Source organism: Pseudoalteromonas arabiensis (genome assembly GCF_001550155.1).
GTDB classification, from domain to species: Bacteria; Pseudomonadota; Gammaproteobacteria; order Enterobacterales; family Alteromonadaceae; genus Pseudoalteromonas; species Pseudoalteromonas arabiensis.
This window is the reverse complement of the sequence record NZ_LRUF01000024.1, coordinates 100648-158318: the sequence shown is the minus strand read 5'-3', so window position 1 is coordinate 158318 and position 57671 is coordinate 100648. Positions and strand designations below refer to the sequence as shown.

Genomic DNA, 57671 nt, shown 5'->3' with positions numbered 1-57671 from the left:
CTTGCGCACATAAAATAGGCGCAATAAGGTTCACGTGAATGACCTGTTCAAGCTCTTCTTGGCTCATCATTGCAAGGAGGTTATCTTTCGTAATACCGGCATTATTCACAAGTAAATCCAAACCAAACTGTGCTGCGCTTAAGCTATCAAAAAAGCTGTTTATGTTTTTAGCATCAAACAAATTTAATGGTTGGCAAAAGACCTTAGCGCCCAAAGCAACAAGTTCTTCTTGTAAATTACTCGCGTAAATTTCATCCCGAAAGCCAAATGCAATGTCATACCCTTGCGCTGCTAGATGTAGGGCTATGTCACGACCAATACCACGAGTTGCTCCTGTAACACAGGCTACAGGGCGCGCTTTAAAATTAGCTAAGTGCTGAGTCATTACATTGACCCCTCATTTTTACTTCCGGCTAGGGTAAATCCGTGGCGTGAAGCCATTGCTAAAATTTCATCGACTTGCGATTTACATAAATCACCATAAGAGTAATGTTGCTGAACACCTTCTAAACCTAGAATCACAGACTCAGCCATACATGCATATATTTGCCCTTGGCTAAGATAAGCACGTGCTCTGCCATCGAGAGACTCTCCATTTGGCGTACCAACAATTCCACCGCGAATACAGGTTATATCTGGGCGTAACGCCAAATCATTCTCACTTAAGTTATGTGGAATAGAGACATCACAGATAAGGGCATTTTTAGGGAGCTTTTGCACATCTAAAATGGCTTCAGATGCATTAGTGGCACACATGATAAGTGAGCAGTCATAGGCCTCACTGATGTCATCGGCAATGACAACAAGGCCTTCTTTACTTTGGCTAAATAATTCAAATAACGCAGCGGGTAAATCTACAGGTGCCGCTGCTTCATCAGCCAACCATTGTTGGCATTTTGGGTGTTCAGCAACCACTTTAACGATTCCTGTAAGCGGAGCATGTGATGTCACCATCTGCCAAATATCGCTGTAAATTTTATATGCCGCTTTTAGTAGGCGCTTTTTCGACCCCATTCGAGCGCTTCCTATCAACACTAACTGCTGGCAGTGTTCAGTCATAATTGTGGCGTAAACTGAGCCAATATTTCCTGCTGAGCCTATCACCGCAACTTTATCAATCTGCATATCATGGTTTTCAATATGCTCCAGTACGGCGAGTTTCGTCATCCCCACCGTCAGTGCATTACCCGACGTTAAGGCAATATCTGTTGCACGGATAGACTTACAATTATTGGTCACAACAGACGTAAACATCCCAAAACCTGCCACACTACAGCCATCTTGTTGTGCTGTTTGCGCACGCTCACTCACTGCACGTCGAATAGCATCAAGGTCATTATTTTCTAACATGACACTAATTTGTTCTGACGTGACGGATAAGGGATACAGGATAAAATCCACCGTTTTACCCGTTACCGAAGTCATTCTCATAGGTGGGAACGGCACGACTCGCCAGTCAAAACCTAAACGCTCAATAAGTAGCTTTGCCTCTACATCGGGCACCCCTTCCATTGCAGGGTCAACTTGCCAAATCCAATCGGCAGAGATTAGGTGGTTTACAAAAGCCACTTTAACGTCAGCGGGTGTGTGGTTTTGAGCTAAATTGGCATAAAAAGCTCGGTAATCAGCAAGCTCTGTACGCGAAGAACGCACCTCTGCCGCGGTCGTTAGATGCTTTAAGAAGTGATAGCTATCTTGGTTTTTTAATACCTTACATACATCATGCAGGCCAGCAATAAGCTGACTCAGTTCTTGCTCTGTTATATGGATTGTTGGTTCTAGTCGTAAAACATTTGGCGCACTAGAAGATGGCGCTACACGGATATTATAATTATTAAATAAATACCCAGTAATCATGTAGCCCATGAACCCCTGATACACGATTGATTTTAACCAAATTGAATCAAGCGGCATGTCGGCATTAAACTCAATACCGATGAGTAAACCTCTACCACGTATCTCTTTAATAATATCAGGATAAATATTTTGTAGTTCACCAAGGCGCGCTTTAATTGCCTCACCTTGCTGCTTAATGGCTGCCAATAAATTTAAGTTTGGATCATAAAGCTCGTCTAAAAATGCAAGCGCGATGTTGGCACTGTGGTCATCTTCGCCAAATGTTGAACTTTGAATGATATCAAAACCCGCTTGATATTTGCTTTTGCATATCGCAACAAGGCCTATTTTAGCAACCCCGCCCGCAAGCGCTTTTGAAAGCACAATATAATCCGCTTTTAAATCAATCTGGCTACCTGCGGTTAATGCCCCACAGCGACCTGAACCTGACTGAATTTCATCACTTATAATAGGGCAGCCAAGTGTTTGGCTAAGTTTTTTTAAACACAGACTATGTTCGGCTGTTAAGCAATGAATCCCCCCTTCACCTTGCACGGGTTCAACAAGCAGTGCGGTAGCCAGTCGTAATGGCTCAATGCTAACTTTTACTGTATGACCTTTGATTTTAGGCAGTAATAAAGTAGCATTATGCTTGTCATTAAGCATAGCTTCTGCACAATCAAGTTCGTTTAATGGTAAAAACTCAGCTTGTACGCCAAGGTGTGCAAATGGTGCCCGATACATCTCCCCATGAGTCAGTTGTATCGACGTCATCAATTTACCGTGAAATGCATTTTTAAGAACAATAAAATAAGGCTGAATATTTAACTGTTGCTCATTAAATTCACCCACAGCAGTAACAAAATCACTTAGTGTTGCGTCTTCGCTCAAATTTAACAGCTCTCGCTGCGCCACACTGAGTTCTAACTTACCTTCTGTTGGCAACCGTTTTATTTGTGACAGAGCAAATTGCATTTCTTCTATTAATTGCTGCGTTTCACTACGGCGTGCCATTTCAGCATGCTTAATGGCAACCTCTATCGATTCAGCCCCAGTACTTGTAAAAGAGAAATAAAAATCTTCCTGTTGATTATTTTCTTCTTTTAAAAGTGCATTTAATCGTTCAGCGAGTTTGCTCGCGGCATCGCGAACAGAAAACTGGTTGTGGAATGCAACTTGGTGCTGAAAGTTTTTCATCGCAGCATCTATCATACGAGGATGATTATGGCCAATTAACGCAGCACCATAACCACCAAGAAAATCAATAATAGCTTGCTCATTTCCTTGCTCATCTAAATAGAATAAGGTGCCTTTTTCTGCACGATGAAAAACTCTATCCAACCCCATCGCATAAATGCCATGGTTTAGTGATGGCTTACAATATTGACTATAACGATTCATTTTCAATCCTAACAAATGAGTAAAAACCAGCCTGGTCGCAATTCACACACACGCCTGTAGAGTGATTTTGTTTGCGAAGTGTTGATAAATTGCAGGCTACTGAGGTAACAACCCCTGGGCATATGTCCGAGCCGCTGTAACTATTAAGGTGATGGTTTGCGACATTACAAGAGGCTAATGCATCAGCTAAAATACGATTTTTACCTTTAGCCGACTCAATGTAATAACTTAAAAAATGGCTTGGTTTAACGTATTCAGCTATGAGTGTATTTAACTGCTCAGTATTTAGATGATAGCCACTTGCTAAAATGCTGAGTCTTGCTACGGCTTTGTGACCTGTTTTTGAAAGCCACTCTTCGCTTGCCAGAATTAACGTCGTAGCGCCATTTGTGACCTCTTCTGCCATTTCAGACTCAGAGTCTTGCAGCCACCTTGCCAATGGGTCATTGCTATTTCCTGCAATTGCAACAATAGCGAGCTGACATTCACCAGCGTCAATGGCGACTATCGCTTCTTGTAATGCACCAAATGCACCAAGCTGATCTCGAATAAACGCACATGCATCTCCATTTAATTGCCAGTTCAAACCCGAAATACCCAGCAAGTTATTGTTCAGGGCATTGGTAATTAAAAATGGATTAACTCGCTCACTAGACCATAATGCTTTAAAGGTCTGGGCGGCTGAATCCGCGCTCTCAGGTAATGCCGCACTAAACTCTGAATAAAATGGGCTACCGTAACCCGTTTGAGACGTGTATATGCCAACCTCTGTAGCACGCTCAGCCAAACTGATATGTGCCAAAGCCTCTGAAGTGGCTGTTAATGAATTAATTGCAGCAGGTGCCATATAACGCTTAAGCTTACGAGGCACAGCAATGTGTTCTGGTTGGTTATCAAACAGTAAAGAAAATTCACTGTCAGCAAAACTACTCGCTACCCCAACCAGTGCAACAGAACTTAGATGACTATTCATAGTACCTCGCAATAGCTAACGACGCGTTAATTCCACCAAACCCAAATGAATTTGATAGCGCATGATTAATGCTGGCCTCTCTTCCTTTTCCCATCACATAATCTAAATCGAGTCCCTCATCGGGTTGTGTTAGGTTAATGGTGGCTGGCATGAACTGATCACGAATGGCAAGAACTGTTGCAATTGCTTCTGGCGCACCAGCGGCCGCAATCCAGTGACCTATCATTGATTTTGTAGACGATACACCTAATGACGTTGCATGCTTCCCGAAAACCGATTTAATTGCTTTTGTTTCAATAACATCATTTAAAGGAGTGGATGTACCATGAGCATTTATATACTGAACATTTTGAGCACCAATACCGGCACTTTGTAACGCCCCTTCCATAGCACTTATCGCCCCTAATCCTTCAGGGTGAGGAGCTGTGACTTTGTAAGCATCTAAAGAGCTGCCGTAACCGGTAATTTCAGCATAAATATGGGCACCACGGGCCTTTGCATGCTGCTCACTCTCAAGTACCAACATAGCACCGCCTTCACCCGCTACTAACCCTGCACGGTCTTGATCGAACGGCCGACAAAGTTGATTCGCAAAACGCTGTGTTTCTGCTGTGGCACCTAATAGATGTAATGCAGATAGAGTACGAATGCTCAATACAGAATCAGCACCTCCGCATAACATGACCGATGCTTCACCTCGTTTGATTGCTCGATATGCAAGACCGATAGCTTGAGTTGCCCCTGCACAGGCGCCACTTACATTGCAAATAAATCCTGACGTATTGAACTGTTCAGCCAACGTGGTTGCCAATACATCATTGCTGCATCTAATTCCTGAAAAACGCTTTATTGCCTGCTCTCGCTCAGTCAATGCATAATTCATAATATTTGCCTTTGGCTGCTCAGCGAGGGCCAGTAATGATGCGTCATCAAGCTCAGGTACCCCACTGCACACAGCAATCCCTGCTTGACCCAACTCAGTTTCAAGACGTGCATCGTTAATTGCTTCTTTAGCAGCAATAAGTGCATAAATTGCACGTCTTTCGATGTGTTTTGGTAACTTAAAATCAACCAGCTCCTCAGCCACCAGCGCTTGTGTATCTTGCTTAATTGTTGCACCGTGCTGAACAGGAAAGCCTTCTGCTCCAGGAGGATGCCAAGCATCAACGGCATTTTCACCTGCCTTTACAGCAGACCAAAATGAATCAACGCCAACACCAAATGGGCTAAGTACTCCCAGCCCAGTGACCACTACTCGATTAGTCATTGTTAGCCTCTATCAAAAACATTCCAAATTCACCATGATCACCAAACGCAATCACAATAACGAAGCCCTGTTCGGCGTCTTGCAAATAGCTCAATGCACTATTGCACGCTATTGCTGTAGCCGCAGCCATGGTGTTGCCAACGTAACTATCCAATACAACCGCCCTGCTTTTAAGCTCACCACCCAATGCATGTAGCGTAATATCTTGTTGCTCAAGGTTTGCTCCAACGAGGATAACTTTTACAACGTGCTGATTTTCTATTAAAGGTGAACCCGTTATGCGATTAACCTGTTCAGTGAGTGCATGTGCATTATTTTTTAGGCGAGCTCGATATGCTTGACGCATAACACCTATCGCAGCTTGCTGATTTAAACGAGGTTCATCGCTGGCAATAAAAAAACTCGCCGCTTCACTTAGCCAGTAATTGTCTTGATTAGCCCAGATTGACTCATAGGCAAGTAAGGACCAGGGCGTTATTTTTTGACTCCCGCCACCACATAAAGCATGTTTCAAACGCCCTTCAGCAATCGCAAAGTAGCCCTCACATAGGGCATTTAAGCCCGCGCTCAGTAATGGCGAAAAGCTCATATTTTCACCAGTAATACCAGCCAATTGTGCAATATGGCTGGTAGCACTAGAGTTGAGTAACGCTAAACAAACAAGCGGCCGCCTCTCTTCTAACATCGCGGTAGCTAAGCACTCAGCAGTCGGTTCTTGAACGAGCTCAGGATTATCCTCTTCATCGCAGTCAACGGTTCCTAAACCGATAAATAATCCCGCTTTATTCTGTGGCTCATTAAAATAAGTTCGCCACGTTCTTACCCCACTTGCAATAAGCCAACGAGCTTGACGCTCACTGGTTTTACGTACCATGCGCTCAGCGCCAACATCCTTGAGATTTTCGTCTGCTAGCGTAGAAATAAAAATAGAGTGATTAATTAGGTCAGCACTTTCAAAAGGCGTACTCATTAACCTGCCTTTATGAGTGAGTAGTGATTCTAATGATGTACTGTGCGCCAGCAGTGTCTCACCTTGAAATAAGTACACAGGCTTTAACATGCGCTATCCCTCGCTAAAACGATGCTTGTATTTACTCCTCCAAAACCAAACGAGTTACTAAGCAAATAATTGATTGCTTTAGGTGTCGCACTTTTCACAACACTCACCTTTGCATCATCATCACCAAGGGATTCAAAGTTTAAGGTCGGCAGCATGACTTGGTTTTTTATACTCAATGCAGATAAAACCACTTCAATTGCACCACTCCCTGCCAATGAATGCCCTAATGCTGACTTTGTTGAAGTAACAGGCGTATGGCTGCCAAAGACCTGTTCAATAGCACGACTTTCAGCACTGTCATTACTCTTGGTTGAGGTACCGTGTGCGCTAATGTGGTCAATGTCCTCAGCACTGACGCAACTTTTTTCAAGGGCTGCTTGCATGCATTCTGCATAAAACTTACCGCTAGGTTCAGTTGAGGTCATTTTGTAAGATTCGGTACATCGATGAGCCCCGCAAACATATGCATAAATAGACGCGCCTCTTTGCTTTGCCGACGCTTCACTCTCGAGTACAACAAAGGCTGCTCCGTCAGCAAGCACGACACCTGCACGATTGCTATCAAAAGGTCTTGATACTTCACTCGCACAATTAAATAATTGCGCTTGATTGAGCGCGCCTATGTTTTTGAAGAGCAACTGCATGACAGGTTGTGTTCCAAAATCGGCTGCGCCACATAATGCGATATCTAAAGCACCACGTGAGACTTGCCTAAAACCAGAGATCAAACTTGATGCACCGGCCGCACAAGCATCGGCACAAGATGTCACTGGCCCACCAATTTCGAAGTATTCAACCATATCCGCGACAACCGTTTGCGGATTGTAATAATCCACACTCTCTGGCGATTGATAGGGTAATTTTTCGCTTGCCGCTTTTTGTTGAGCAAGCTGATGTACTAGATCAACTGTTGGCAGTATTTTGTTAGTACCAAAATATAGACCAGCTTGACGAAGTTGGTCTGGGTTTAAATCAGCATCTTTTACTGATTTAGTTAACGCATCAAATCCAGCAAATCCAGAGGGTGCTACCCTAGTTTGATCAAGTGATGGGTACCGACTTTGCAGCTGAATAACTTCTTCATCGCTAATACGACTACTGGCGACGCCCTCGATCCCCATTTCTTTTAAAATATGGTCATCTGCAATGAGAGACTGACCAGACTCTAAAGTTGCAAACAACGTATGAGGGTCTTGGTGATTTTTAACAGTTACGCCAATCCCTGTAATAACAACCTTGTGCATGAGTTTTCCCTAACAAATTATGCTGGTACGTTTATCAGCTCAATATCTCTAGATACACAGAATTGTTCGACATACTCTTGCAGTAACACATCACCATTTTGGCTAGCATGTTCACACACATCTTTAGCTAAATAGAACCAGTGCATAACGGTTGTCAAACTAAGTAAATCACTGACAGCCATGCCCACATCAATTTCACTTTGTGAATAATGACTTGGACTATTTATCAATAAATCAACGCCTGCAGAAGTAAGCTTGCCACCTTGTATAAAGGCCTTTTCATCTGCACAAAGCTCACTGGCAATAATTAATGTTGTTTTAGTTGGCATTTTAATTTTCAGCTTTTTTCCTAAAGAAAAAGAAATATCAACTAAATCTAAAGAATCCGCTCCCAAATCATCTACGATAGAGCTGTCTAAAGTGACTTCATCTTTATCAAGCTCTAATACCTCTGCAATAACATCCACAACAACATCTTTTGTAATTTCCACTGTAATTTTCCCTATGTAAGAAACAAAAATAAAAGCACGCACACACTAGGTCAACTGACCAATATTGTCAATAGGATGATAATTGAAACATTTTAAAGTTAACAAAAATTTAATATTTAAGATTTTTAGAGAGAATAATTTATTGCTTCCTTAAACTCTCTACGAGATAGGTTATGAACATAAATAGTTGCGGTATGACAAAAAAATAATATTCTTTGCTAGAATGGTCGGAATATAAAATTCAACAACTGTGTGGTGAAAATGGAATCAAATAAAGAGATTATCATTCAAACAGCAACTAAAATGCTCAGTGAAAATGGCAATCAAGGGCTCACTCTCAGAAAAGTTGCTGAGAAAAGTGGTGTTACTCTCAGCAATGTGCAATATCATTTTGGAGACAGAGACGGATTAATTGTTCAAGTAATTGATTCTTATTTAGAAGTTTGCCTTGATCATATCCGTAGTTCGATGAGTGATATTGAACTAAAAAATAACCCTCAAGCCATTAAGAACTACATCAGTAACCTACTTGCCCTTGACGATATCCAAGATTGGTGTGAAGTTTTTCGAGAAATTTGGGCTATTTCATGCCGCTCAGAAAAAGTACTCTCCAGTTTAGAAAACTACTATAAAAAATGTGGTACGGAGCTTGAGTTACTGCTGATCTCGTTAGGCTTTAGCGAACAAAAAAGTAAGGTTGTCGTGTCATTACTTATTCCATTTATTGAAGGTTTTTCCATTACATCAAATGCACTACCGCTACCAAAAACAGAGGTTATTAACTTAATCATTAATTTGCTCGTTGATGAGATAAAATAATAGTTAAGCCATTTGCAACTTATTCTCACCCAGCTCACCAACCTTTGACTAAAAGTGTGCAAAGGTTGGTACAGCTAACTTTCAGCGTTGTTATTTTTCTAGCTTCAGTTCTAAAACAGCTTCACGCTTATCTAAATAACCACTGTATCTTGTTGCAATTAACGCCGCTAAACTGATGATAGCGCCTATCCATGCAGTGTCTTGCAATGAGCAGTTTTCAACGACAACGCCACCTAACACTGAGCCTAGCGCAATACCGATATTAAACGCTGCAATGTTTAAGCCTGAAGCCACATCGACGGCATTGGGTGTGAATTTTTCAGCAAGTTTAACCACATAAACTTGCAGCCCTGGCACATTACCAAATGCAAATGCCCCCCATACAAGTACGGTCAGTACCGCAGCGACTTTAGATTGCATGGTAAAGGTCAACACCAACAGCACCATGCTCAAAGCACTAAAGATAATAGTAAGCGCATTAATGGGGCCTTTTTTATCGGCTAGCTTACCGCCGTAGATGTTACCAACAGCAACCGATACCCCGTAAACCAGCATGATTAAGCTAATAGTGGCTGATGCAAAACCAGTTTGCTGCTCTAAAATGGGCGCTAAATAAGTGAAGGCTGTAAATGTGCCGCCATAACCAAGTATGGTCATCAAATACACCAGTAAAAGCCTAGGTTGCACCATTACCTTTAATTGCTCACCCAACGTGGCGGGTTTACTTTGCTTTAAGTTGCTTGGAATTAAAAATGCGCTGCCAATAAGTGCGATTAAACCCAATAAAGACACCACTAAAAAGGTCGCTCGCCAGCCAAAATGTTGACCAATCCAAGTCCCTAATGGCACACCGGTTACTAATGCAACCGTCAACCCCGTAAACATAATCGCGATAGCACTGGCTTCTTTATCTTTACTGACAAGCCCTGTTGCGATGGTTGAACCAATTGAGAAAAACACCCCATGAGCAAGGCCTGTTAGAATCCTTGCGGTGATCAAACTACCATAACTAGGTGCTTGCCAAGCCAGTAAGTTACCAATTACAAATAGGCTCATTAAGCTAAGTAATACATGCTTTCGATTCCAGCGTCCGGTAAGCGCAGTTAATACTGGCGCCCCCACCGCAACCCCTAATGCATACAAGCTAACAAGTAGCCCTGCACTCGGTAACGAAACCATCAAATCATCAGCGATAGTTGGCACTAAGCCGACAATCACGAACTCAGTGGTGCCTATGGCAAACGCACTGAGAGTTAATGCAAGTAATGCAATTGGCATCACATATCCTCTATTAATTTTTGAAAGTGCGGCTATTGTGACTAAAATTAAATTTGCAAAAAATAGCGATAGTGACAAAATACTTTTGTCAAAAATGAAAAGGTATAGCCATGAGCGTGATCTCCAACAGCCAAGATTTAGAAGCATTTATCAGCGTGGTTGATACCGGCGGATTCTCAAGTGCAGCCAATGCCTTAGATGAGCAAGTAGCAAAAATATCACGGGCGGTAACTCGGCTCGAAAAATCTTTAAACGTTACCTTATTCAATCGCACAACAAGGCGCATTGAGCTGACCGAAGAAGGTCAGTTATTTTTAGGCTATGCTAGAGAAGCACTCAGTCAGCTTGCACAAGGTGAAGAAGCCCTAAAACTTCTACACTGTGCCCCATCAGGAAAATTAAGAGTCGATGCCGCAAGCCCATTTGTGTTTCACCAATTAGCGCCACATTTAAAAGCCTTTAACCACGCTTACCCTGATATAAATCTCGAGATCACCAGCCACGACAACATTATCGACTTGCTTGAACATAAAACCGATATTGCTATTCGTATTGGCGAACTCGCTGACTCAAACTTACATGCGCGTACTTTGGGCATCAGCAAACTACAGCTAGTCGCAAGCCCTGATTATTTACAAGCTGCCCCACCATTAAATGAGCTAACCGACTTAGCCTCACAACAACTTATTGGTTTTACCGATGCGCCGCATTTAAATCACTGGCCTCTAACCACGCCTTTAGATCTTAAATTTTCAATCAGTGCATCTAGTGGTGAAACGGTACGCCAGCTTTGTATTCAAGGTCATGGCATTACCTTGTTGTCGGAATTTATGATTAACGAAGATTTAAAAGCAGGCCGTTTAGTGAAAGTGCTTGAAGGCGAAGTGCTAAGTCCTAATCGCCGTGAAAAAGTGCATGCGGTGTATTATCAAAACAGCGGTGTGTCATCACGAGTATTAGCATTTTTAGACTTTATAGCACCAAGATTAACGCTGTAGTTTTTTGCACTTTTAACAAAAGTATTTTGTGATTACTGGCATTAATTTCATAAATAATATCCGTTATGCTGAACGCATAGTCGCTTTCAAGGAGCCGTAATGAACAAATTATTCGATACCGTACAACTTGCCGGTCACACATTAAAAAACCGTATTGTCATGCCACCGATGACCCGCTCTCGCTCATCACAACCAGGTGATATCGCCCATCAGTTAATGGCCGACTACTATGCACAACGTGCCAGTGCTGGCTTAATTATTAGCGAAGGCACACAAATATCAGCCCTAGGTAAGGGCTATGCTTGGACACCGGGTATTTATACTCCCGAGCAAATCGCTGGCTGGAAGAAAGTAACCGACAAAGTTCATCAAGCAGGCGGCATTATGTTTGCTCAGCTTTGGCATGTTGGCAGAGTGTCTCACCCTAGTAACACAGGTGGCAAGCAACCAATTGCGCCCTCAGCTATTGCAGCCAAGGGCGTTAAAGTATTTATTGATGAAGATGATAAACCCGATTTTGTTGCCACTGCCCTGCCCCGCGCAATGAGCCTTGATGACATCAAACGCGTTATAAACGAATACCGTCAAGCTGCCTGTAATGCAGTTGATGCAGGGTTTGATGGTATTGAAATTCATGCTGCTAATGGTTACTTAATTAATCAATTTATTGATTCAGAGTCAAACCAACGCACTGATGAATACGGCGGCTGTTTAGAGAACCGCTTACGTTTTTTACAACAAGTGACAAAAGCGGTGTGTGATGAAATTGGCGCTAACCGTGTAGGCGTACGCCTAGCTCCGCTCACTACACTCAATGGTACGGTTGATGATAACCCGTTTGAAACCTATATTGGTGCAGCGAAGGTACTTAATGATCTAAACGTTGCTTACCTGCATATTGCCGAAGCTGACTGGGACGATGCGCCATTAATGGAGCAAAATTTTAAACAAGCACTACGTGAAAACTTTTCTGGGTTAATGATTTATGCAGGCAAGTACACTGGCCATAAAGCAGAGCAAGCATTAAATGAAGGCTGGGCTGATTTAATTGGCTTTGGTCGTCCGTTTGTTGCAAACCCAGATCTGCCTGAGCGTATTGAAAAAGGGATTGCACTTGCACAGCACGACCCTGATACCTTGTTTGGTGGCGGTGCAAAAGGCTATACCGACTATCCTTTAGCAACGCACTAAAACAAAAAGCTCGCCAACTTATTTTGGCGAGCTCCTTATTGTTACCTCAGTAACAAGTAAATCAACTGGATCACCATCGAGATCATCACTAACGGCCATATATACTTAGCATATTTGGTTGCACCATCTAGTCCCATTTTTGAATGATACTTTTCAAGTAGTGGTATAAGAATAGCCAGTGCGATAAACAGGCATAATAAAATAACAAATACATTCATTGTGGCTTCCTTACACAATAGACAAGTTCAGGCTTTAGTCTATAGACAAAAAAAAGCGCAGTAAAATACTGCGCCAGTCGGTTGGAAGTAAACGACTTAGCCAACAATCGCTAACAAAATACCTGCAGCTACGGCACTTCCTAATACACCCGCTACATTCGGACCCATTGCATGCATTAACAAGAAGTTATGTGGATTGCTTTCAAGACCTACCTTATTTACCACCCGCGCAGCCATTGGCACTGCGGATACACCCGCAGCCCCCACCAGAGGGTTAATCGGCGATTTAGAAAACTTATTCAGACCTTTTGCCATAAACACGCCTGATGCTGTACCAATAGCAAAGGCCAAAGCACCTAATACCAAGATACCAATTGTTTCTACAGTTAAGAACTTATCTGCAGCAAGTTTAGAACCAACAGCAAGACCTAAGAAAATCGTAGTGATATTAATGATCTCGTTTTGTGCACTATTACTTAAACGATCAACTACACCTGATTCACGCATTAAATTACCTAAACAAAACATACCAACAAGTGGCGTCGCTGCAGGTAAAAATAAAATCGTCAGACTGAGTACCATCAATGGAAAAATGATTTTTTCTTTTTTTGATACTGCACGTAGCTGCGGCATTTGAATTTCACGCTCTTCTTTTGTTGTTAACGCGCGCATAATTGGCGGTTGGATAATAGGCACCAATGCCATATATGAATACGCGGCAACAGCGATTGCTCCCAGTAAATCAGGCGCAAGTTTCGAGGCTAAGAAAATAGCGGTTGGTCCATCAGCACCACCAATAATGGCAATCGCCGATGCATCTTGCAGTGAAAATTCAAAGCCTGGAATAAAGTTAAGTAAAATGGCGCCAAATAACGTCGCAAAAATACCAAATTGTGCCGCTGCTCCCAGTAACAACATACGTGGATTTGCAATAAGCGCGCTAAAATCCGTTAGTGCACCCACCCCCATAAAAATCAGCAATGGGAACACGCCAGAATCAATACCTATGTGATACACATAGTACAATAAGCCACCGGGGTCTGATAAACCAGCCACTGGAATGTTTGTTAAAATAGCGCCGAAGCCAATAGGCAGTAAAAGCAATGGCTCAAAACTACGAGCAATCGCTAAATACAGTAGCAAGCAGCCAACTGCAATCATGATCAGTGCAGGGAAAGTAAAGTTTGCAATCCCCGTTGCATGCCAGAGGTTTAATAATCCATCCATCCCTAGCCTCCTAAGCAAGTGCAATCATGGCGTCGCCGGTAGCAACTGAGTCACCTTCCGCAACTAAAATATCAGCCACAGTACCGTCATGAGCGGCACGTACTTCGGTTTCCATTTTCATTGCTTCCATAATGATAACGACATCACCTTGATTTACAGTTTGCCCAGGTTTTACTTTGATTTTAAAAATATTACCTGCCAGTGGCGCATTGAGTGTTTCGCCAGCTGACGCTGATGCAGATTGTGGTATTAACTCACTGTCTTTAAGTGCAACTTCTTTAAGCTCGCCACCTTTTGCAACAACAACATCGTAAACTTTACCATCTACTTTCACACTGTATTGCTCAGCTTGAACCTCACCATTTGAAGAAGGTGTTGTTGATTGTTCAGATTTAGCTTTTTCACCAGTCGGCACAGGTTCGAAGGCATCAGGATTATGACGATTTTTAAGAAATTTCAAGCCTATTTGTGGGAATAAAGCATAGGTAAGCACGTCATCAATCACGTCATCAGCCAACTCTAAACCCTGCTCTTTAGCTTCTTTTAATAATTCAGCTTCAAGTTTTTCGAGTTCGGGTTCAAGTTTATCAGCAGGGCGACACGTAATTGCTTCGCTTCCGTCTAAAACACGCTCTTGAAGTTCTTTATTCATCGGCGCTGGGGTTGCACCATACTCACCTTTAAGTACACCTGCGGTTTCTTTAGTAATCGTTTTATAACGCTCACCCGTTAATACATTTAGAACGGCTTGCGTACCAACTATTTGTGAGGTTGGTGTTACCAGTGGAATATACCCTAAATCTTCACGTACACGCGGGATCTCTAAAAGCACTTGATCGAGTTTATCCGCAGCACCTTGTTCTTTCAGCTGGTTTTCCATGTTAGTTAACATGCCGCCTGGTACTTGTGCTAATAAGATACGGCCATCAACCCCTTTTAGGCTGCCTTCGAAAGCGGCATACTTTTTACGCACATCACGAAAATAAGCGGCAATTTCTTCTAACTGATTAAGGTTAAGACCAGTATCTCGCTCGGTTCCTTCAACAATCGATACTATTGTTTCTGTTGCACTGTGGCCATAGGTCATACTCATTGATGAGATAGCCGTATCCAACATATCAATGCCTGCATCAATCGCTTTTTGGTAAGTTGCTGTACTTAAACCCGTTGTAGCATGACATTGCATCGCGATAGGAATAGACACCGTCTCTTTTAGACCTTTGATCAGCTGTTCACAATCGTAAGGTTTTAATAATCCCGCCATATCTTTAATACAAATAGAATGACAACCCAGCTCTTCAAGCTGTTTAGCAAGCTTAAGCCACATATCGAGAGTATGCACAGGGCTCACCGTATATGAGATCGTTCCTTGCGCATGTGCGCCCACTCTAACCGCAGCCTTTATGGCTGTTTCAAGATTACGTACATCATTCATTGCATCAAAAATACGAAATACATCAACACCATTTTTATGTGCACGCTCGACAAACTTTTCTACTACATCATCAGCGTAGTGGCGATAACCTAATAAATTTTGTCCACGCAGCAGCATTTGTTGCTTGGTGTTTGGCATCGCCGCTTTAAGTTCACGAATACGCTGCCAAGGATCTTCGCCCAAATAGCGAATACAAGAATCAAACGTTGCGCCCCCCCATGACTCTATAGACCAATAACCCGCGTTATCGAGTTTCTCAGCCATAGGTAACATGTCATCTAAGCGCATGCGTGTTGCTAACAATGATTGATGTGCATCACGTAAAACTAGTTCGGTTAATTTTAATTTAGCCATTTTCAGCTGCTCCATTATTTTTGTTTATTTCTGAATTGAGCGATTGCAGCGCTAATAGCTGCGATGTGTGCTTGCGGCACCCCCTGCTGTGAGTGTATTTTTGCAGCTCGCACGGGCTCATTGCTGTTAGGTTCATCAAAACGATTCATCAGCCTAGACATTAAGGTCACGGCTGAAATCAAAATAGTTAAAAATATAAATACACCGATCATGCCCGTAATCATCAAGCTGGCCGCGGTTGAGAGTAACCCACCTATATCCATACTGCCCCCTCGCACTGTTATAAATAAAAAATCAATATAGTTAAATAAATATTCAACATAATAACAAACACATTCAATTTGTATAGCACCTTGTAAATTGGTAAAACCAATTTAATTTAAAATAACATGTAAAACACAAAATTAACAACCATAAAGGGAGCACATTAATAGCCGAATATAGATGATAAAAATACTCGATATAGTCATAAGTTATAAAGGTGATATGGTCGATTTTAAATAAAACCACGCTAACACAGGCTCTTGGGTGTATAAAAACACCGACAAGATAAATTGGTCTTACCAAAGAAAGATTTATAAGGGGTGTTATTTTACTCATTTAAGTTGAAAAATAATCACTATGAATAAGTTACAGGCTAATTCGTAAAAGTTACCAAAAGAAAAAATTCTACAACATCAAAAAAAACAGTAAGCCGTTGAAATTACTTAACATTTAATAGTGGCATAGAACTAGCTTTAATCATACCAACCGAAACGAAAAATTATTAGCCAAGGAGATCACTATGTTACGCTGGACAATCACTTTTTTAGTAATCGCGTTAATCGCTGCAGTGTTAGGTTTTGGCGGTATTGCAGGAGCCGCAGCAGGAATTGCTAAAATTATCTTTTTTATATTTCTTGTTCTACTTGTTATTTCGCTGGTATCAGGTGCGCTTAGAGGCAACACCCCCAGATAACAACCGAACAACGTTTATAGATTAATTTACACTATTATAAGGAATTTAATTATGAAAAGTTCAACTTTAAAAGCCGCTACTATCGCCCTATTTTCAGGTCTTTTCATCATGGGTTGTGAGGATAACACAGCTGAAGATGCAGGCGAGCGCATTGATGAAGCAATTACTGATACACAGAATGCTGTAGAAGATGCTTGTGAAGAAGTTAAAGAAGGCGTAAACGCAAAGGAAACTAACTGCTAATCCTTCTATACACATTACCAACCAGAAAAGCGGCCTAAGAGCCGCTTTTTTTTATGATTTTTATTCTACCCCTCACCAAAAAACAATAAAATTTCAATATTTATACATTTTCTTATCAAAAACTACACATTTACCTAGGTTGTGTACTAATCTAAACATGCTAAGAATGGATATCGAGTAGTAATCCATTGTTTTCTAGCCAACTATAATTAAATATTGGGAGATAACAATGTTAAAAAACAAACTATCAAATGCTGTAAAGCTGGCGATTAGTACAGGGGTTGTTTCTACAGCTCTTATATACGCACCAATGAGTGCAGCAGAAGAGACAAGCGACGCAAAAAAAGATCTCGAAGTAATTTCAATTACGGGTAGTCGTATTAGACAACCGGGCGCTGTTTCTGCAAGTCCAATTGTCTCAATCGGAGAAAAAGAATTAGGTTACCAACAAGAGCCTGAAGTAGAACAAATACTAAGAACTTTACCTTCAACAATACCTGGTGATGGAAGTAACGTAAATAATGGCTCTGGCGGTGCAGCCACCATTAACTTAAGAGGTTTAGGATCGCAACGTTCACTTGTTCTAATGAATGGACGTCGGATGATCCCATACAACTACAATGGCTCAGTTGACAGTTCGACAATTCCAACAGCACTGATTGAACGAATTGATATTATCACTGGTGGTGCGTCAGCTGTATATGGTTCTGATGCGATTGCAGGTGCGGTGAATGTTGTATTAAAAGAAGACTTTCAAGGTGTTGATTTAGATCTTAAACACTCTCAAACCGGTGACAATGATGGTGACAAAAACAGTATAGCCTTAACAATTGGCTCTAACCTAGAAGACGATAAAGGTAACGTTGTACTCTCCCTTGGCTGGAGTCAACGTGACCAAATACTACTTGGTGACCGTCCTTTAGGTTTACTTGGTATTGAAACGGCTACCGGTGCTAACTATGAACAATTCTTAAACGGTGAACCACCGGTTCCAGCTCCAGCAGATTGTAGTGGCCCTAACTCGGTTGAAAGTGGTGGCTCAACAACCGCATTTCCTACACGATTTGCAATCGTTGGCGCAGGTACAACAGGCTCAGGTCAGTTTAGAAATGATGGTACATTGCAACCAGATACATGTAGTGTATTTAACTTCAATCCATATAACTTTTATCAAACACCTTCAGAGCGTTATTCAGCAACCGCAATCGCTAAATATAACTTAACTGATGATCATAAAGTATACTCAAGCTTTAACTACACCAATACCAGTGTTGATACACAAGTAGCACCATCAGGTACATTTGGCTCAAGCTTTAATTTACCTTTAGCAAACCCGTTAATTGGCGATCAAGCGAGGCAATTTATGATCGATGGAGCTTCCGCAGCATTGGCTGCTGGTAGCTTAAATGATAGTAACTGGCAAGATGTTAACGGTAACGGCATTGTAGATAGTGAAGACTATCTAAAAGTGCAATTACGTCGTAGAACATTAGAATTAGGTGCTCGTACAGAACGATTTGACAGTACTCAGTTCCAAATTGTGACTGGTGTAACAGGTTTCTTCCTAGATGACTGGGAATATGATGTTAGCTATCAGTATGGTGAATCTAACCGAACAACTGTACGTGGTGGTTATACAAACCTAACCAATATTCAAAACGCATTAGACACAACGGATGGTGTAACCTGTAAAAATGGTGATTCCAGCTGTGTGCCAATTAATCTATTTGGTGGCTTTGGTACCATCACTGAAGAAATGGCAGGCTATGCACAAGCAATTGCCCTTCAACAACAAAAGTACAGCCAAGAAATTTTCACCGCAACCGTTAATGGTGCAATCGAGTTTATCGAAATCCCAGGTGCTGGTGCGCCACTTTCGATGAGTTTTGGTTATGAAAATCGTCGCGAAAAAGGCTTATTTGAGCCTGATGAATGTTTAAAACTTGCCCCTGCTAGTTGTCAAGGTGGTGCAGGTGGTAACCAACTGCCTATCACGGGTGGCTTTAAAGTTGATGAGTTCTTCTTAGAAGGTTACTTACCTGTGTTAGACGGCCTACCGGGTGCTGAAACTCTTGATGTAGAGTTTGGTTTCCGCTGGGCTGACTACGATACAGTAGGTAGCAACGAAACATGGAAACTTGGCTTCAACTGGCGTCCAGTTAGCGATGTACTTATCCGTGTTATGCAACAACAAGCAACGCGTGCACCTAACGTTGGTGAAATCGCTTCACCTGTTGTAACAGGCTTAGACAACGCGCTACAAGATCCATGTTCAGTTGCTAACGCCGCTAACATTGATGCCTCGCTAAGACAGCTTTGTATCTCAACAGGTATGACTGACGCCCAAGTTGGTAACGTACAAGATGTAATCTCTGGCCAAGTACAAGTCATTAGTGGTAGTGATCCTGCTAACCCACCAGGTGCTGAAGAAGCAGAAACATTCACTGCGGGTATTGTTTGGACACCTGAATTCAGTGCTGTTGAAAACTTCACAATTACACTGGATTACTATGATATTGATATCGATGACATCATTGGTGAGTTCTCAGCTCAAGAAATTCTTGATGCCTGTTACGTACTAGGTGATGCTAACGAGTGTGCGAAGATCAACCGTATCGGTGGCGACTTAACTATCGCGGGTGCGGGTATTGAGCAATTTACCACCAACTTAAAAAATCAACGTGCCGAAGGTATCGAACTTGGTTTCAACTTTGGTATTTTGCTTGATGACATGGGAGAGTTGCAATTCTCAGGTAATATTAATAAATACCTAACGCAAGAGTCGCAAAGCTCTGATACTGCACGCATTATTGACTGTAAAGGTTTTTACAGCACAAGTTGCGACCCTGTCTCTGAATTACGCTGGGTACAACGTACTAGCTGGATTTGGGAAGATCTAACCGTGTCACTACAATGGCGTCACATTGATGGTGTAGATATCGAGCCAATCGAAGCGCCAAATGTTTTTGAAGAATTCAGAAGCATCGAAAGCTATGATTATTTTGACTTATTCGCCAGCTACCATGTTACTGACTACATGAATGTTACATTCGGTATTGATAACATGTTTGAAAAAGAGCCACCTGTGGTTGGTAATGAAGCAGGTGATACTAGTTCAAACTCTGGTAACACATTCCCAAGTAACTATGACGTACTTGGTCGTCAATTTAAAATGGGTATTAAACTCAAATTTTAACTTTCTAAGAGCGGCCTAACGGCCGCTCATTTTATTTACATGTCGCTGTTAACGCTTTATCCGTTGCAACACTGGTTATTTGCCATTCCCCATCTTCTAGTTTCACACTTGCGATATCACTAACTACATAATCACCAGGCACGTTTAATCGCGTTAAATTTTCTGTGAGCTGTTGATAACAAAATGGCCCTGTATCTCCATGCATAATGAGCACAGGTTTTTTTGCAAATTTAGCAAATTGGGAAAAAGCATCGCGGTAGACTTTAAATGCATCACAGTTTGAGCGCAGTGTCGCAGTGCATGCTGATTTATTCGTTGCATTGTAAATATCAGCTTGAAAGCCAATGACATACGCTTTAACGCTTTGGTTATTTAAGCCCCGCTGCAACCACTCTAAGTTTAGCCTGTCGCGTTTATCTGCTGCATCCAAAGCATCATTTTTATCACTTTTCAGTATTTGCGCGCGCCCATTATGCGTGCCCGCGATATGCAGAGTCATAAACTCAATATTATTAAATTGCCAACGCGCATTCTCGTTCATATCGAGCTGATGAGTAAAACCTTGTAATAAGTTTGCTTTTTTATAGTAATCATCGTCATACATTAACCCTTTTACATATTCTAATCGTTCAAGCTCGTCAAACTGAGGGTTTAGGCTGTCACGATCGCAATCAGTCCATTCATTATCTCCCAAAGTATAGATAAAAGGCTTATCGGTAATAGCTGTTAAAAGCTGCTTATTTGCCTGCAGTAACTTGTTTGTACAAGGTAAAGACCCTGATTTCATATCACCTAAATGCATCAAAAAGCTATGAGGCGTGGATGCGACTGCACGTGCGAGCTTGCCGTTTGGCTGAGCGAGATTAATTTCATCTATTGGTGTGTATGGCATATCACCCATAACCAAAAAGGTATTACTAGCCATTGCGAGAGCGAATGAGGCTGAACTAATAAACATGCTATTTACACCTAAAAATACAATCATAGTAAGTTCTCATAATGACAACAAAATGAAAACCAACTGCGGCAGATTTTTTCTATCGGTGCTAAACTGCTGCCAGTAAATTAAGTAGGCCCCCGAATGACATTAAGTACAACTTACACACTAGATAAACCGTATTACTACGAATGCTTTGATGAGTCACTGCCCTACTCATCACAAGCCAAGCCTAAATACCCGCTACTGGCATTATTAATAACTCTGGGCTTATTAGCTTTTTATCAATTAGATAATCATTATTTAGGCAGCTTTATGATTATGCTTGCTGTCGTTGAGTGCCTTTCGTTTTATTACAAACGTCCGTGGTGGGTAGCAAGGCAAATGATGAGCCGTGCATCAGGTAGCGAGGTGACCATTTTGTTTGACGATGAAGGGATTAAGGCTGAAAACCCTTATAAGAGTTACCAATTAAGCTGGCAGCAGGTAAGCGAGATTATTGAGACTGAACGAGGTTATATATTAAAAGCACAGCGCGGTATGCAATACATCTCTAAACAAGCACTTAGCGATGAAATAGTTGTTGAGTTAAATAAAAGAGCCACTCAATGAGTGGCTCTTAAGAATTTTTCGCTGATTAAACATTGCCCGGATTTGGGTTAGATTTCTCTGCTTGGATTCGCATATAGATTTCTTCACGATGTACTGATACATCTTTCGGTGCGTTTACACCAATGCGAACTTGATTTCCTTTAACACCAAGAACAGTAACAGTTACTTCGTCACCGATCATCAGGGTCTCACCTACTCTTCGAGTTAGTATTAGCATTCTCTTGCTCCCATGTTCCAAAAAATTAAAAGATTCCGCGTCAAAAACATTTTAATGAAAACTTGACTTAAAAGTAAGTAAAAACTCTAAATCTTATTCATTTTCAGTTAAAAAAACCTTATGAAGTGCACGCACAGCCAGCTCTAAATATTTTTCGTCAATTAAAACTGAAATCTTTATTTCTGATGTCGACACAAGCACTACTTTGATGTTTTCCTCTGCAAGGGCATTAAAAAATAAACTTGCTACACCTGAGTGCGATTTCATTCCTACACCTACAGCTGACACCTTGGCAACATTGCTTACTCCTTTAACAGACTCCGCTTTTATATTACTTTGGTTTAAAGTTAGAATTTCAAGTGCTTGCTCAAAATCATTTGTGTGCACAGTAAAAGCATAGTCTATTTTTTCAAAGTTATGATTAACTTGATTAATCATATCTATTTCGATACCGAATTCTGCAAAAAGTTGCAAAATTTTTGCAAGGTTTTCTACCCCTTGCTGCACACCATTGACATAAATTAAGCTTTCATCTCGATTAAAAGCAATACCCGACACAATATTGGTTTGCACATCCGGCTCCTCAAAACTGATCAAGGTCCCTTGATCCGGGTTAAAACTCGATAATACTCTAAGCGGTATATTGTATTTACCGGCTGCTTCAACACTGCGTATGTGTAAAACTTTTGCGCCCAAGCTTGCCATTTCGAGCATTTCTTCAAAGGTAACATGGCTCATACGTCGCGCATTTGGTTCAATGCGCGGGTCAGTGGTATAAACACCATCTACATCAGTATAAATTTGGCATTCGTCGGCATTGATAGCACCCGCAATCTCAACCGCAGAGGTATCAGTACCGCCACGACCAAGGGTTGTGATATTACCTTCAATATCACGACCCTGAAAGCCCGCAATAATAGCAATCCGATTATGCTCAAGTTCATGCTTAAGACGAGTCGCCGCAATTTCTTCAATGCGCGCTTTGCCAAACATATTGTCGGTACGAATATTGACCTGATCGGCAAGTAAGCTTACCGCAGAATGGCCCCGTTTAATAATCGCCATTGCGAGTAAAGAGACTGACACTTGCTCACCGGTGGTTAGCAATACATCAAGCTCACGAGCACTTGGTCGAGAATCGATTTGTTTAGCGAGTTCAATAAGACGGTTAGTTTCTCCCGACATAGCCGAGAGCACCACCACAACTTGATGGCCCTGTTGCTTGGTTTTTACAACAAGGTCGGCGACGGCCTCAATTCGCTCTATTGAGCCAACAGAGGTGCCACCGAATTTTTGGACGATAAGTGCCACTAGTAGTTAAGAACGCTCAGATAACCAACCAGTTACACTTTCTAAGGCAGTAGCAAGGTTCTCTGGCTGAGTACCACCAGCTTGTGCCATATCAGGACGACCACCGCCCTTACCGCCTACTTGTGCAGCCATGTGATTTACCAGCTCACCAGCTTTCACTTTACCTGTTAGGTCTTTAGTAACACCGGCAATCAGGCTTACTTTGTCGCCATTGGCTACGCCAAGGGCGATAACACCTGAACCAATCTTCGTTTTCAGGTCATCAACCATGCCACGTAGTGCTTTAGACTCAGTACCTGCAACATCAGCAACCAGTAGCTTAATCCCGTTCACTTCAACAACAGAATCAAGTAACGATGCACCTGCTGCACTTGCAAGCTTGTCGTTAAGCTGTGCAATTTGCTTCTCAAGGCCTTTTGATTTCTCAAGTAATGCGGTTACTTTTTCAAGTACTGTGCTGCTATCACCTTTTACTAGTGCTGCAACATCATTTAACTGTTGCTCTTGCTCACTTACATAAGCAACTGCTTCAGCACCCGTTACCGCTTCAATACGGCGGATACCGGCAGCAATACCGCTTTCTGATACGATTTTAAATAAACCAATATCACCTGCACGCTTAACGTGAGTACCACCACATAGCTCAATTGAATAATCACCAATGGTTACTACGCGAACTTCGTCGTCGTATTTTTCACCGAATAATGCCATTGCACCTTTTGCTTTAGCATCTTCGATAGCCATTAGCTCAGTTTCAAGTGCAAAGTTACGACGGATTTCATCGTTCACTGCACGCTCGATTTGACGTAATTCGTCTTTTGTTACTGCTTCAAAGTGAGAGAAATCAAAACGTAAACGCTCAGGGTCAACAAGTGAACCTTTTTGATTTACGTGCTCACCTAAAATTTGACGTAACGTTTCATGCAGAATATGCGTTGCAGTGTGGTTTTTCTTGATGCTGTCACGACGTGCTGCATCAATTGTTGCCTCTGCTTTATCGTTTGTACCAATACGGCCTTGAACACGACCATGGTGTGCAAATGCATTACCAAGCTTCGTGGTATTAGTAACAACAAACTCACCACCCGCTACTTTTAACACACCGGTGTCACCAACCTGACCACCTGATTCAGCATAAAACGGTGTGCGGTCTAAGATTGCGATACCTTCTTGACCATCTTCAAGTACAGAAACCGATTGACCTTCACAGAAAAGTTCGACCACAGTACCTGTGTAATGCTCCGCATCGTAACCTTTAAAGTCTGTGTGTTTTTCAGACTTAAGTTGTTGGTTGTAATCAGCACCAAACTTACCTGCTTGCTGTGCTTGCTTGCGCTGAACAGCCATACACTCTTGGAAGCCGTGCTCATCAATCGTCATGAAACGCTCACGGGCCACGTCTGCCGTTAAGTCAGCTGGGAAACCGTAAGTGTCGTAAAGTTTGAATACTAAGTCACCTGGGATCACATCACCTTCGATGTCAGCTAGGCTTTCTTCTAAAATAGCCAGACCACGCTCAAGTGTTTTACCAAACTGCTCTTCTTCAATACGCAGTACTTTTTCAATAATTTCTTGTTGCTTAGCAAGTTCAGGGTACGCTTGACCCATTTGCTCAATGAGCGCAGCAACTAGCTTGTAGAAGAATGCACCTTTAGCGCCTAACTTGTTACCATGACGAACAGCACGACGAATAATACGACGTAACACATAACCACGGCCTTCGTTTGATGGCATAACACCGTCAGATACTAAGAACGCACACGAACGAATATGGTCAGCCACAACGCGTAACGATTTATCACCTAAATCTTGTGCGTTGGTTACTTTAGCCGCCGCTGCAATAAGCGCTTGGAATAAATCGATTTCGTAGTTTGAGTGAACGCCTTGTAAAATTGCAGAAATACGCTCAAGACCCATACCTGTATCAACAGACTGCTTAGGAAGCGGCTCCATTGTACCGTCGGCATGGCGGTTATACTGCATGAATACTAGGTTCCAGATCTCGATGAAACGGTCACCGTCTTCTTCAGGTGAACCAGGAGGACCACCCCAAATTTCTTCACCGTGATCGTAAAAGATTTCAGAACATGGACCACACGGACCCGTATCACCCATTGACCAGAAGTTATCGCTGGTTGCAATGCGAATAATGCGATCTTCACTTAGGCCTACTTCTTTATGCCAGATGTTAAACGCTTCTTCATCATCATGATAAATGGTAACAAGTAGCTTTTCTTGCGGTAGTTTCACTACTTCAGTTAAAAACTGCCACGCAAACTTGATTGCGTCTTGCTTAAAGTAATCGCCAAAGCTGAAGTTACCTAACATTTCGAAAAATGTATGGTGACGCGCTGTGTAACCTACGTTTTCAAGGTCGTTATGTTTACCACCTGCACGCACACAACGTTGTGAGCTGGTTGCACGCGAATAAGGGCGGCTTTCCGCACCTAAAAATACATCTTTAAATTGCACCATACCGGCGTTATTGAATAATAACGTGGCATCGTTACCCGGGATCAGCGAGCTTGAAGGAACAATTTGGTGTTGTTTAGAGGCAAAAAAGTCTAAGAACTGTTGCCTGATCTGTGCGGTAGTCATATGCTGCATGTGAAAATCTCACCCGTTTATTGCTGTGCTTGCATTGCAAAATCAATTTGTTCGTAATTAAAGCCTCGATACATCAAGTAGCGTACACGTTTCGCTCTTTCTTTCTGGTCGAGTTCTTTACCTGAATTTGAAAACTTCTTTAAATATGCGTCCTGTGCGAGTTCAAACCAATCGATTTCGAACTCCTCGAGCGTTTTGTCTAATAATGCTCGGTCTATCCCTTTTGCCATTGCTTCGCTCTGAATGCGTTTAGCACCATGATACTTTGCTAAATGGCGGCGTACAAACCCTTCGCAGTAGCGCTGTTCGTTAATAAAGTTGTGTGACTCACACCAATCTAACAAACGCTCTGTAAACTCGGGCGTCGCCTCTTTTTGCTGTAACTTTCGTGTTAGATCGCGACGCGAATAATCTTGTCGAGACAGTAACCAAAGTACGTAATTCTTTAACTTTTGTTCTTTATCATCCATTACGCGTCAAAGCGCCCTGATTGTGACTGCGTCTGTGGTGCTTTTGGTTGGTCATCACCCTTTGGTACAACCGGCATAAAAATAGCCTGAAAAGACACGAAGAAGCTAATGTAACAAATTGGCATTAAAACCAATAGAGGAATAAACGATAAAGGAATACAGATCACCATTAAAACGGCGCAAATGAGGCCATAAACACTCAGTGGCGCCATATTATGGTAAAACACCATGAATGAGGTTTTTAGAACCTGCAACATATTGCTTTGCTTTTGAAAATAAACCAATGGAATAGCATAAGCAAACGCAGTCATATACACACAGATTGCCAGTAGAAATACCGCCACTTGCCCCATAGAAATAGTGGCCAGTAAATCAGCAATATGTGTTTGATTTTGTGGGTCAAACGTTTGGCTTGAAATAACCGCATAAGCATCGGCAAAAATAAAATTCGATAACAGGGCTAATAAAATACCCGCCGCCATCTGGTACACAGCAACACGCACTAAACCAATACGATTACCTTTATTACTAAAGGGTTTAAAAATATCAACTTGGCTAACCGTACCGCCTTGTTGTTTTGTCAGCACTGCTTGATAAAAACCAGCCATTAAAAATGGCGCAACAAATGCACCGACGACTTGTAATAGCGGTAGCACTAACGATAAAAAGCCAACAACACCTATTAACAGGTGCATTAAAATAAACGTAACCGGTTGCAGCTTGAAGATTTCCCACCCTGCTTTAAACCATTTTACGCCTGCATCGGCTTTAAAAACACGAACTTCGATCGACATAGTTTCTCATTCAATAACGGCAAAACGCACCGAGTATAACTGGGTGCGCCACGGGTTTATAGTCACCTGTTGTGAAATTTATTCAGGCTTTTTAATTTTCTTAATATCAAGCATGTGCGAGCCATGTTTGATTTTCGTTTCAAGGTAAGCGCGGTTACCCACTACACCGGCTTTAATGTGTGCATGGGTACCAACCACTGAATCAACCTCAATGCCAGCATCACGCAGTGCTTTAAGCTTATTCGGGTTATTTGTCATTAACTTAACATGCTTTTGATTAAGAGCTTCGAGCATTAATACTGCATCTGAAAAGTCACGTAAATCATCAGCAAACCCCAAGTGGTTATTCGCTTCGTAAGTATTCATACCTTGCGACTGCAATACGTAAGCATCAATCTTGTTGTATAAGCCAATGCCACGCCCTTCTTGGCGTAAATACAGTAAAATACCACCTTGCTCGTGCATCATTTCAATGCACTCATTTAACTGCTCACCACAATCACAACGTGACGAATGAAATACATCGCCAGTTAAACACTCTGAATGCATACGAATTAAAGGTACGTCTTGCTCAGTGTCAGCTTGATTAAACACTAAAGCAACATGCTCTTGGCCATCATTTAAGCCACTAAAAGATACGATTTCTGCAGGAATATCACTGTTTTTGCCAACATTTAGCTGGACTCTTGCTCTTACTTGCGCCACGACAAATCCAAATTAAAAAATAAATGCGATACTGCAAATGTGATTACAACAGCTTGAAGGTTGTAAGAATGCAACATACGACGAGTGATAACTAATATTGAGGCAGTTACCAGCAATTCAAGTATTATACACTCAAAGCACTTAAAGATACGAGCTTTGCACTGTGTATTGCGGCTAAAATTGAAATACTGGCATGCAACTTTTAGTTGGAAAGTTTCTAAACAAGTGACAACACTCACGCCGTTTGCTACCATCGCCGAGGATAAGATTAATTCTCATTTACTCAACTTCCAACAATCTTATTCACGTATCTACACAGGAAAATAATAATAAGGATTATTATGAAAAAAATGTCTCTCGCATTATGTGCCACCCTGCTATTAAGCCAACCCAGTTTGGCGAGCCAAGATATAAACTCAGAATTTAATAACACTTATCGTGCTTACCTAGCCGCTATAGAGAAACATGAAGACGCCACCGAGCTTGCCAAAAAAGCCTATGCGCTTGGTCAAAAGGTATATGGTGAAGATGCTGAGAATACAGCGAATTTAGCTATCAACTATGCCAATACTCTACCTGAAAACAAGCAACAAGAGCGCTTTGAGCTATTCAAATATGCTTACGATATTCTAGCAAAAAATCATGGTAAGCTGAGCAACGAGGTTTACGACTCATTATTTGGTTTAGCTCATTCAACCAAATCGCCAAGACTTGCTTTTGACTACCTTGAAGACGCGATTGAAATCGCCACGATAAAAAAAGATCACAAACTAGTTGCTGATAGCAAACTCAAAGCAGCGCGTATTCTCGCTTACAAACCAAGTGGTGGTCGTTACTTCACAGCAAAAGCTTACCTAGAGGAAGCCGACGAATATTATAGAAATAATATCCCTGAAAACTCTGTTGAGCGTATTGAAGCTGACTTTTTAGTTGCCGCGTTTGCAGAACATAAAAAGAACTACGAGCAAGCGATAGAGCGTTTGACCCATGTCGTCACTGTTTTTGATGAAGCACTGAGTTTTGATCATAAAGCAGAGCTGGATGCTCACTCTAAACTTGTACATCTTTACGAAAAAGTGGGCAAACGAGAGGAAGCCACTAAGCATTGTGTTGCCATTGCCAAAATGGTGCCATGGAAAGACAGCCAAGAACAAGAACCCCTGTACCGTGTTAACCCTAAATACCCATTGATAAAAGCGCAACGAGGTCAAAGCGGCAGTGTTGTCATGGAATTTGAAGTAACCCCATCAGGCTTTGTTGATAAAATAACGGTTATTGAATCTAAAGGCGGGGGCGCTTTTGAGACAGAAGCCAAAAGGGCTGTAGAACAATGGCGTTATGCCCCTAAATTTGAAAACGGTCAAGCCGTTGCAGCGATTTCTAAGGTGCAATTAGACTTTAAAATCAACAAATAAATAAAAAGGGTCGCAGTGCGACCCTATCACAACGTATTAAGCAGGTTATCTGCTGCGTCTTCAATTAAATCGAGTACCTTTTCAAAACCTTGATCGCCACCGTAATAGGGATCTGGGATCTCGCTCTCCCCTGCATCACCATGACTTAAAAACAACGACAGCTTATATTGCAGGTGCTCAGGGCACTGAGCTTGTAAATCAGCAAGGTTTTGCTTGTCGGCCGCAAGAATTAAATCAAACTCATAAAAGTCAGCTTGAGTCACTGGTCGTGAATAAATCCCTTTAAAACTATAGCCGCGCTTTTCGGCTGCTGCTTTTGAGCGTGGATCTGGGGGATTACCTTGGTGATAACCAATGGTGCCAGCAGAGTCAACTTTGACATTGACCCCCAGCGCCTTGGCACGGCTACGAAGAACCGCTTCAGCAGTAGGTGAGCGGCAAATATTGCCTAAACAAACAATCAACACCTTTTTCATTATTCGTCCTTAAAATTGCTTTAAGATTGTCTCATCATAACGTTCTGCATCAAGCGAGAGATTGTATTTATCTGCCACACTATCAAGCTCAGCCTGCTTAATTGCCAACTCATCCATGGTAATAGTGTTGTCATCAAGCTGCCATAACAAACGCGAACCAGCATAGCTGTAATGAATGGCTAATAAAGCATCGGCATTGCCCTCGCGCCCTGCTGCTTTTAACTTTGGCATTTTACGGGTGATTTTATTAAGGGCTTTTTTAAGCTCCCATACATACACTATTTCAGTCATGTAATCATGATTACGGTACTTATTAAGCACAAAGCCCACCAGCACACTACACACAACAACACCTAGTAAGTTCCAATGAAAATGGCTACCGCTTGGGTCAGGGAATAGCGCAATTAATGTTTGTGAAATGGCTAAACTGCCAACGGCTAAAGCAATTACGCAGGCAATAATCACGTGATTTAAATGTTTACGGTAACGGGCTTTATCTATTTGAATAAGTTTCATAACAACCTAAAAAGTCACACTAAAATTAGTGAAAAAATAAAAAATGAAAAAAATTTTCACCCCTTTTTTATTTGCCAGCCGTTTTAGCTATGAAAGCAATTATCCAAAGAGGAACGGCTATGCATACTTTACCACTAAACTCAGCAAGCTTGAATAACAGCAATACTGCTTTAAAGACAAGCGCAGCAATTATTGGCGGCGGTGTAATGACCTTTGCAGCATTTGCCTTCATGCAGTACTTAATTTCTGCTGAGCAAAGAGCCGATGTAAAGCTAGGTCCAGATATCACAGTTGAAATTTATGAAGTACCTGAAGACTCAAAAGTACAAGTAAAACAAACACTGCCGCCACCGCCAGTTGCTAAAATGCCGCCAAAAGCGCCACCACGCCCTGCGGCTGAAACCCCAGATACTATGGTCATTGCCGATGCAACACCAACAATGACTTTTGATGGCATTGGCGACACACTTAGTAAAACCATTAATCAACCAACGGGAGATGCAACGCCTATCGTGCGTATAAACCCGAAATATCCGCCGGTCGCAGCCCGCGATGGTATTGAAGGCTGGGTGCAAATTAGCTTTAGCATTTCACCAACGGGCGAAGTAATTGACCCTGTTATTATTGATGCTGAGCCAAAACGGGTATTTGACCGTGAAGCAATTCGCGCTATTAAACGTTGGAAATATCGCCCTAAAGTTGTTGAAGGTGTGGCACAATTACAAACAAACCAAAGCGTTCAACTTGACTTTAAAATAGATGGATAACTGCCTATGCTAATGAGCATCAAGATATGGTTATTTGACAAGCCAAACACAGATTGTTTGGCGCAGTATGCCAAAACGGGCGACAACCGCTATCTTAACCAACTCGTTGCTCAATACGGGAACGATCTTTATCACTACCTAGTCACACAAAGTGATAAAGATCTTGCCCTCGATATATGCCAGCAAACCTGGTTAAAAGTCATTGATAAACGCGACTTTTACACTGCTCAAAACAACCCAAAAGCGTGGCTTTTTCGGTTAGCACGCAATTTGTTAATTGATGAATTTCGTAAGCAGCAAAAGTTCGTTGAGTTAGAAGACAACCAACTATTTACTGAATCTCAGGATACAAGTTATCACTACGACTACGAAGCCTTTGATAAAGCACTCATGGCACTTAGCTTTGTACAACGAGAAGCGCTGACCTTACAACAAGAAGGCTTTAGTCTCGAAGATATTGTTGCTATCACGCAAAGTAACCCAGAGACCATTAAAACTCGGCTGCGATATGCCCGTCAAAACCTGAAACAACAACTAGGAGGCCATCATGAAGCGTAACGACGAGCAACTCGATGCTGATTTAAAAGCACATTTTCAAAAACGTAAGGCAGAGCATAGCTTAAGCAGCGACGAGCTTTCACGCATGCAAAAGCCACTGTCAGCAACGCCAAGATCACAGCGCTTTTTAGGCCTACAAATGACCGGTGTTTTTGCTGCTTTAGTAATTCTTGGTTTTGTCATGCTGCAATACAACAACCGCGAGTTAACCGATGTTTATGCCGTGGATTTATCTGATTACCAATGGCTTGAGGTACACGAACTCGACGCCAAAGGCAGCTATGTGAGTAATCTTAAACAGCAAAAACAAAACCTAGATGCTAACTACCAACAAGCACTTGCTGATCACCAAACCCGTACCCGCTTCACCGGCCGTTTAGTAAGCGTTGATAACGACTGGTATATCGCAGATTGTGAGCAAAATGTCATAGTACAAATTAAACAATCACTCCTTGAAGAGCTACAAAAACACGGCACCCTAGATACCCATATTCACCAAGGTGACCTACTCGCCCTAGACCAAAACAAACAAGGCCAAATCATCGCGCTTAAACAGATAACCCATGAAGCGAAAAATTGTACGAGTTAGTGAGTTACAAGAGTAAAATTACGGGCTTATAGGTAGCAGCGGGTTTATCCCGCGTAGGCGTGAAATTTATTTCGCGCGATGATTTCAATCCATACTCTTGTAGAGTCAAACTATAGTCTATCACTGTATAGAAGATAAAAATGTGTCGCCATAAATGACGACCTAATCCTAATTTTTTTAACGTAGCAAAGCTATAAAATTATCATTTATAAATATCAGCTATCTCCCATATAGTCTAACGGCGAAGATAGCTCTATAAAATCACGATAATGCTCTTTCGTGATTTGATCATATTCCTCTTTGATATAAATATAGTTTATCCAAGGTATTGTTACTTTTTGAGAAATTCCATAAGGCAGTTTAGCTAATTCCCTTTCAGCTTTTTGCAGTTCAGAAATTCCGTCTTCACTATCCGAATAGATGAAGCCAAAATCACTTTCAAAGCTATTAAAAATTTTACAAAAAATATTTTTAATAAACTCAGATAATGAAACTGGGTAGTTTCCCTTACTGTACTGGTTCCTTTGATATGACATATTGCTAGTATAAAACCTAGTAGTGTAAGTTTCAGGTTCTATAAAATATAAAAGCTCAGTGGAAGCATAAGTATCTAAAATTTGTCCCTCGAGGAATTCACTTAAACTAATTTTTCTAGGCTGACTTTTGTTATTTTTCCCTTCTCGTTTAAATCGCCCACTTATGATCTCATTGTACAATGAGTGATCTTTTTCATATATACAAAATAAAGTAGCTAAAACAAGAATATCAACTTTTTTGCCGCTTGGTAAATTAGTAATAATCGCTGTAATTCGTTCCATTATTTGAATCGCTGTTCTCGCAGATACTTGAAAAGCATCTAGAACAACTGAAATATTTGCAAATGCAGTTTCTGCTTCTTCTGACTGAGGCAGCATCTGAATATTTTTGCTCTTAAGGTATTCTGGATCAAACTTTACTCTATCAGCGTGCACATTTAAAAAGTCACTTAATGCAGGCCTCTTAAGGCTATACCTACTATTAAAAAACCTACCCAAGTACATTTGAGCGCTAAAACCTTGACCATATATTGCTTTTATAGTGTGTTGTAATTGCTCTGTATCTGTTGCAACCACAAATACAATACCTTTTACATCAAAGATATGTTTTATTGTTTCCAACATTTCAACTGCATAATTCGGTCTACAACGGTCAAGCTCATCTATAAAAATAAAAATTGGTAGCTGTATACCATTCTGTTCTTCAAATTTATTAACCCATACTGATAGCTTATTCTTAATAGCTTCGATACTCTTATTTTTAATTTCATGCTCTTTAATCAAGTTCTCAGCTAGAGCTTTTGTGGCAGGAGAAAAATCAGCTGATGATTGTTTTGCACTAGACTCTTTATCTTCTTCATTACTTAAATCATCATCAGCTAATAAACTACAAATCTCATCAAAGTCAGCATTTAAAGCTTTTTTTGCAAGTCCTTGAGCTATAACAGGTGCAACGGCCTTAAACATAGAGACTGCACTTTTTGGAACCTTTATTTCAAACTCCGCTTGCATGCCTAATTGAGAAATAATTGCTGCGATAACAGTCAGAAACGGATCATCGGAATAGTCTTGTTTCCAAGCATCAACATAAACAACTGGAAAATCTTTTTTTAAATCTTGCGACCAACGCTTTAAAAAATAAGTTTTTCCTGCTCCCCACTCCGCATTTAAATTGAGTACATAATTCCTTTTTCGGAACTCTGGGGAGCGGCTTTCATCAAACCCTTCACTGGCAAGAACATTTGTAAGAAAAGATGCATACTTTGCTCTGTCTAGCTTATCTGGCGGAAAATAATCACCATCAGTTTTAGGGTTAGTAGGCCTACTCCAATCAAATTGTTCTGTCTTATTCATACACTTTCCTGACACTAAAGATGAGCCTTGATATTAACTAATTGCCTTAAAGAACCTATAACTTAACCTAAAATCACTCCCCGACCTTCGGCAACATACTCTTACTAATCACTTTAAATGTCTCTAGGTCTATAACCATAGAGTAAACTTCGTTGTTGTTGATGAATACCACAAACAGGTTACCTTCGGCGTTGACACTTGACTCTACAATACGGTTGTAGCCTGAAATGACTTCAGTGTAGTTTGAGCCATCTATCTGACTTAGCGCAAAGGTACGCTTATCTTTGTTATCAAGTATTTTGTCATTATTGGTATCATTTTTGATAACTTGATAAGAAATACCTCTAGGCTCAAAATCAAGACTTTCTGCACTCTGAGTAGACATTGTAAGCTCCTCATCGTAGTTCAATGTGCCAAAATCGATAACAAGCTGTTCAGTTGTGTTGAATAGCCACTGAGATTGGTTTGTTTTGTCATTGATGAACAAGATATTTTTTGATCGTGTAGACGTGTATTTATAGCTGCCGCTGAAATTATATATTTCAGCATTTTCTTTTACCTCTACCGTCATCTTTTCTGACTCGAGCGGTATATAAAAATAATCGCTATTAGCGACCTTGCGTGGATAACCTAACTTCCAGTTTTCTTGCCGCTTTTCATCCTTAGCTAAATTGAGTGCCTGATGAGCTACCTTGTTATCAACTTTAAATAAAAAGCCAGCAAAGTTAAAACCTACAGCCAAGAGTGTGAAAATTAAACTAACAAGTAGCACTAAGCCATTAATATTCCAGACCCATTTAAAAAATTTATCGGATTTCATATGCAGATAAAGTCCCTTTAAGTAACTGATATTAATAAATTACCAGTAAACAAAAAACAAAGCTATTTGCTGTGAAGCTTTTTATTTATCTACTTAAAAGGTTTTTATGGACATCCGGCTGATATTCATCATTGAGAATAAGCCATAATCAAATCAATTTTTGATTTGATTAAACTCAAAAAACAACTCACAATATGATCTGATATTAAGCGTAATTCAAATCAGGTGGTGGTATGTGGATATGGCAACAAGCTGACTGGCCTAACTTTGCTTGGGATGAAAACCTCATTGAGCCTCTCGTTAGAAACACACGCTTTAACCAAGGTATTTTACTTGGGAAAATGACAAGCCAAGTCCAAGACCAAACACAAAGCCTCCTTGATACCCTATTGGCGAACATTATCCACTCAAGTGCTATTGAAGGTGAAAACCTAAACGCCTTTTCAGTACGCTCATCCTTAGCAAACAAACTAGGGATATCAGAAGAACAACCTTTTCCGACCACTGAGCAAACAGATGGTTTAGCAGAGATTATGCTTGATGCGGTGAGCAACCTCGACTCACCACTCACACTAGAAAGAATTTTGCGCTGGCATAAACGCCTGTTCCCCAAAGATAATTCATTATTAACTAACATTATCGGCGGGCAATTAAGAGGTAATACTCCCATGCAAGTTGTATCTGGGCGAATAGACAAGCCAACGGTTCACTTCGAAGCGCCAAGTCGCGCTATATTAGATAGCGAACTAACGCAGTTTATTAATTGGTTCAATGAATCCAAGCTAGATGCCTCTTTAGATCCACTAATAAGAGCTGCTATCACTCATTTATGGTTTGTTACCCTACATCCACTTGACGACGGTAATGGTCGGGTAACGCGTTTACTTACTGACTTAGCTTTAGCCCAAGCAGAGCAACAATCAGTCAGGTTTTATGCAATGTCTGTCGGTATTTTGGCAAATAGAAAAAGCTACTACGAAACGCTTGAACAAACCCAAAAAGGAAGTTTGGATATAACAACTTGGTTGGTGTGGTTTTTTAATACTTTAAATTCAACCTTTGAGGGCGTACAGCAGGAAATTGATAGAACAATTTTTAAAACTAATTACTGGCGCTCAATTGATATAAGCAAATTAGCCAAGGAGCAAATAAAAGTCCTGAATCGTATGCTTGATGGTGATTTTGAAGATGGTATTTCTACCTCCCAGTACCACAAAGTTGCCAAGGTTAGTAAACCGACAGCCACAAGGCATTTAGCTGCTTTAGTCGAAAAGCATTGTTTAGTGAAAGCTGGTGCAGGCAGAAGCACACGCTATTTATTGAATAGGCATTTTCGCGTGAAATAAATCTCACGCCTACAGTTAACAGCTTATTTTACCTCACTTTTCCTACCAATAATCGCACATTCCTCAAAGTTAATAACACTTTAATGCTGAACCAGCTAGGCTAATAACATCGTGTTTTAAAATATGGAGTTACTATGAAAAGGTCTTTGTTTAACAGTTTAATCATTGCCTCGATTAGCTTATCGAGCTTGCAAGCCTGTGCTCAGCCGGAACAAAAGATTCCACTGGATGCCAGCGCGAATAACTACAAACTAGAATTAGTAAGCGAAGGAATTCAAATTCCTTGGGGTATGGCTTGGCTTAACGAGCGTGACTTACTCGTTACCGACAGACGTGGCGAGCTTAGGTTAATTCGTGATGGCAAACTCGTTGAGCAAACAGTTAAAGGAACACCTAAAGTACATGACGAAGGCCAAGGCGGCTTATTAGATATAGAGCTTGATCCGAACTTTGCCGACAATGGTTGGATTTACTTTTCGTACTCAGGCTATGAAGGCGATGGTGAGGGTTACAATACCTCGATTATGCGCGCCCGCTTTAAAGATATGACACTTGTTGACCAGCAACTGTTGTTTGATGGCGAGCCAAATATTAAAACAACGAAACACTATGGTTCGCGTATTGAGTTCGACAAAGAAGGTTACTTGTACTTCTCTATTGGCGACCGTGGTAAAAGAGACGTTCACCCACAAAGCCTAGACTATGATGCAGGTAAAATTCACCGTATCAATAGCGATGGCTCTATTCCTAAATCAAACCCGTTTTATAACCATAAAACGACTCACAAAAGTATCTATTCGTATGGACACCGTAACCCTCAAGGTATGGCAATGCATCCTAAAACGGGGGTTATATGGAGCCATGAACATGGCCCTCGTGGCGGCGATGAAATTAACATAGTTAAAGCGGGTGCAAACTATGGTTGGCCTGAGATCACCTATGGGATCAACTACATTGGCACAACAATTACCGACGAGACCAGCCGCGCAGGAATGGAGCAACCTGATTGGTATTGGGTGCCTTCAATTGCCCCTTCTGGCATGGAATTTATCACCAGTGACAAATACCCACAGTGGCAAGGTCACATTGCCGTGGGTTCGATGAAGTTTGGCCACCTTGTTTTGGTGAAACTTGATGGTGACAAAGTAACTGGTCACAGTAAGGTATTTGAAGGGGTTGGTCGCGTACGCAGCCTTGCCACCCATCCTAATGGTGATTTATATCTTGGTGTTGATGGTGTGGGTGTTTATAAGGTTGTACCTAAGATATAACTGTAAGATGTGAACTGCGGACTATCGCGTATTGTAGGTGTGAAATTTATTCCGCGCGATGGTTTTTGCAATATCAAGCAATAAAAAACCACAGAGAAAATTCTGTGGTTTTTTACGTATAGCTTACAGCGATTAACTTCGAGCTATTAATTATAAAACAATAATACTCGTTACTAGGTAAGCGATGAAGGTTAACGCACCGCCGAATAAAGCATACGGCATTTGGGTTTTCACGTGAGTTAATAAATCACACCCTGATGCAATGGCCGATACCGCGCTGGTATCTGAAATTGGCGAGCAGTGATCGCCAAACACACCGCCACCTAAAATAGCCGCAATCACTAATGAAGGTGGTAAACCCAAAGCTTGAATGAGCGGTACACCGATTGGAATCAGAATCGCGAATGTGCCCCACGAAGTACCTGTGGTAAATGAAATTACCGCACCGGTTAAAAATAACACTGGCACAACTAAGTAAATAGGTAAAAAGTCACCTACTAGGCCTGCCACAAATACACCCGTACCTAAGTCTTTTAAGCTTGCACCTAAGGTGAGCGATAGCAATACAATAGACACTAATGGCAGTAACTCACCCATGCCTTTAAAGCCAATATCAACAAGCTTATGGTGAGTAAATTCACGAGAGCTAATCATTAGAAAGTAAGCCACAACACAGGCTAAAATAGTAGCATATAGCACTGATTTAGAACCACTACCACTGGCAATATCGCCATCGCCAGTCCAGAACATAAAGCCAACCATACTACCGATTAAGGTAATAAGTGGAATAAGCATGTAACGGGCTTTAGAGCCTTTTACTTCTTCTGCAAGCTCCGTTTCTTGCTGTTCAAAATTTTCTTCTGCTTGCTTTAAAGGGCCATGTACTTTGTCGAAAGTAATCGTATAAAACACGATAAGTAACGCGATAATAGCGTAGAAGTTATAACCAATGCTGCCCCACAGCACAGATACCGCAGACTCTTCCATTTCGTAATTACTCAGCAGACCAAGCACATATGCGCCCCAGCCATTGAGTAAAATTAAGATACACACAGGTGCGCTGGTACTATCAATAATGTAGGCAAGACGCGCTCGACTCATTTTAAATTTATCGAATAAGCCACGAGACAAAATACCCGAAGTTAGAACACTTAAGTTCGATTCAATAAATACCGCAATGCCCGAGAACATGGTTAAGTAACCCACTTGGCGCTTACTTTTTGCCACGCCCTTATTCATTAATAAATTAACCGTTGCAGCCACACCACCCGATTCACGAATGTAGGCAAGTAAAGCACCTATTAAAATACTAAAAATAAGAATACGGCTATTACCAGGGGAGCTGGCAACTTCAATAACCCGCTCAATGGTATTGATAAAGGTGAAAAACAAGGTATTACCTTCACCATTCAGAGCAAGTAAAAACTCAGACGACGCAACCGCGACCAATAACGCCATGATCACTTCTTTGCGCCAAAACACAATTAAGATAGCAATCAAGGGTGGTAAAATTGAATACCAAGACATAAAAACCCTTTTAAATTAAGATCAATATTTTATTTTTATTATGCTAAAACCCGCTAAGCTTAATGGCTTTACCGCTAAACTCAACTTAAATCGACTAGTGATTTAATATACTCTCATAAATCAGTGAGATAATAGAGCCATACTTGCCTGTTTCGAAACGCTTTCCGACAAATTCGTAATTTTCTAGTGAGCCTTCAATGGGTGTATGCCGTGCATTGGTTAAAAGTACAATTGCTAGGTCATATTCGGGATCAATCACAGTTACTGTGCCAGTCCAACCTGTATGACCAAAGGCGCGGGGGCTGGCATAAGGGCCAAAATGCCATTTACGCGCTTGGTGTCCTGCTCTGCGCCACCCTAAGCCATACGTTTCATCACTCGCTTGCGGCTGAGTGAACTGCGCAAGCACTTGTGGGGTAAATAACTGTTTATTAGCGTAGCCACCGCCGTTTAGCAAAACTTGCATTAACACAGATAAATCTCCTGCGGTACTAAAAAGCCCCGCATGTCCTGCTACGCCACCTAAGGCATAAAACGCTTTTTCATCATGTACTTCACCTTGCAGTACATCGGTACGAATATTTTCAAATTCAATACGCCCACCGCGAGTGTTACCCTTTATTTCAGTGGCGGCAATTTGCGAGGCTAAAAAGCCTTTTTGTAATGGGTTATAAACCGTGTGCGTTAAACCAAGTGGCTGATAAATTTGGCTTTCAACATAAGCATCTAGGGGCATACCGCTAATGCGTTCAACCAGCACACCTAACAACATATAATCGATATCAGAATATAAGTGCTTTACGTTACGACCCGCCACAAAGGGGACACCAGTTAATAGTAGGTTTTTGGTACGCAGGCTATTTTGTGAAAAAAAGCGCTCACCAAATTTATTGTCTTTACGGTGAAAATCAACCACCGCGGGGTAACCTGCGCTGTGGGTAAGTAAGTCTTTCACTAAGCGCTGTTCACGACCGCTGCCCCTAAATTCTGGTAGGTAATAAAACAGCGGTTTTTCTACGTCGAGTTTACCTTCGCTAGCAAGCTTCATCAGCGCAAAGTTGGTGGCAAACATTTTTGAGTTCGAGGCAATATCAAACAAAGTATCGTTTTGCATGGCTTGTGGGGTTTTAAGCTCACTGCCATCAGCATGGTACTTTTTAGCTGCGCCATAATGGCTTAATTTAATCAGTTTGCCATCTTTAACGATTGCAAGCACAGCCCCTGGGAAGCCCTCTTTAATCTCTTGATTAATTAATTCATCAACGGCGTTAAAGCTATATTGACTGCTACTCTTAACAAGTTTAGGAAAAGGGAAACGTAAGGTTAAGCTTGCATCCGCAGGCTGGATATTTTCAACTTTAAACGTATTGATGCCATCATGAGTACGTTTATACAAGCTGTATTGGTAGGTTTGCTCTGCGGTAAGTGGCGAGGCAATATTAATTTTTTCACCATTAATATAAATGTCTGCGCTAATCGCATCGTGATTTTCAATAATTATTTCACCACGACCTTTAAAAGCTGTAAATGTGCCCCTGTCGTTTACTAGCGCGCGACTACTCGGATCAAGTGCAGGAATACGTGCTATCACTTGTGCATTAGCCAGTGTTTTTGGCTCTGGCTCAACCGCTTGCTGTTGCTGCTGATATTCTGTAAATAACCGCTCAAGTTTTTTAGGAAAGTACTTTTCTAATAATGCAAAAAGGACGGATGCAGTTCTAGCATCATTATTACCACTTACATGCCAAGGTAAAAAGTGCATTTGAAAGGCACTCAAAGCATCTAGGGTTTGAAAATCTAGCTGCCCTGTTGCAATCACCTCATAGCCGTAGCTGCGCAGCGCTTTTTGCACAAGCTCTGTTGAAGGCTTTGATGCACTAAATAACTGCCAATATTTATCAACGGTGTCACTGTCGTACCACGCACCGATACCCGCTTTATAAAGTTGATACCAAGGAAAGCGCGGGCCAGGGTCGTTCTTACGGCTTGGGGCAATATCAGAATGACCAACCACTTGAGTTGGACCAATATCAGGGTTTCGAGCAAGAATATCTTTACTTAATTTGATAAGTAACTCAATTTGCTTGGCATCGTAATCAGGGTAGATACATAGTTTACTTGCATCATTTTGCATCGCAGGTTTACTTTGTTCAGGTGTGTGACAGGTAGGTACGTTAACGATTTCAATACCAATTGAGTGATCGTTTAAGTCTTCTCTGCCTTGCCAAAAACTACGTCCTGCGTGCCATGCTCTGTCTTTTTCATCAACGAGCTGAATAATTTCTAAATCGTCTTTTGGGTAACTTGAATCGCCCGACTCAGGTAATAAGTAATGAGAGCTTAGGCCTCCTTCATCGACTAATGCACGCATCGATTTTTCGTAATCAATGGCGGTGTAATGCATCACTAAAAACTTTACCCGATGACTGTAGTTGGCTGATTGCGTATAGGTATATTGATTACTGGCACAGCTAACTAATAATGCCGCACTACAAAGATAGCACAGCTGTTTAAGTAATGTTTTCAAAGAGATAAAACTCATAACCGATTCATACCTGATGATTTAAGCGTTGACGATTCTCAGCAATACAGTAGCAACACCCATGTAACATGTAAAATATTTTATTTTACATAAATGGAATAAAAAGCATATTTTATCTTTCTCATGGTAAATATTGAGTACACTCAATAATTAGTGTTGTATCTATTATGGAATAAAACTATATTATTCCATCTAAATTAAGAAAAATATTCCAAACTTAAGTCAGCTAAAACAAAAATAAGTCGTCATGTTAAACAGCCAATGTGCCATATTCATATTTGAAGCATGCAATAAGCAAGACTAAGTTAAATAAACAAAGTGAGCCCTATGTCTACTTTTGTAAAAATTAAAGCCTTACGCCAATCTTTATCGAGCAGCGAAGCTAAGCTGGCTGATTTCACATTAAATTCGGCTAACGCTATTCGTAATTTGTCATCGGTTGAATTAGCTAAAGTGGTTGGTGTGAGTCAATCAAGCGTGGTGAAGTTTTCACAAAAATTAGGTTATAAAGGTTTTCCAGCTTTTAAACTTGCAGTGATTGATGCCCTTAATGATGAAAGTAGCGAACCCAAACTCCATGGTAAAATTACTTTAAATGATTCGCTTGAGCAAATCGCTGAAAAATTACTGAGCAGTAAGCTTGCTGTTTTAACTGAAACAAAAAACCTTAACGAAGCTGCTGCAATTGAAAAAGCTGTCGAGCTATTAAAATCAGCAAAACGCATTCTTATTTGTGGCGTGGGTGGTTCAGCACTGGTTGCAAAAGACTTTTCATATAAATTACAAAAGCTCGGTATGCCAGCAATCGCTGAGCCAGATGGACATGCGCAACTTGCCTATGTGGCCACCTTTTCTAAGGGCGACTTAGTTATTGCTATTAGTGAGTCAGGCATGACCCGCGAAATTGCCGAAGTAGTTAAACAGGCCAAGAAAAACGCAAGCTCAGTGATCTCAGTAACAAAATTTGGTAGCAGCCTAGTCGCCGACTCAGCAGATGTAAAACTCTACTCTGTCGCTGAAGGAGAATCTGTTCGCTTATCATCTATTTTAGCGCGAACAGCTCAGGACTTTGTAATTGATATTCTTTTTATCGCCCTTACACAATCGAGCCGCCAAGGCCGTAAATTGCTGGAACATTCTAACGAAGTTGTTGGCGAGTTTAAGAATAACTAATTTAGTTTTTTACGCTTATTTGAATAACAAAGTAGCTTAGGCTGCTTTTTTAATAATTTTTGTTTTAAATACGCTCCCCACCCCCATACAACTCCAAGCCCCAAATTTATACACTATAAAGCAGTGAGAATGTATTACAGAGTGCACAAACAGCATAGCGCCTTTGCATAGTATACAAACTGCCTATTTTTTACCTAAAACTACTTATATATTTTATTCCCAACAAACAACATTTAAATGAAAAAATATTCTTGACCAACACTAATAACACCTGTTTAATATGTGGGCAACATAATTTTAAAGTTCATGTCTCAACTGGGTAAGTAGTCCACCAAAGCATATAAATATAAGGACGGGAAACAATGAAACAACATGCATCCTCTCTCGCGCTAAGCTACATAGCAAAAGCGACCAATCATGCACTTCGCGCAAAAAAAACAGCCTTAACAGGTGTCGTTATGGCCGCAGCTTTAACAAGCGCACCAGCCTTAGCTAATCTAACGGGTGGGATCAAAGGTAAAGTATCAACACCAGCGGCACAACAATCATTGGCAGGGATCACAGTTACAGCCAAAAGTAATGTCATGCCTAAAGCACGAACCGTTACTACACGTGAAGATGGCAGCTACGACTTACCACAGTTAAAACCTGGTACTTATGAACTAACCTTCACCGACAAAAACGGCGTTTCACAAACCATGACGGTTGATGTTTTGCTTGAGCAAACATCGAGCCTCAATATTACGTTAGGTGGCGCAGACGAAAATGTTGAAGTTATCACCGTAACCGGTAGTAAATTATACCGCCAAGGTAAGTCAGCACTAACAAACTCTCTTGGTCAAGAAGGTATTAATAATGTACCTGTAGGCCAAGATTACCGTGATTTATTAAAACTTGTGCCAGGGGTAGAGCTTTCAGCAAATACAACATTAGGCCCCTCAGCAGGTGGCTCTGGTGTAGACAATTCGTATGGCTTTGATGGGGTAAATGTATCGCTGCCTATGTATGGTAACTTGGCGTCTGAACCTTCAACCCACGATGTTGCTTATGTAACCATGGACCGCGGTGGCGCGAAAGCGGTTGGTTTTAACCGCTCTGGTGGTTTTTCTGTTAATACCGTGTCTAAGTCTGGTACTGATGAATTCCACGGTAACATCGAATACAAAGCACAGCCAAAAAGCTTTGTTGCAACGCCAGTGGGAGAAGAAAGCTATGAGATGGATAAAAGCTGGCTAACAGCAAGTTTAGGCGGCCCACTTATCGAAGATACCCTCTATTTTTATACCTCATATTATCGCCCTGAAGAAACACGCTCTAATAAAGGCACGGCCTACGGTGATGTTAAAGACTATGAAAGTGTTCGTGATGAATACTTTGGTAAATTAACTTGGGCACCAACCGACGATATTTTAATTAATATTTCACAACGAACCTCGGATAAAACACTTAAAGGTCGCTCAATTGGTGCTTACGAAACAGATAGCGTCTCTGCAGGTGATAAAGCTGATCAAGATATCTTTACACTAGATGGTTCATGGATTTTAGGCTCTGCAACCACCCTATCATTCCAGTACAGTAAATTTGATTTAGAAACGGGTTCACAGCCTGATAACCCGCTTAGTGTTGTTCCTTCATTAAACGGCCAACTTGATGTCAATAATCTAACGGAAATGGGTTATTTTTCAGTACCTAGCTTAATAGACTATGATCCCGCTGACGGGTTCACCGAAGAGCAAATTGCGATACACAACGCTGGAGCCTCAGCACTCATCAACACCTATGGTTATCTAGAAGATGGCGTGATGAAAGGCAGTGGCGGTGTAGGTGCATTTGCAACTTATGATAATCAAAACTTCTATCGTGACTCTTTTGAAATAAACCTAGAGCATGAATTTGACTGGGGCGATACATATCACACACTTCATTTTGGTGCGAAGTGGGAAGAAGGTGAAGAGCAACTTACACGCTTATCAAATGGTTGGGGACGTATTGCATACATTGGTGGCTTAGTTGATCCTGATGCCGATACTGAAGGCTTTGACCCTGCTGATGCGGTTTACCGTGCCCATGTACAGCAAATGAGCTTAGCAACCGATGGCGGCACAACAGTTTCGGGGATTAACTCAGAAACGCGAAGCCTCAACTTTGAAATTAACGATACCATTGAGCATGGGGATTGGACCTATAACTTAGGTTTACTTGTTAGCCAAGACACTTGGTATGGCCAAGGCTTGAAAAAGAAATCTGGCACAATCTCTGGCTACGAAGTCGCTCCTGGCCACAAATATGAAATGTATCAAACAGATTGGAAAGATATGCTGCAACCGCGATTAGGTGCAACATGGACCTACTCAGGTGAAGACTCAATATTTGCCAACTTTGCAATCTATAACCCAGAAGCAAGCTCACTTTCACGGGCAGCATCTTGGGACCGTAATACCCGCGCCGAAATCGAACTGCTTTTAGATGAATCGGGTAATATTCTTTCGGCATCTCCGCGCCGTGGTTCATCGGGTAAAGCATTTCAAGAAGATATGAAACCTCGTCGTATTAACGAGTTTACATTGGGTACAACCAAGTATATTGGCTCAGACTTGGTATTGCGTGCTCACGTACGTCACCGTAAAGGTATGCACTTTTGGGAAGATATGCCAAATACAGCACGCTTAACAGACTACTCTGGCGTTGATGCTGAGGGCGTACCACAGCATATTGCAGACAAAGGTTTATATATTGATAACCTAGATGCGATTCGCGATGAAATCGGTGGTTCTTCGTATGTAATCGCCGAGGTTGATGGCGGTGAAACCAAGTACTGGGAAGCAAGCATCGAAGCTGAGTACATGGGTGAAAATAGCTATATCAATGCCTCTTATGTATGGAGCCATTACTACGGCAACTTTGACCAAGACAACACCACCACAACCAACGATGCCAACAACTTCATCGGCTCGTCGTACTATGGTGATGGTCGCGGCCGTTATTCATGGGATAACCGCTACGGTAAGCTCTCAGGCGATAAACCACATCTATTAAAAGTGTATGGTTATTACACATTGCCTTGGGAAGCCAACTTAGGTGCTTATTTCGTATTCCAATCTGGTAGTGCATGGGAGAACTGGGATGGTACTCGATATGGTTACTCATCAACCACAATATCTAGCCACGTTAGCCGCTATGCAGAACCAGCTGGTTCTCGCAGAACAGCAAGTCATTGGCAACTTGACTTAAACTACACGCAAGACTTTAAGTTCTCAGGTGATATGGAATTACAATTGCGTGCTGACTTATTCAATGTGTTTAATCGTCAAACGGGCTATAACAAAAACCCATATGTATTTGATGAAAACTACGGTGAATCACGCAGCTACTATAACCCTCGCAGCTTACAGTTATCAGTTAACTTTAAGTTCTAAAAACCAGTTAAATCCTGTTGGGGGCCGCATATGCGGCCCTTTTTTATACTCAATAAACTGAGTAACATACCTACCTTGATTACGTTCTCGCTGCTCTATTTTTTAACGGATAGAGCCTGCATATTAAAATGTAGAGATAGAATTATAGAAAGCAGAAAAGCAGCCCCTAAAGGTAGCTTTAAGCGAGGAGTATTCTGATGCCTGTCAAGACATATAACCAAAGCCAAGGCGTTTCATAGCTGTTGTGTATCTATTTTAAGATTTAATTGAATCGTCAGGTTTGGCTAAAACTAAAAACGAGGCCTCTGCCTCGTTTAGTAATTATTACTGATAAAGTAAATAAGGTTGTCGCTGTCGTTTAAAGGTAGCTAAATCCTCCTGCCAGCTTTGCCTAATTTGCTGCTCAGTTTGGCCTGCTTCAATGGCTAAACGTAATTTATCAGTGCCTGCGAGCTTATCCATAAAGTCAGGACGTTCAAAAAAAGTCTGTTTGGTCTCTCGCAACGTGTGGTAGGCCGATATAAATACACTTAAATCTAGACCATGTATTGTTGAGTCACGTAAATCTTGACCAAATACTTCGACTCCTTTGAATTTAGGGTGCATTGAAGCGCCTTTAATCGCCCTTGGTGTAAAACTAAATTCGCCGAGTTTAACTGGCGAGTAACCGGCAACTTGAAACGGAAAATCAGTGCCACGGCCAATAGTCACAGGGGTTGCTTCAAAGAAGCACAGTGATGGATAAAGCGCAATTGACTGTGCATTCGGTAAGTTAGGGCTTGGTTTTATTGGTAACTCATAAGCCGTAGTTCGGTCATAATTCACAACAGGCACGACACTTAGTTCAAGCTTATCAGCGTCATTTATCCAGCCTTCACCTTTGATCATTTGAGCAAGTTCAGCCACTGTCATACCGTGTAAAACAGGAATTTCGTGCATGCCAACAAACGAGCGAAACTTTGCTTCAAGGATAGGCCCATCAACATAGGCAATATTCGGGTTTGGCCTGTCTAGTACCACAACCTCTTTATTATTTTCAGCGGCGGCTTCCATCACGTAATGCATTGAGCTTATATAGGTATAAAAACGCACACCAACATCTTGAATATCAAAAATAATAACGTCTAAATCAGCGAGCATCTCAGGGCTTGGCTTCTTGTTGCTGCCATAAATAGATACAACATCGATACCTGTTTTAGCATCTACTGTGCTTTTAACGTGAGCGCCAGCGTCATGATCGCCGCGAAAACCATGCTCTGGGGCAAATATTTTGCTAACGACAACGCCTTTATCTAGTAATGCATCAACTAAATGTTGGCCATTGACCACTGATGTTTGGTTAACCACTAAGCCAACACGTTTTCCTTTTAATGCTGGTACATAGGCTTGAAAATTGGCTGCCCCCACCTGTAGAGGCAGTGCATTTTTAGGCGCTTGTACAGGCGTTTCTTGGCAACCTAAAAGCGCAAAAAAACTAACGAGTAAAGCAGCTAAAAAACGCATTATTCTTCAACCGCCTTACGTAAAAAGCCACCCGCTTTTGAAAGTAGTTGTTTTGCTTCAGGTGCAGGTTTTCCGGTTAATACGATTAAAATAGCCAGTTTTGCGCTTTGCTCAGCTTGCTTTAATGCATCCACGGCTTGCTGCTGAGAGCAATCTGTTGCTTGCATAACAATACGAATAGCACGAGCATGTAGCTTTTCGTTACTGGCATTCACATCAACCATGAGGTTTTTATAGACTTTACCGGTGCGGATCATGCTGGCTGTACTTAGCATATTAAGTACGAGCTTCTGCGCGGTGCCCGATTTCATACGTGTAGAACCAGTCACAGCTTCTGCCCCTACCACGGGGCAAATACCAATTTGTGGTAAACGCATCACTGCTGAATCAGGGTTACAAGTGACACCCACAGTGACACAACCAAGTGATTTAGCGTATTCAATTGCCGAGCAAACATAAGGAGTACGGCCACTGGCAGCAATACCAACTACGACATCTTTACTGGTTAAATTGGCATTTTTTAAGTCTTCAATAGCAAGTGTTGTACTATCTTCAGCGCCTTCTACGGCTTTTTTAACCGCAGTGTCACCACCAGCAATAATGCCGAGCACTTGCTGATCGCTCACGCTATAAGTAGGCGCACATTCAACCGCATCCAAAATACCTAAGCGACCACTGGTGCCAGCACCAATGTAGATTAACCTGCCACCTTGTTGAAATGCTTCAACTACATGATCGACAGCTTCACTAATTTGTGGGATCACGTGTTTCACGGCACCCGCTACTTTGTGATCTTCATTATTGATTTTAGTGAGGATCTCAGTGGAGCTGAGCAGATCGATATCCAAAGTGTCTGGGTTTTGTCCTTCAGAGACAATACCGTTTAACTCTTCGAGTAACTCACGTTGTTGCTTAAAGACGTGCTCAGGGCTCATTGGGTTGTCCTTTTTCAATAATGTCATGGTAATGCTTTACCGCTAAAATGGCGGCACCAGTTAATGAACCTCCTTTACAAGGAGATAATTCGTTTTGTAAAGCGAGTGGCAATAACGGCTGGCTAACTTTCGCCAAACCACCAATTAAAATCACCGGTAATGGCGAGTTGCCTCGGCTTTTATTGATTAACCTAACCACCGATTGGGTGTGCTCTGTTAATACCGTTTTTGCCGCCTCACAGTCGTTTTGTAAGCTAAACACCAACGGACTAAATGCTGCATAATCCGCGGGTTTTGCTTGTTTAAGCCAACTACTAATTGTTTGACGAGTGCATCCTAGCTGTTCACTCAAACGAATCGTTAATCGGCTTTTTGGTAAATTGTAAATATCTATATCATTTAATAATTGCTGCACAGCCATCAGGCCGATACGTGCACCACCGCCAAAATCATCAACGGTAAAACCCCAGCCGCTCACCAACTTAGTTTGCTTTTGCGCGTTTAATCGTGCCCCAACAGCACCGGTGCCGAGGGCAATAACCACACATGGCTCACCAAGATTAGCACCATATAATGACGTAATGGCATCGCTGGTGATTTGTAAACTGGCAAACTCTATTTCATACACCAGTTTCAGCATCACTTTAAATTGCTCAGCAAGGCTCTGCGATGAACCACCGGCAACCCCCATAACGGTGACGATTTCACTTGGCTCTGCGCCACTTTGCTGGCAAACATCACGGGTCACTTTAACAATGTTTTCTAACGCTAAATCAAGATCATTCGAGATTGATGCTGAACCAGCTTGAGCATGAAATGTAGCACCACTTGCCTGCTCTTTTAGCTCAGCTAACACTTTAGTGCCGCCACCATCGATGGCTAAAATATAGCGTAAGGCCATTTATGCGCTCTTCTCGTGCGCCGCTTTACCTAGGCAACACACCAATGTCGCAAGCAAAGTGCCAATGCATAGCTGCCAAGTAAAGCCTAAGTAAAAACGCATTGACTCAGGTAGTAACCAGTCAATCATGTACGGCTGCATTAATAAGGTCACCATAAAGCCCGCTATTAGCGCTGCTAACACTGAACCTTCACTGCCTCGTTTGGTGAATAAGGTCGTAAAATACACACCTAGTAAGCCACTGTACGAAAACACCATTACACTTAGCGCAAATTTTAATAATGGCATATCACTGTATTGCTGCCAGAAATAACAAAGAATAGCCATTAGCGCTAGGGCAAGGCTCACCAGTGCCATCCCTACACGACCCGCTTTTACAAAGTGATGGTCGCTTACTTGTTTGTTTTGTTTTTCTAAGTACGGGCGATAGATATCTTGTACGATGACTGAAGACATCGAACTAAGCCCAGAGTTCAACGTAGAAATAGCGGCAGCAATAATACCAACGCTGACTAAACCTTTAACCCCAGCTGGTACTTCGTTTAATACGTAGTACATAAAGATTGTGATTTTTTCGCCATTAAATTCTTGTACAACCGTTTTCCCTGCCTCGCTATTCATTAATGCAGGTTGCTGATAAACAATATAAAGCAGCAAACCAATAAAGATAAAAATAGCCATAACTGGGATCACCATCACCACCGATAGTAATAATGCTTTACTGCCTTCTTTTGGGCTTTTACAGGTTAATAAACGCTGCGTCATATCTTGGTCTAAACCAAAAGCCGCGATGTTTAAAAGCACAAAACCTGTTAATACAGAGGCCATGTTAAACACCCCTGACGGGCCAAAATCTAAGTCAAATTTAAACAGCGCAAGTTTTGAATCTGCACCTGGGCTTGGCTCATTCAGCGTTGCAATAATGGTTGAAAAATCAGCCGGAATTACACTCAGCAGGCACCAAATAACCGCTATAGCCGCACTCACGTAAACAATACTTTGCAACACGTCTGAGTAAATAACACTGCGAATCCCCCCCAAAAAGGTATAAAGCAAGCCAGCAAGTGCTAACACCAGAGTAGCTATAACCACACTGTCTGCATCTATATTTCCGTATAAAATCATCGCCACGGCAATGGCCGCCATGTACAAACGCGCACCACTGGCAAACACTCGGCCAAATAAATACATCAAGCCACTGCGACGCTTTGCCTTTGGACCGATGCGTTTTTCTAGTAGCTCATAAACAGTAAATACTTTTTGCTGATAGAACTTTGGAATTAAAAATGCCGATACGACAAAGGCGGCAATAAACGCACCGATATTAGTGGCTATGTAGGAAAAGTCACCTTGATAGCCTTGATCTGGCCCACCGATAAAGGTTGCTGCAGATTGTGAGGTAGCTAAAACAGAAATAGCCACCATCCACGTTGGCATACTATTTCCGCCTAGAAAAAAATCTTGGCTTGAGTTAGCGCGTTTGCGATTAAACCACCAGCCACTTAGCAATAAAATTGCACCGTAACTTGCGAATACGAGCCAATCGAGAAAAGCGTAATTTGCACTCATTTATTATCCTAACTCAAATCTTGTTGGAATATATTATTCCATCATTATGACAAAATTAAAATAGTTTTATTTTATTATTTTTATTCAGCTAAGCTAGGTAATTGCCACTGACTTTGCTTTTGTTGATATTGCGCCTTGGTCAAGCTGACTAATAGCGGCTTTTTACGCTCATCTAACCAAGCAAGTAGAGCATCCATATCGCTTTCTGTCATTGCTGTACAACCTGCTGTAGGCTTACTTGGCGCTCGCCATAAATGCATAAAGATACAACTGCCCGCACCATTAATATTGCTTGGGTTATGCTTAACTACAATGCCTTTTTTATAAAGGTTATCTTGGCTGTAAATATCACGACGCATCCATTCTGAAGAGTCTTTTACGGCATCTTCACCTACTTGTGCTTTATCAACCAATTGGTTGTAAAACGGTGAGCCTTTCACATCAATACAATAATCATTGGCGGTCATTGCTTGATAACTGAGGTTCGTTTGCAGTGAATCTAAATAGCCAAAGGCAGTACCTAGTTCAAAAACACCTGCTGGGGCTTTACCATCCCCTTCTTGTTTTTGCAGGCCAGGTTGTGCAGGATGCAGCCCCACTCCCCACGCAAGACCTGTACGGCCAAGCACCACCGCATGTTGCTCGCCTTGTTGTTGCCAGCTACCGGCGCTTTTTTCAAAACGATACAGTGTGGCATCAATAGCATCACTATCATTAGCGACCACCACCACGAGCTGCTGATGACTGTTATCAATAACAGGTTTAGGTAACTCTTTGCTGGCACAAGCCGATAAACTCATAGCTGCAATAAGACTGACTAGTTTTTTCATGCTGGCCATACTCCGTTTGTAATTGGTTCAAGTCCCGCTATTGATTCAATGCCAAGACCTGGGGCATCGGATAAGCGTATTTGTGGGCCGCTAAATTCAACGCCCCCTTGCACAGGGTCATACTGACCAAGGGCAGGGCCATCTAAATCGATTTTACTGATTTGCTGCGCTTTGGCTGAGGCTAAATGTGCAGCACCAGCAACGGCAATACTGCCCTCTAGCATACAGCCAATCATACATTCCGCTTGGTATTGGGCTGTAATATTAGCAATCTCAATTGCTCGGCTTAAACCGCCCGTTTTCATTAATTTAATATTGATAATATCAACTGCCCCAAGTTCTAAAAGTTGGATCACTTGCTTAGGTGAAAAGGCGCTTTCATCGGCCATAATCGGGGTGTTCACTCGCTCAGTAATATATTTGAGACCTTGAATATCACTGCTTTTTACTGGCTGCTCAACCAACTCTAATACCACGCCTGCTTGCTCTAGTTGTAGCAGTGCAAACACAGTTTGTTTGGCATCCCAGCCTTGGTTTACATCTAAACGTAACTGCACCTTAGCGGCAAAGCCTGCATGGATTGCTTTTACACGTTCAATGTCTTGATTAAGGTTATTGCCGATTTTTATTTTTAATACATCAAAGCCTTGCTCAACCGCGCGCTGACAGTCACTGAGCATTTTATCTATGTTGTCGACACTAATGGTGATATCAGTTTTCAGCGCTGACTTACCACCACCTAGTAACTTATATAAAGGCGCTTGGTAGAGCTTACCCCATAAGTCATAAACCGCCAGCTCTAAGGCCGCTTTTGCACTGTTGTTACCAATCACCGTTGATTGAATAATGTGAGTAAGCTGATTGATGTTTTCGATTTCTTGCCCGACTAGTTTAGGGGCAATAAATTGCTGAATGACCGCTATCATCCCTTGATGGGTATCGCCTGTAATAACCGGTGTTGAGGCCGCAGAGCCATAGCCGATTTGGCCACATTCGGTGTCGATTAAAACCACTAAGTCTTCGATAAAACTCACTTCTCTCAGTACAGTTTTAAATGGGGTAACTAATGGCACTTTGAGCTTTGCAAAGCGAACAGCTTTAATTTTCATATTGGCCTCTAGCGAATACGCTTAATGTTATAAACTCGGTCTAAATAGCTGGTTTCTTGAGATAATCTAAGTGGCAATAAGGGCGTGACCGACACCCCATTCAAGGCACTACTATAAAAGCTACCATCGCCTTTGTTATAGCCTAAGCCTTTAACGTCATGAATAACATAAGGCTCGCCGTGATGCTCCCCTAAGTACATCATCACATGACCAGGAATATAAATTAGATCGCCAATCGCCATGTTTTTAACCGTCGGCAACTTAGCATCCGCCGCGGTATTTTTATCAAAACGACTATTTTGTCCGTATTCGCTGCTGCCTTGCTGGCCTGAATTACGTGGCATTAATAGACCAAAGCTTTTATAAATCTCACCAACAAACCCAGTACAGTCGCGGCCATTGTAATCATGCCCCCAACCATAACGCTCGCCTAAAAACTTAAAGCCTTGTTTAATCAGATTCTGCTCGTTGTAGTCTAGGTAGCCTAAATTTACATCGGCAGTTTTGTTGATCATCGCGGCTTTAATAACAAGTTTGCCTTGCTCATCGCGGGTAGGTAACTGTACAACATGGCTAGCATAGCTGTTTTGGCCGTTGAGCAAATACGGTACTTGCTCATTATCAACTAAAGGTAAGCGTACTCCCATATCGAGCTGTACTTCTGAAAGGCTTTCATCGCTTGGCACATAAGCAGTATTTACTTTTGCACCAGTTACCACCAAGAAGTTATCTTGTTCGCGATAAGCTTTTATTTTATCTGCATCTGCAAAAGCAAGATCTTCGGCAGGCGCCCACGCTAAGTAGTTGTAAGCACGTACTAACAGCCACTTTTTATCTGCGCTTTGATGCAATACAGCAACCGCTTCCCCTGGGAACATACCGCTTTCTTGAAAGCGATCTAAGTCTTGATCAAGGCCACTATTTAAAACCCGATCCCAAGTTGGAAAAGTACGTAATGCCGTGCGTTTAACGACCACAGCAAAACGTACTTCATTGTTATCAGCGAGCTTATTAAGGTTTAAGTTAGCCTGATATTTTGCAAAATCTTTCGCGGTGAGTTGCCGTCCGTCGGTAAAAAAGCGCGGGCTTTTTGGAATTGAGCTTGCCGAATGAATGGCGCGTGTTAGCTCGTCTTTAGTGAGCGATTTTTGAAATGACAGTGGATCAACAATGTATTTATTATCTTTAATTAATTTCTCGTTGAAGGCTGCAATTTGCGCCTCCGTCATGATCATTTTTGCTGATGCACCTTTCGCTAACCAGTAACTTGGTGAAAGCTGTAACTGCGTAACCCCGATAACATCTGATTGCCAACCCTCAGCATGCATAGGTGCACTAAAAGCAACACCTAAAGTAATTGATAAAGCAATAATTGAACGACGCATAGCTGTTCCTTAATTCTTTTTAAATGCGTGAATCTAATAATTTAGCAAATGCGTGCAGCCCCTTACTTGCAGTGTCAATAAGCTGTTTCGCATACACAAAATAAAATTCACGATTGTTATTATTTTTGGAATATTTTATTAAATTTACCACAAATTTATTATGAAGCAAGGTAACTTAATTTTCATACTTATTAACTTATTTGCATCCAAAGCGTTAGCAACTACGTTTATAGTGCAAACCTCTCTTGAAAGGAATTTATAAAAGTGAATAAATTATACCTATTGCTGGGCTGCATTAGCTGCTCAGGAGACGCGTTAGCAAATATTGAAAAAATCACTGTGTATGGGCATCGCACAGGATTAATAGGTGAATCAATTAGTGCCTCAAGCGGTGTTATTGGTCAAGGTGAAATTGAAAACCGCCCCATGCTAAGAAGTACTGAAATGCTTGAACTCATTCCAGGTATGGCGGTAACGCAACATAGTGGCTCAGGTAAAGCAAACCAATATTTTATTCGTGGTTTTAACTTAGATCATGGGACTGATTTTGCGACCAATATAGATGGTATGCCCATTAATATGCGTAGCCATGGCCATGGTCAAGGTTATACAGATTTAAACTTCATCATTCCTGAAACCATTGCCACCGTTAGCTACCAAAAAGGAAGTTATGATGCTCGACAAGGTGACTTTTCTACAGCCGGCAGTGCCTATTTTCACCTTACAGATAATCCAAAACACCAGCAACTCGACTTTACACTTGGTGAAGATAACTACTTAAGAGCAGTTGCCATAGGCCATATAAAAGTTGGCAACGGAAAATTAATAGCTGCAACAGAGTGGCAAGGTTATGATGGCCCTTGGCAAGACATTGATGAAGACGTAAATAAAAAGAACGCCCTACTTCGCTATGTGAACGAATCAAAAAGTGGCAACTTATCAATTACAGCTATGGCTTACGACAACAGCTGGAACTCTGCTGATCAAATCCCTCAAAGAGCTATTGCTCAAGGTATTATCTCTGAACTAGGGTCGCTGGACACCACGCTAGGTGGTGAATCGAGTCGTTATAGTTTATCGACGAACTGGCAAAACGAACACTTTGCAGCTAACGCTTATATTATTGATTATGAGCTAAATTTATTTTCTAACTTCTCTTATTTGCTAAATGACCCTATTAATGGTGACCAATTCAACCAACAAGATAAGCGCACAATTACAGGCGGAGCTCTGAGCTATCAATTTTCCGATAAATTAAACGCTATACCTGTAAATCATAGTGTTGGTATAGAGCTTCGTAATGATAATATCGATAATGTGGGACTTTATAATACGAAGGCCCGTAAGTTTTTATCTACTGTTCGTGAAGACAGTGTAGATGAAACAAGTTATGCCGCATATTGGCAAACTCAATTAACATTAAGCGAGCAGTTTGAGGCGACTATCGGTGTTCGTTATGACTATTTAGATGCCAGTGTAGATAGCAACAATACGGCTAACTCAGGAGAAGCTGATGACGACTTGCTTGGTTTTAAAGCGAGCCTAACCTACTTATTCAGCGATAACTTGGCAGGTTATGCAAACTGGGGGCAATCCTTCCACTCAAATGATGCTCGTGGCGCGACAATTAGCCTAGACCCCGTCACGCTTGAAGCTGCTGACACTGTGGACTTATTTGTTAAAAGTAATGGTGCAGAAGTGGGTATGCGCTACTTTGATGAAAAGCAATTCAACTTTTCTGCCGCACTTTGGTGGCTAGAGCTTGATTCTGAATTATTGTTTGTTGGCGATGCTGGTAATACAGAAGCCAGTGATGCTTCAAAACGTTACGGCTTAGAGCTTAGTGCATACTATTGGCTAGCCGATACACTAAGCCTAGATGCTGAGGCATCATTCACTCACTCTCGTTTAGATATTGATAGTAACAATGACCGTATTGAAGGAGCTGTTCCTATCGTTGCAAGCGCCGGTATAAACTGGCAAGTAACTGAGCAATGGCAAACCTCATTACGCTTACGTCATATTGGTAAACGCATGTTAAGTGATGATGGCGACAAGCGCTCAGAGCCGCTTACAGTCGTAAATGGTCTTGTTAGCTACCAGCAAACTCATTGGAAAGTGGGCTTAGAGCTACTCAATCTGTTCGATAGTAACGACCATGATATCGATTATTACTATGCTTCACGCTTAGCGGGAGAGCCAGCAGAAGGCATAGAAGATAACCATTTTCACCCTATTGAACCTCGTACAGTGAGACTTAATCTAAGTTTATTGTTTTAATAATCTTAATACAGGCTCTATACATTTTATAACTACGTATAGAGCCCTACCGTGTGAGGTCGTCATTTATGGCGAAACTATCCTTAATGTGCGCGAAACAAGTTTCACGCCTACGGGGGGTACATTTTTTGTATTTTGAGTTGGGAATTTAATTTGTGGTGTGGAAAGTGTGTGGTTTGCGAATTGCAGACACAAAAAAACCGACTTTCGTCGGTTTATTCACTTTAACTCTACTTGAGAGAAAAGTGGCGGACGCGGGACGTATCTTGAAATAGCGAACCTCCGACCGAAGGTCGTTCAATTCTCCCAAAGAGTCATAAACGCAATAAGAACGTTATGCTACTTATTCGCGACTGAGGCCGCTACGGCAAATTTCAGGCACAAAAAAACCGACTTTCGTCGGTTTGTTCACTTTCTATTAGAAAGTGGCGGACGCGGGACGTATCTTGAAATAGCGAACCTCCGACCGAAGGTCGTTCAATTCTCCCAAAGAGTCATAAACGCAATAAGAACGTTATGCTACTTATTCGCGACTGAGGCCGCTACGGCAAATTTCAGGCACAAAAAAACCGACTTTCATCGGTTTGTTCACTTTCTATTAGAAAGTGGCGGACGCGGGACGTATCTTGAAATAGCGAACCTCCGACCGAAGGTCGTTCAATTCTCCCAAAGAGTCATAAACGCAATAAGAACGTTATGCTACTTATTCGCGACTGAGGCCGCTACGGCAAATTTCAGGCACAAAAAAACCGACTTTCGTCGGTTTGTTCACTTTCTATCAGAAAGTGGCGGACGCGGGAGGATTCGAACCTCCGACCGCCTGGTTCGTAGCCAGGTACTCTATCCAGCTGAGCTACGCGTCCGCAGTGTAGTGATGCATGTTTGAGTCTTGCATTGACTGTATCTTAAAGACACAAAAAAACCGACTGCTTGTCGGCTTATGTCACTTTCTAAGAGAAAGTGGCGGACGCGGGAGGATTCGAACCTCCGACCGCCTGGTTCGTAGCCAGGT

48 protein-coding genes and 1 tRNA gene (1 of these 49 running past the window's edge) are annotated in these 57671 nt (G+C 41.7%); 16 read left to right on the top strand and 33 right to left on the bottom strand.

The window, feature by feature from the left end:
• The 7 genes in view from fabG to PAARA_RS13885 are tightly spaced (at most 17 nt apart) and all read right to left on the bottom strand, a layout consistent with a single transcriptional unit that may run on beyond the window.
• Nucleotides 1-385 carry the 5' portion of a 3-oxoacyl-ACP reductase FabG gene (gene fabG, locus PAARA_RS13915; protein WP_062569624.1) on the bottom strand. 377 nt of this gene lie to the left of the window's left edge, so only the first 385 of its 762 coding nucleotides appear in the window; its start codon is at nt 383-385; its stop codon lies off the left edge, out of view.
• Nucleotides 385-3237, bottom strand: coding sequence for an aminotransferase class III-fold pyridoxal phosphate-dependent enzyme (locus PAARA_RS13910; RefSeq protein ID WP_062569623.1), 2853 nt, complete (start codon nt 3235-3237; stop codon nt 385-387). Before PAARA_RS13910 ends, fabG begins: the two co-directional genes overlap by 1 nt.
• On the bottom strand, nt 3224-4210 hold the full coding sequence (locus PAARA_RS13905; protein ID WP_062569622.1) for a hypothetical protein: 987 nt from the start codon (nt 4208-4210) through the stop codon (nt 3224-3226). Before PAARA_RS13905 ends, PAARA_RS13910 begins: the two co-directional genes overlap by 14 nt.
• Nucleotides 4203-5477 (bottom strand): beta-ketoacyl-[acyl-carrier-protein] synthase family protein, encoded by a 1275-nt coding sequence (locus PAARA_RS13900; RefSeq protein ID WP_062569621.1) that lies wholly within the window; start codon nt 5475-5477, stop codon nt 4203-4205. The genes PAARA_RS13905 and PAARA_RS13900 overlap by 8 nt, the downstream gene beginning before the upstream one ends.
• A complete protein-coding gene (locus PAARA_RS13895) occupies nt 5470-6537 on the bottom strand; it encodes a beta-ketoacyl synthase N-terminal-like domain-containing protein (RefSeq protein ID WP_062569620.1) in 1068 nt (355 codons plus the stop codon). Before PAARA_RS13895 ends, PAARA_RS13900 begins: the two co-directional genes overlap by 8 nt.
• Nucleotides 6531-7781 carry a beta-ketoacyl-[acyl-carrier-protein] synthase family protein gene (locus PAARA_RS13890; protein WP_062569619.1) on the bottom strand — a complete coding sequence of 417 codons (1251 nt, stop codon included), beginning with the start codon at nt 7779-7781 and terminating at the stop codon, nt 6531-6533. The genes PAARA_RS13895 and PAARA_RS13890 overlap by 7 nt, the downstream gene beginning before the upstream one ends.
• Before the next feature lie 17 nt (nt 7782-7798).
• Nucleotides 7799-8272 (bottom strand): phosphopantetheine-binding protein, encoded by a 474-nt coding sequence (locus PAARA_RS13885; RefSeq protein WP_062569618.1) that lies wholly within the window; start codon nt 8270-8272, stop codon nt 7799-7801.
• 261 nt (nt 8273-8533) lie between these two features.
• Between PAARA_RS13885 and PAARA_RS13880 the strand changes: the two genes are divergently transcribed.
• The gene (locus PAARA_RS13880; RefSeq protein WP_062569617.1) at nt 8534-9091 is read left to right on the top strand and encodes a TetR/AcrR family transcriptional regulator; all 558 of its coding nucleotides are present in this window, start codon (nt 8534-8536) and stop codon (nt 9089-9091) included.
• Nucleotides 9092-9181: 90 nt separating this feature from the next.
• Here PAARA_RS13880 and PAARA_RS13875 read toward each other — a convergent pair whose 3' ends face one another.
• Entirely contained in the window at nt 9182-10369 is a 1188-nt protein-coding gene (locus PAARA_RS13875) for an MFS transporter (protein WP_062569616.1), read from the bottom strand.
• Nucleotides 10370-10479: 110 nt separating this feature from the next.
• On the opposite strand from PAARA_RS13875, the gene PAARA_RS13870 reads away from it, so the two are divergent.
• Nucleotides 10480-11367: a LysR substrate-binding domain-containing protein gene (locus PAARA_RS13870; RefSeq protein ID WP_062569615.1), complete on the top strand. Its 888-nt coding sequence runs from the start codon at nt 10480-10482 to the stop codon at nt 11365-11367.
• Nucleotides 11368-11466: 99 nt separating this feature from the next.
• Nucleotides 11467-12558, top strand: a complete 1092-nt coding sequence (locus PAARA_RS13865; protein WP_062569614.1) for an alkene reductase — start codon at nt 11467-11469, stop codon at nt 12556-12558.
• 41 nt (nt 12559-12599) lie between these two features.
• Here PAARA_RS13865 and PAARA_RS20640 read toward each other — a convergent pair whose 3' ends face one another.
• The 4 genes from PAARA_RS20640 to PAARA_RS13850 form a co-directional block, all read right to left on the bottom strand.
• Nucleotides 12600-12776 carry a hypothetical protein gene (locus tag PAARA_RS20640; RefSeq protein ID WP_167346344.1) on the bottom strand — a complete coding sequence of 59 codons (177 nt, stop codon included), beginning with the start codon at nt 12774-12776 and terminating at the stop codon, nt 12600-12602.
• 96 nt (nt 12777-12872) lie between these two features.
• Nucleotides 12873-14003, bottom strand: coding sequence for a sodium ion-translocating decarboxylase subunit beta (locus PAARA_RS13860; RefSeq protein WP_062569613.1), 1131 nt, complete (start codon nt 14001-14003; stop codon nt 12873-12875).
• Between the two features lie 10 nt (nt 14004-14013).
• Nucleotides 14014-15792 carry a sodium-extruding oxaloacetate decarboxylase subunit alpha gene (gene oadA / locus PAARA_RS13855; protein WP_062570028.1) on the bottom strand — a complete coding sequence of 593 codons (1779 nt, stop codon included), beginning with the start codon at nt 15790-15792 and terminating at the stop codon, nt 14014-14016.
• Nucleotides 15793-15806: 14 nt separating this feature from the next.
• On the bottom strand, nt 15807-16055 hold the full coding sequence (locus PAARA_RS13850; protein WP_062569612.1) for an OadG family transporter subunit: 249 nt from the start codon (nt 16053-16055) through the stop codon (nt 15807-15809).
• 521 nt (nt 16056-16576) lie between these two features.
• Here PAARA_RS13850 and PAARA_RS20430 point away from each other — a divergent pair.
• From PAARA_RS20430 to PAARA_RS13840, 3 genes are all read left to right on the top strand, one after another.
• Nucleotides 16577-16750 (top strand): DUF1328 domain-containing protein, encoded by a 174-nt coding sequence (locus tag PAARA_RS20430; protein ID WP_083515324.1) that lies wholly within the window; start codon nt 16577-16579, stop codon nt 16748-16750.
• 51 nt (nt 16751-16801) lie between these two features.
• Complete coding sequence (locus tag PAARA_RS13845; protein ID WP_062569611.1) at nt 16802-16993, top strand: hypothetical protein; 192 nt, start codon at nt 16802-16804, stop codon at nt 16991-16993.
• A 229-nt stretch (nt 16994-17222) separates the two neighbouring features.
• Nucleotides 17223-20189 carry a TonB-dependent receptor domain-containing protein gene (locus PAARA_RS13840; RefSeq protein ID WP_062569610.1) on the top strand — a complete coding sequence of 989 codons (2967 nt, stop codon included), beginning with the start codon at nt 17223-17225 and terminating at the stop codon, nt 20187-20189.
• 31 nt (nt 20190-20220) lie between these two features.
• Here PAARA_RS13840 and PAARA_RS13835 read toward each other — a convergent pair whose 3' ends face one another.
• A complete protein-coding gene (locus PAARA_RS13835; protein WP_062569609.1) occupies nt 20221-21147 on the bottom strand; it encodes a hypothetical protein in 927 nt (308 codons plus the stop codon).
• A gap of 123 nt (nt 21148-21270) precedes the next feature.
• Between PAARA_RS13835 and PAARA_RS13830 the strand changes: the two genes are divergently transcribed.
• The gene (locus PAARA_RS13830; RefSeq protein ID WP_062569608.1) at nt 21271-21738 is read left to right on the top strand and encodes a YcxB family protein; all 468 of its coding nucleotides are present in this window, start codon (nt 21271-21273) and stop codon (nt 21736-21738) included.
• 25 nt (nt 21739-21763) lie between these two features.
• On the opposite strand, the gene csrA is transcribed toward PAARA_RS13830, so the two are convergent.
• The 6 genes from csrA to PAARA_RS13800 all read right to left on the bottom strand — a co-directional run bounded on the left by csrA (nt 21764) and on the right by PAARA_RS13800 (nt 27842).
• Nucleotides 21764-21955 carry a carbon storage regulator CsrA gene (gene csrA, locus PAARA_RS13825; RefSeq protein WP_036970495.1) on the bottom strand — a complete coding sequence of 64 codons (192 nt, stop codon included), beginning with the start codon at nt 21953-21955 and terminating at the stop codon, nt 21764-21766.
• A 93-nt stretch (nt 21956-22048) separates the two neighbouring features.
• On the bottom strand, nt 22049-23266 hold the full coding sequence (locus tag PAARA_RS13820) for an aspartate kinase (protein ID WP_062569607.1): 1218 nt from the start codon (nt 23264-23266) through the stop codon (nt 22049-22051).
• A 6-nt stretch (nt 23267-23272) separates the two neighbouring features.
• Nucleotides 23273-25873, bottom strand: coding sequence for an alanine--tRNA ligase (alaS, locus tag PAARA_RS13815; protein ID WP_062569606.1), 2601 nt, complete (start codon nt 25871-25873; stop codon nt 23273-23275).
• A 17-nt stretch (nt 25874-25890) separates the two neighbouring features.
• The gene (locus PAARA_RS13810; protein ID WP_062569605.1) at nt 25891-26343 is read right to left on the bottom strand and encodes a regulatory protein RecX; all 453 of its coding nucleotides are present in this window, start codon (nt 26341-26343) and stop codon (nt 25891-25893) included.
• Entirely contained in the window at nt 26343-27137 is a 795-nt protein-coding gene (locus tag PAARA_RS13805; RefSeq protein ID WP_062569604.1) for a BPSS1780 family membrane protein, read from the bottom strand. The genes PAARA_RS13810 and PAARA_RS13805 overlap by 1 nt, the downstream gene beginning before the upstream one ends.
• Nucleotides 27138-27215: 78 nt before the next feature.
• On the bottom strand, nt 27216-27842 hold the full coding sequence (locus PAARA_RS13800; protein WP_062569603.1) for a GTP cyclohydrolase II: 627 nt from the start codon (nt 27840-27842) through the stop codon (nt 27216-27218).
• A gap of 341 nt (nt 27843-28183) precedes the next feature.
• On the opposite strand from PAARA_RS13800, the gene PAARA_RS13795 reads away from it, so the two are divergent.
• Nucleotides 28184-29257, top strand: a complete 1074-nt coding sequence (locus PAARA_RS13795) for an energy transducer TonB (RefSeq protein WP_062569602.1) — start codon at nt 28184-28186, stop codon at nt 29255-29257.
• Between the two features lie 26 nt (nt 29258-29283).
• Here the strand turns inward: PAARA_RS13795 and PAARA_RS13790 are convergent, their stop codons facing one another.
• Entirely contained in the window at nt 29284-29733 is a 450-nt protein-coding gene (locus PAARA_RS13790) for a low molecular weight protein-tyrosine-phosphatase (protein WP_062569601.1), read from the bottom strand.
• Between the two features lie 9 nt (nt 29734-29742).
• Complete coding sequence (locus PAARA_RS13785) at nt 29743-30249, bottom strand: DUF3087 domain-containing protein (RefSeq protein WP_062569600.1); 507 nt, start codon at nt 30247-30249, stop codon at nt 29743-29745.
• A 119-nt stretch (nt 30250-30368) separates the two neighbouring features.
• Between PAARA_RS13785 and PAARA_RS13780 the strand changes: the two genes are divergently transcribed.
• Genes PAARA_RS13780 through PAARA_RS13770 form a run of 3 tightly spaced genes read left to right on the top strand, consistent with a single transcriptional unit; the run spans nt 30369 to nt 32163 of the window.
• Nucleotides 30369-31016 carry an energy transducer TonB gene (locus tag PAARA_RS13780; RefSeq protein WP_062569599.1) on the top strand — a complete coding sequence of 216 codons (648 nt, stop codon included), beginning with the start codon at nt 30369-30371 and terminating at the stop codon, nt 31014-31016.
• 6 nt (nt 31017-31022) lie between these two features.
• Nucleotides 31023-31574, top strand: coding sequence for an RNA polymerase sigma factor (locus PAARA_RS13775; protein ID WP_062569598.1), 552 nt, complete (start codon nt 31023-31025; stop codon nt 31572-31574).
• Entirely contained in the window at nt 31564-32163 is a 600-nt protein-coding gene (locus PAARA_RS13770) for a hypothetical protein (protein WP_062569597.1), read from the top strand. Before PAARA_RS13775 ends, PAARA_RS13770 begins: the two co-directional genes overlap by 11 nt.
• A gap of 215 nt (nt 32164-32378) precedes the next feature.
• Here the strand turns inward: PAARA_RS13770 and PAARA_RS13765 are convergent, their stop codons facing one another.
• Both PAARA_RS13765 and PAARA_RS13760 read right to left on the bottom strand, forming a co-directional pair.
• A complete protein-coding gene (locus PAARA_RS13765; protein WP_062569596.1) occupies nt 32379-34052 on the bottom strand; it encodes a KAP family P-loop NTPase fold protein in 1674 nt (557 codons plus the stop codon).
• 73 nt (nt 34053-34125) lie between these two features.
• Nucleotides 34126-34872 carry a hypothetical protein gene (locus tag PAARA_RS13760; protein ID WP_062569595.1) on the bottom strand — a complete coding sequence of 249 codons (747 nt, stop codon included), beginning with the start codon at nt 34870-34872 and terminating at the stop codon, nt 34126-34128.
• Between the two features lie 233 nt (nt 34873-35105).
• Between PAARA_RS13760 and PAARA_RS13755 the strand changes: the two genes are divergently transcribed.
• Nucleotides 35106-36218: a Fic family protein gene (locus PAARA_RS13755; protein ID WP_062569594.1), complete on the top strand. Its 1113-nt coding sequence runs from the start codon at nt 35106-35108 to the stop codon at nt 36216-36218.
• A 134-nt stretch (nt 36219-36352) separates the two neighbouring features.
• Entirely contained in the window at nt 36353-37489 is a 1137-nt protein-coding gene (locus PAARA_RS13750) for a PQQ-dependent sugar dehydrogenase (RefSeq protein WP_062569593.1), read from the top strand.
• Between the two features lie 150 nt (nt 37490-37639).
• On the opposite strand, the gene PAARA_RS13745 is transcribed toward PAARA_RS13750, so the two are convergent.
• Nucleotides 37640-39016, bottom strand: coding sequence for a Na+/H+ antiporter NhaC family protein (locus tag PAARA_RS13745; RefSeq protein ID WP_062569592.1), 1377 nt, complete (start codon nt 39014-39016; stop codon nt 37640-37642).
• A gap of 94 nt (nt 39017-39110) precedes the next feature.
• Nucleotides 39111-41558: a penicillin binding protein PBP4B gene (gene pbp4b, locus PAARA_RS13740; RefSeq protein WP_083515323.1), complete on the bottom strand. Its 2448-nt coding sequence runs from the start codon at nt 41556-41558 to the stop codon at nt 39111-39113.
• Between the two features lie 327 nt (nt 41559-41885).
• Here pbp4b and PAARA_RS13735 point away from each other — a divergent pair, with 327 nt between their 5' ends.
• The gene (locus PAARA_RS13735) at nt 41886-42731 is read left to right on the top strand and encodes a MurR/RpiR family transcriptional regulator (RefSeq protein ID WP_062569591.1); all 846 of its coding nucleotides are present in this window, start codon (nt 41886-41888) and stop codon (nt 42729-42731) included.
• A 362-nt stretch (nt 42732-43093) separates the two neighbouring features.
• Complete coding sequence (locus tag PAARA_RS13730; protein WP_083515322.1) at nt 43094-46147, top strand: TonB-dependent receptor; 3054 nt, start codon at nt 43094-43096, stop codon at nt 46145-46147.
• A 324-nt stretch (nt 46148-46471) separates the two neighbouring features.
• Here PAARA_RS13730 and PAARA_RS13725 read toward each other — a convergent pair whose 3' ends face one another.
• The 7 genes from PAARA_RS13725 to PAARA_RS13695 form a co-directional block, all read right to left on the bottom strand.
• On the bottom strand, nt 46472-47650 hold the full coding sequence (locus PAARA_RS13725) for an exo-beta-N-acetylmuramidase NamZ family protein (RefSeq protein WP_062569590.1): 1179 nt from the start codon (nt 47648-47650) through the stop codon (nt 46472-46474).
• Nucleotides 47650-48612 (bottom strand): N-acetylmuramic acid 6-phosphate etherase, encoded by a 963-nt coding sequence (gene murQ, locus PAARA_RS13720; RefSeq protein WP_420806959.1) that lies wholly within the window; start codon nt 48610-48612, stop codon nt 47650-47652. Before murQ ends, PAARA_RS13725 begins: the two co-directional genes overlap by 1 nt.
• Complete coding sequence (locus PAARA_RS13715) at nt 48575-49486, bottom strand: glucosamine kinase nucleotide-binding domain-containing protein (protein ID WP_062569588.1); 912 nt, start codon at nt 49484-49486, stop codon at nt 48575-48577. The genes murQ and PAARA_RS13715 overlap by 38 nt, the downstream gene beginning before the upstream one ends.
• Nucleotides 49487-51055: a sodium:solute symporter gene (locus tag PAARA_RS13710; protein WP_062569587.1), complete on the bottom strand. Its 1569-nt coding sequence runs from the start codon at nt 51053-51055 to the stop codon at nt 49487-49489.
• Nucleotides 51056-51135: 80 nt separating this feature from the next.
• Nucleotides 51136-51885 (bottom strand): L,D-transpeptidase family protein, encoded by a 750-nt coding sequence (locus tag PAARA_RS13705; protein ID WP_083515321.1) that lies wholly within the window; start codon nt 51883-51885, stop codon nt 51136-51138.
• Nucleotides 51882-52994: a mandelate racemase/muconate lactonizing enzyme family protein gene (locus PAARA_RS13700; RefSeq protein ID WP_062569585.1), complete on the bottom strand. Its 1113-nt coding sequence runs from the start codon at nt 52992-52994 to the stop codon at nt 51882-51884. Before PAARA_RS13700 ends, PAARA_RS13705 begins: the two co-directional genes overlap by 4 nt.
• Nucleotides 52995-53002: 8 nt before the next feature.
• Complete coding sequence (locus tag PAARA_RS13695; protein ID WP_062569584.1) at nt 53003-54379, bottom strand: SH3 domain-containing protein; 1377 nt, start codon at nt 54377-54379, stop codon at nt 53003-53005.
• Between the two features lie 264 nt (nt 54380-54643).
• Here PAARA_RS13695 and PAARA_RS13690 point away from each other — a divergent pair, with 264 nt between their 5' ends.
• Nucleotides 54644-56659, top strand: coding sequence for a TonB-dependent receptor (locus PAARA_RS13690; protein WP_157066208.1), 2016 nt, complete (start codon nt 54644-54646; stop codon nt 56657-56659).
• A 786-nt stretch (nt 56660-57445) separates the two neighbouring features.
• On the opposite strand, the gene PAARA_RS13685 is transcribed toward PAARA_RS13690, so the two are convergent.
• Nucleotides 57446-57522, bottom strand: a tRNA-Arg gene (locus PAARA_RS13685).
• Nucleotides 57523-57671: the final 149 nt, after the last annotated feature.

Coding starts and splice junctions, on each gene's coding strand:
- PAARA_RS13840 (WP_062569610.1), top strand. CDS start 17,223: ATGTTAAAAAACAAACTATCAAATGCTGTAAAGCTGGCGATTAGTACA.
- PAARA_RS13710 (WP_062569587.1), bottom strand. CDS start 51,055: ATGAGTGCAAATTACGCTTTTCTCGATTGGCTCGTATTCGCAAGTTAC.
- PAARA_RS13835 (WP_062569609.1), bottom strand. CDS start 21,147: ATGTTTATTAGTTCAGCCTCATTCGCTCTCGCAATGGCTAGTAATACC.
- murQ (WP_420806959.1), bottom strand. CDS start 48,612: ATGACATTATTGAAAAAGGACAACCCAATGAGCCCTGAGCACGTCTTT.
- PAARA_RS13780 (WP_062569599.1), top strand. CDS start 30,369: ATGCATACTTTACCACTAAACTCAGCAAGCTTGAATAACAGCAATACT.
- PAARA_RS13795 (WP_062569602.1), top strand. CDS start 28,184: ATGAAAAAAATGTCTCTCGCATTATGTGCCACCCTGCTATTAAGCCAA.
- PAARA_RS13875 (WP_062569616.1), bottom strand. CDS start 10,369: ATGCCAATTGCATTACTTGCATTAACTCTCAGTGCGTTTGCCATAGGC.
- PAARA_RS13845 (WP_062569611.1), top strand. CDS start 16,802: ATGAAAAGTTCAACTTTAAAAGCCGCTACTATCGCCCTATTTTCAGGT.
- alaS (WP_062569606.1), bottom strand. CDS start 25,873: ATGCAGCATATGACTACCGCACAGATCAGGCAACAGTTCTTAGACTTT.
- PAARA_RS13805 (WP_062569604.1), bottom strand. CDS start 27,137: ATGTCGATCGAAGTTCGTGTTTTTAAAGCCGATGCAGGCGTAAAATGG.
- PAARA_RS20430 (WP_083515324.1), top strand. CDS start 16,577: ATGTTACGCTGGACAATCACTTTTTTAGTAATCGCGTTAATCGCTGCA.
- PAARA_RS13700 (WP_062569585.1), bottom strand. CDS start 52,994: ATGAAAATTAAAGCTGTTCGCTTTGCAAAGCTCAAAGTGCCATTAGTT.
- PAARA_RS13705 (WP_083515321.1), bottom strand. CDS start 51,885: ATGAAAAAACTAGTCAGTCTTATTGCAGCTATGAGTTTATCGGCTTGT.
- PAARA_RS13715 (WP_062569588.1), bottom strand. CDS start 49,486: ATGGCCTTACGCTATATTTTAGCCATCGATGGTGGCGGCACTAAAGTG.
- PAARA_RS13750 (WP_062569593.1), top strand. CDS start 36,353: ATGAAAAGGTCTTTGTTTAACAGTTTAATCATTGCCTCGATTAGCTTA.
- PAARA_RS13730 (WP_083515322.1), top strand. CDS start 43,094: ATGAAACAACATGCATCCTCTCTCGCGCTAAGCTACATAGCAAAAGCG.
- PAARA_RS13785 (WP_062569600.1), bottom strand. CDS start 30,249: ATGAAACTTATTCAAATAGATAAAGCCCGTTACCGTAAACATTTAAAT.
- PAARA_RS13905 (WP_062569622.1), bottom strand. CDS start 4,210: ATGAATAGTCATCTAAGTTCTGTTGCACTGGTTGGGGTAGCGAGTAGT.
- PAARA_RS13765 (WP_062569596.1), bottom strand. CDS start 34,052: ATGAATAAGACAGAACAATTTGATTGGAGTAGGCCTACTAACCCTAAA.
- PAARA_RS13860 (WP_062569613.1), bottom strand. CDS start 14,003: ATGGATGGATTATTAAACCTCTGGCATGCAACGGGGATTGCAAACTTT.
- PAARA_RS13895 (WP_062569620.1), bottom strand. CDS start 6,537: ATGTTAAAGCCTGTGTACTTATTTCAAGGTGAGACACTGCTGGCGCAC.
- csrA (WP_036970495.1), bottom strand. CDS start 21,955: ATGCTAATACTAACTCGAAGAGTAGGTGAGACCCTGATGATCGGTGAC.
- PAARA_RS13745 (WP_062569592.1), bottom strand. CDS start 39,016: ATGTCTTGGTATTCAATTTTACCACCCTTGATTGCTATCTTAATTGTG.
- PAARA_RS13900 (WP_062569621.1), bottom strand. CDS start 5,477: ATGACTAATCGAGTAGTGGTCACTGGGCTGGGAGTACTTAGCCCATTT.
- PAARA_RS13890 (WP_062569619.1), bottom strand. CDS start 7,781: ATGCACAAGGTTGTTATTACAGGGATTGGCGTAACTGTTAAAAATCAC.
- PAARA_RS13870 (WP_062569615.1), top strand. CDS start 10,480: ATGAGCGTGATCTCCAACAGCCAAGATTTAGAAGCATTTATCAGCGTG.
- PAARA_RS13810 (WP_062569605.1), bottom strand. CDS start 26,343: ATGGATGATAAAGAACAAAAGTTAAAGAATTACGTACTTTGGTTACTG.
- PAARA_RS13695 (WP_062569584.1), bottom strand. CDS start 54,379: ATGCGTCGTTCAATTATTGCTTTATCAATTACTTTAGGTGTTGCTTTT.
- PAARA_RS13850 (WP_062569612.1), bottom strand. CDS start 16,055: ATGGATATAGGTGGGTTACTCTCAACCGCGGCCAGCTTGATGATTACG.
- PAARA_RS13830 (WP_062569608.1), top strand. CDS start 21,271: ATGACATTAAGTACAACTTACACACTAGATAAACCGTATTACTACGAA.
- PAARA_RS20640 (WP_167346344.1), bottom strand. CDS start 12,776: ATGAATGTATTTGTTATTTTATTATGCCTGTTTATCGCACTGGCTATT.
- PAARA_RS13910 (WP_062569623.1), bottom strand. CDS start 3,237: ATGAATCGTTATAGTCAATATTGTAAGCCATCACTAAACCATGGCATT.
- PAARA_RS13790 (WP_062569601.1), bottom strand. CDS start 29,733: ATGAAAAAGGTGTTGATTGTTTGTTTAGGCAATATTTGCCGCTCACCT.
- PAARA_RS13725 (WP_062569590.1), bottom strand. CDS start 47,650: ATGCGTTTTTTAGCTGCTTTACTCGTTAGTTTTTTTGCGCTTTTAGGT.
- PAARA_RS13865 (WP_062569614.1), top strand. CDS start 11,467: ATGAACAAATTATTCGATACCGTACAACTTGCCGGTCACACATTAAAA.
- PAARA_RS13770 (WP_062569597.1), top strand. CDS start 31,564: ATGAAGCGTAACGACGAGCAACTCGATGCTGATTTAAAAGCACATTTT.
- PAARA_RS13735 (WP_062569591.1), top strand. CDS start 41,886: ATGTCTACTTTTGTAAAAATTAAAGCCTTACGCCAATCTTTATCGAGC.
- oadA (WP_062570028.1), bottom strand. CDS start 15,792: ATGGCTAAATTAAAATTAACCGAACTAGTTTTACGTGATGCACATCAA.
- PAARA_RS13760 (WP_062569595.1), bottom strand. CDS start 34,872: ATGAAATCCGATAAATTTTTTAAATGGGTCTGGAATATTAATGGCTTA.
- PAARA_RS13880 (WP_062569617.1), top strand. CDS start 8,534: ATGGAATCAAATAAAGAGATTATCATTCAAACAGCAACTAAAATGCTC.
- PAARA_RS13775 (WP_062569598.1), top strand. CDS start 31,023: ATGCTAATGAGCATCAAGATATGGTTATTTGACAAGCCAAACACAGAT.
- PAARA_RS13755 (WP_062569594.1), top strand. CDS start 35,106: ATGTGGATATGGCAACAAGCTGACTGGCCTAACTTTGCTTGGGATGAA.
- pbp4b (WP_083515323.1), bottom strand. CDS start 41,558: ATGAGTTTTATCTCTTTGAAAACATTACTTAAACAGCTGTGCTATCTT.